Here is a 57,671-nt window from a genome sequence, read left to right as displayed (position 1 = left end):
CTCGCTCGTCAGCGGCGCGCCGCAGCTCGGCATGCGCGTCGACCGCCAGCGGGCCGCGGACCTCGGCGTCAACGCCGTCGACGCGGCGAACGCGATGTACATGTTGGTTCAGGGCATCGAGGTGAAGACCGCCAAATACGCGGAGGCCGGCCAGCAGTACAAGATCGTCATCCGGGCCGACAAGCAGCACCGCAGCAACGAACAGCTGCTGGCGGAGCTTCCGGTCAACTCCTCGATGGCGGGCGTCGCGGCGCTCGAGCAGGTCGTCACGACGACCCGCGGCACCGGGCCGAGCGAGATCACCCACTACAACCGGCGGCGGCAGGTGGAGCTGACCGCCAACCTGCTGCCCGGTACCTCCCAGGCCGCCGTCTTGAATCAGCTCGACCGCAAGATGCGCGCGCTCAACCTGGGGCCGGCGTACGACATGACCTTCACCGGACAGGCGCTGGAGCAGGGACGGCAGGCCGCGGCGTTCATGACGTCGTTTATGATGTCGTTCGTCTTCATGTACCTGGTGCTCGCCGCGCAGTTCGAGTCCTGGATCCATCCGGTGACGATCCTGCTGTCGTTGCCGCTGACCGTGCCGTTTGCGCTCCTGTCGATCCTGTTCCTGAACGGCTCGCTCAACATCCTGTCGCAGCTCGGCATCCTCGTGCTGTTCGGGGTGGTGAAGAAGAACGCGATCCTCCAGATCGACCGGGCCAACCACCTGCGGGCCGCGGGGCTCGACCGCAACGCGGCGATCATCCAGGCGAGCCGCGACCGGCTGCGCCCGATCCTCATGACCACGATCGCGTTCGTGGCCGGCATGATTCCACTCTTCATCAGCCGCGGAGTCGGCGCCGAGACAAACCGCGCGATGAGTTCGGTGATCATCGGCGGGCAGGTGTTCTCGCTGGTGCTGACGCTCGTCGCGATCCCGGTGATCTACTCGTACTTCGACGATTTGCAGCACGCCGGCATCCGGGGCTGGTTCGCGCGGCGGTTCTCCCGGCCGCGTGCGGGCATCCGCGGTGTTTCGCCCGCGACGGAAGGCGCCGGCGGCGCCGAATAACGATCCCCGGCGCGTGAAATCAATGGTCCCGACATCGACGTTTGACGGGGAGAGAAGCGAGGGATACGCTGAATGAGCGGTCAGTCATCTTTCCTCGCTGTACTGCCGGGAGGCGTACCCGAATCGATGGCCCGTTTGAGCACAACCGCGCGCGAAGCCCGCACCGGTGAGCGGCGCGCGCAGATCTTGCGCGCCGCGCTGGAGGTGTTCAGCCGCCGCGGATTCCACGGCGCGACGATCCGCGAGATCGCCTCGACCGCGGGTCTGGCCGAGGGCACGATATATCTCTACTTCCCGAGCAAGCAGGACGTCTTGCGCGGCGTCATCGGTGTGATCGCGGACGACGGCGCGCCGCCCGCGCCCGAACAGTTCGCGCCCGGCGACGACGAAGCGTTTGTGCTCGCCTTCGTTCGCGCGCGGGTCCAGACGCTGGCGCGGCACGCGTCGTTCATCCGGCTCGTCGTGCATGAGGCCGACCTGCACGAAGACGTCCGGCGGGAGTTTTTCCGGCGGCTGCACGAACCGTTTGTGCAGCGGTTCCGGGCCTATCTCGAGGCGCGCATCGCCGACGGCGCCTTCCGTCCGGTCAATACCGAGGTCACCGCGTCGATCTGTTTCCGCATGGTCATGAGCTACATCATGACGCAGCACGTGCTCGGCTTCGCCGGTGTCCGGTACGACGATGAGGAGTACCTGGGCGAGATGGCGGCGCTGATTCTGCGGGGCCTGACGGCCCGCGCCCCGGCGCCGCCCTCCGCACCCGAAGCGTTCAAGAGGGGGGACTGAAATGCCCGTTCGGCTCGTTCGGTCGGTTGCGTTCATCACGCTCGCGGCGACGGCGCTTCTTCCGCTGACGGCGGCCGCGCAGACGCAGCCGACCCCGCCGCAGGTTCCACCGGCCCCGGTGCAGCCTGCCGCGCCCGCTGCGCCGCTCCAGATCCCGCCCGTGCCGCCGGTGCCGTCGGTTGGCGCCGGCGCGCCGCTCACGCTGCTCGATGCGGTCCGGCGCGCGCTGGAACAGAACCTGACGGTGCGGCAGGCGGCGCTGGCGGTCGCGATCGCCCGTGCCCAGGTGGGCCAAGCCGAGGCGGGCCTCTGGCCGACCGTATCGGTCGGAGCCAGCAACACGCAGCAGACGCCGCCGGGCAACTCGACGCTGGGCGGGACGATCAACATTCCGAGCGCCGGGATCACCGGCGCCCCCTTTACGGCGATCGTGCCCGGGTCGACGCCGCCGCAGTGGAACGTGCACGGCATCGTCAATTACGCGGTGTACACCGGCAACGCGGTGCAGGACCAGATCGCAATCGCCCAGGCGAACCTGCGCGGTCAGCAGAGCGCGTTCGCGGCGACGGCGGAGCAGACGGTCCTCGCGGTCCGGCAGGCCTACTTCAACTACGTGCAGAGCGAAGGCCAGGTGGCGGCCGCTCAGCGCGCCGTTGCCGCCTCGCAGGAGAACGTGCGGGTCACGCAGGCTCAGGTCAACGTCGGCACGTCGCCCGAATTCAACCTGCTGCAGGCGCAGGTACAGCTCGCCCAGGCCCAGCGGACGCTGACGCAGGCCAAGGCCGCGGCCGTTCTGGCCGAGCAGCAGCTCGCGGCCGTGGTCAATCTGCCGATCTCGTCGGCGATCGCCGCGACGACACCGATGGGCCTGCCCGCGCCGCCGCCGGACGTGGAGGCGCTGGTGAAGCAGGGGCTCGCCAACCGGGCGGAGGTCGCACAGGCGCAGGCCGCGATCCAGGCCGCGCAGGCCGCGGTCGATCTGGCCGCGGCGGGTCTGCGGCCCAACATCACGTTGACCGGTGGTCCGCAAATGCAGTCGAACACTCTCTCGTCGAGCACGCCGGTGACCTGGGCGGGCACGCTGGCGCTCACGCTCGCGATCTTCGACGGCGGCCTCACCAGGGCCAAAGTCGAGCAGGCGCGCCAGCAGCTCGCGCTCACCCGGGTCCAGCTCGAGCAGACGCAGCAGACCGTTGAGGAGCAGGTCCGCGCCGCCTACCTCAACCTCCAGCAGGCGGCGGAGCAGCTGGCCTCGGCCCAGGCCGGCCTCGTCGCGGCCCAGGAAGCCTTGCGGATCGCGAACGTCAGGTTCCAGGCCGGGGTCGGGACGCAGCTCGAGGTGGTGACGGCGATCCAGAACCTGGCGGCGGCCGACGCCGCGTTGGTGCAGGCGCTGTTCCAGTACAATCTCGCGCTCGCGCAGATCGACCAGGCCGTCGGGACCCAGATCACGCTGTGACGGTCGGCGCCTGATGCCGCTTCCCTGATGGCCGCTTCCCCGCCGCGGCGCAACCGCCGGCCGCTCCTGCTGGCCGCCCTCGCCGTCGCCGTGCTGGCGGTGATCGCCTGGGACGTATGGCAGGCCTACTTGAGACAGGAGACCGCGGACCAGCTGTTCGGCTCGGGGTCGATCGAAGCAACGCAGGTCGACATCGCGCCGAAGATTACCGGCCGCATCGTCAAGTTGGCCGCGGCGGAGGGCGACACCGTGCACGCGGGTGAGGTGCTGGTGCGGCTCGACAGCCGGGATCTACAGGCACAGGTCGATCAGGTGCGCGCGAACGTGACCGCGGCGGAGGCGAAGGTGAGGCAGGCGGCGTCTGCGGTCGAGACGCAGCAACTGACGACGGACGCGCAGGTCGGCCAGGCGCGCGCGGCGCTCGCGGCCGCCGAGACCGTCGTGCCGCAGGGACAGACGACCGTGGCTCTCGTCGGGCAGACGGTCGAGCAGTCGGTGAACCAGACACGCGCGCAGCTGAGCGCGGCGCAGGCGCAGGCCGTGGCCGCGCGGTCGAACCTGGCGAAGGCGCAGAGCGACTACGCGCGGGCCAAGGCTTTGTTTGCCCAAGGCGCCATCGCCGCCCAGGACGTCGACGCCGCGCGGGCCGCGTATGACGCCGCGGTCGCCGCGGATCGTAGTGCCCGGGACGCCGTGACGCAGGCGCAGGCGGTGATGCGGTCGGCGGAAGCGAACCGGCTGCAGATTCCGATCCAGCAGCAGAGCGTGACCGCGAGCCGGGCCGCGGTCGTCCAGGCGCAGCAGGCGCTCGCCAACGCGGAGGCCGGATACACCGTCGTCGCGCAGCGCCGGCAGGATCTGGCCGCGGCGCAGGCGGCGCTCGCCCAGGCTCAGGCGGCGCTCCGGTACCAGCAGATCCTCCTCGGGTACACGACCGTCGTGTCGCCCATCGATGGGATCGTTCTGACCCAGAACAACCAGGAGGGCGAGGTCGTCGCGGCCGGCGGGGCCGTCTACACGATCGTGAACCCGGGCGACATGTGGCTGCGGGTGTTTATTCCGGAGAATCAGATCGGGCGGGTGCACCTCAACCAGCGGGCGGAGATCTCCGTGGACACGTATCCCGGGCGGACGTTTCCCGCCCACGTCTCCGAGATCTCTACCCGGGCCGAGTTTACGCCGATCAACGTGCAGTCCAGAGAGAACCGCGTGAAGCTCGTCTACGGCGTGAAACTGCAGATCACCAGCCGCTACGGAGAGCTGAAGCCCGGGATGCCGGCGGATGCGACGATCTACGTCGGAACCGCGGGACCGGGGCAACGACCGTCCCCGTGAACCCGTCGGCGCCGGCGAGGGACGGCGCCCCGCCTGCGCTGGACGCCGCCGGCCTGACGCGCCGGTTCGGAGAGCGGACGGCGGTCGACGGCATCACGCTGCGGGTGCCGCGCGGCGAGGTGTTCGCGCTGCTCGGCCCCGACGGGTCCGGCAAGACGACCCTGCTGCGGATGTGCTGCGGCGCCCTCCAGCCGACGGCCGGCCGCGTCGCGATCGACGGCACGGACATCGCCCGCGATCCGGGCGAGGTGCAGGCGCGGATCGGATACATGCCGCAGCGGTTCAGTTTGTACGGCGACCTCTCGGTTCAGGAAAACCTGGACTTCTATGCCGACTTGTTCGACGTGGCGCGGGCCGGCCGCGCCGAGCGCAATGCGCAGCTCCTCGAATTTGCGGGCTTGACCGGCTTTCGAGGCCGTCTCGCGCAGCAGCTCTCGGGCGGCATGAAGCAAAAACTCGCGCTCGCCTGCACCTTGATCCACTCGCCGTCCATCCTGCTGCTCGACGAGCCGACGACCGGGGTCGACCCGGTCTCGCGCCGCGAGTTCTGGCGCCTTCTGTACGATCTCCACCGCGACGGTGCAACGATCATCGCGAGCACGCCCTACATGGACGAAGCGGAGCGGGCGACGACCGTCGGATTCATGTACCAGGGCCGGCTCATTTCGGTCGAGCCGCCCGACGCGATGCGCCACCGGATGCGGGGCGAGGTCGTCGAGGTGCTCGCCGAGCCCCGCGAGACGGTTCGCCGGGTGCTCGCCGCGTCGTCCGAGGTGCTGTCGCACATGGTGTTTGCCGACCGTCTCCACGTGGTCGTGCAGGACGCCGCGCGGGCGATCCCGGCGCTGCGCGCGGAGCTGACACAGGCCGGCGGCACGGTGCTCGAGGCGGAGCCGATCCCGCCGTCGCTCGAGGACGTGTTCATCTCGATGATCGAAGAACAGGGCGCCGCGGACCGTCCGCCGGCGGCCGCGGGGCGCGGCGCGGCGCGGCCGATGCCTGAGCCCGCGGGCGCGACCGGGGCGGATCGCGGACCCCTCGCGGTGCGCGCGGAGGGCCTGACGCGCCGCTTCGACTCGTTCGTGGCCGTCGACCACGTTACGTTCGACATCCCGTCGGGCGCAATCTGGGGGTTTCTTGGGCCCAACGGCGCCGGGAAGTCTACCACCATCCGCATGCTCTGTGGAATCCTGGAACCGTCTGAGGGACGCGCGTCGGTGCTCGGCTACGACGTCGCCCGCGATCCCGAGCAGATCAAGGCGCGGATCGGCTACATGTCCCAGCGCTTCAGCCTGTACGACGACCTCACGGTTGAAGAGAACCTCACGTTCTACGCCGGCGTCTACGGCCTCGGCCGCGCCGAGGCGCGCGCGACCGTCGACGAGTGGATCGCCCGCGCCGGACTGCGGGGCCGCGAGCGCGCGCTGACGGGGGAGCTGTCGGGCGGATACCGGCAGCGGCTCGCGTTCGGCTGCGCGGTCCTCCACCGGCCGCGAATGGTGTTCCTCGACGAGCCGACGAGCGGCGTGGACCCCGTGAGCCGGCGGGCCTTCTGGGATCTCATCGACGAGTTTGCGCGCGCCGGCATCACGATCATGGTGACGACGCACTACATGGATGAAGCCGAGCACTGCGACACCCTCGCGTTCATCTTCGGCGGCCGGATCATCGCGTCCGGGACGCCGGCGGAGATCAAACGCCGGATGTCGGGGGCCCTCCTGGAAGTCCGGGCCGCGCCCATCGAGCAGGCGCTCGAGGCGGTGCGCGGCGAGCCGGGCGTGCGCGACGTCGCGCTGTTCGGCCGGGCGATCCACGCGACGGTGGACGACGCGGGTCAGGCGGAAGGGCTGCGGACGTCGCTCGCGCGCGCCGGGATCGCCGTCGAAGGCATCCGGGAGGTCCGGCCGTCGCTGGAAGACGCGTTCGTCTCACTCGTCGAGCGGGACGTGGCCGCGTCCCGCGACGGTGCCGGCGCGCAGGAGGGCCGATGAACTTCCGCCGCCTGTGGGCCGTGGTGCGGAAGGAAATCCTGCATCTGGTGCGCGACCGCCGGACGCTCGCGACGATCATCACGCTTCCGATCATGCAGTTGTTTCTGTACGGATACCTGACCAACGACGTCACGCACATTCCCACCGCGGTATTCGATCAATCCCGCACCCCCGAGAGCCGGACCTTGCTCGCCGCCTTCGCCAACACGACGTATCTCGACATGAAGTATTACGCCGACAGCTTCAACGGGGTCCAGCGGCTGATCGACGGGGGCGACGCCAAGATCGGGATCCTGATCCCGCCGGACTACGCGACCCGGCTCCGCAGCGGCCGCACGGCGCAGGTCGGCGTGATCGTGGACGCCTCCGAGCCGACGTCGGCGAACGTCGTGCTCGGCCTGGCGGGTGGGATCGGGCAGTCGCTCTCGACCCAGCTCATCATCCAGCGGGCCGGCCGCCTCGGGCTGCCGCCGCCCGTCCAGCTCGTCGACGTGCGCCCGCGCGCCTGGTACAATCCGACGCTTTCCAACGTCTACTTCATCGTCCCGGGCGTGATCGCAGTCGTGCTGGTGTTCGTCACCACCATCCAGGCCGTGACGGTCATCGTGCGCGAGCGGGAGCGTGGGACGATCGAACAGCTCGTCGTGACGCCGATCACCGGGCTCGAGCTGCTGCTGGGCAAGATCATCCCGCTCATCGGGCTTGGGTATCTCGAGATCACGATCACGCTGCTGCTGGCCAGCCTTTGGTTCGGGATGCCGATCAAAGGCAGCCTGCTGCTGCTCTACGTGCTGTCGCTCGCGTTCTTCTTCAGCACCCTGGGGATCGGGGTGTTGATCTCGACCGTGTCGAAGACGTTCCAGCAGGCGGTGCAGGTGGCGCAGCTGCTGCTCCTGCCGAGCATCCTGCTGTCGGGCTTCATCTTCCCGAGGGAGTCGCTGCCGTACTGGCTGCAGGTGATCGGCGGGGCGTTTCCGCTGACCTATTTCGTGGTCGTAATCCGGGGGATTCTCATCAAGGGCGTCGGGATCGAGGCTCTCTGGAAGCAGATTCTGCCGCTTCTAGGCCTCGGGCTGTTGTTCTTCGGGGTGGCGATCAGCCGATTCCAGAAGCGGGTGGACTAGGAGCGGTATGCCGAAGATGAGCGGGGTCGACGCAAGGCAGTTTCGCGAGGCGATGGCGCGGTTTGTCACCGGCATCACCGTCGTCACCGCGCCCGCGCCCGACGGGCCCCACGGGGTCACGATCAACGCGTTCTCGTCGCTGTCGCTGCGGCCGCCGCTCGTGCTGATCTGCATCGAGCACGGCCGGTACTCGCTCGAGGTGCTGGAGACCTCCCGCGTCTTCGCCGTGAACGTGCTCGCGGAAGGCCAGGAGCACCTCTCGCGCTTCTTTTCGACCGATTCGCGGCCGGAAGGGCCGCACGCGTTCGACGGCGTTCCGCACCGGCCCGGCCGTCTCGCGCCGCTCCTCGAGGGGTGCGTCGCCGCCGCGGAGTGCCGCGTGACCGCGCAGTATCCGGCCGGAGACCACACGATCTTCGTGGGAGAAGTCGAGGCGGCGGAGGTGTTTGCCGGCCGCCGCCCGCTCGTGTACTACGATCGCGGTTACCACAGACTGACGGACCCGTAAGGGTTCGATTTCATGGTGGCCGGCGCCGGAGTGCGCCGGCGGGGAGGCGCGTAGATGAGCAAGCGGATCGTGAGGACGGAGGAGGCGCCGCAGGCGATCGGTCCGTACTCCCAGGCCGTCGTCGCCGCCGGGTTCGTGTACACTGCCGGCCAGCTGGCGCTGGATCCTCATACCGGACAGCTCGTACCGGGCGACGTACGGATACAGACGAAGCGCGTCATGGAGAACATCAAGGCGATTCTCGAGAGCGCCGGTTCCTCGCTCGCCGAGGTGGTCAAGACGACCATTTTTCTGCGCGACATGAACGACTTCGGCGCGATGAACGAGATCTACGGTTCGTACTTTCAGGAGGACCCGCCGGCCCGCTCGACGGTCCAGGTGGCCAAGCTGCCCCGCGACGGAGCGGTCGAGATCGAGGCGGTCGCGCTCGTCAAGTAGCGGCCCCTTGCCGTCCCGGAGCGGACGCGTTACGATCGCGGTGACGTTGGGGGGTCGGCCAACGGTAGGCCATCAGACTTTGGATCTGAGAATCCAGGTTCGAATCCTGGCCCCCCAGCCAGGCACTGCGCCTACGGCAACCGCTTCGTCACCGCTTCCGCCTCCTGCGCCGTAAACGCCCGCAGCGTCTGCGTGCGCACGTCGCCACGGCTCCCGAAGAGGAACGCGCCCTCGAGCGCGGCCTCGTCGTTCGGAAACTCGGCGATGAACACGAAATCGTACCCGCCGAAGGTCGTGTAGTTCGCGACGACCCGGCCGCCCTTGCCGCCGACAAACTGTTCCGCCGCCGCCCGGAGCTGCGGCAGCTGCTTGATGTTCCGGATGCCCTGCTCGGTGTAGCTGCCCAGGATCACGTAGGTCACCATCACACGCCCCTCCTTGTCGGCCGATTGCCGCGTCAACCGAGATTACGCGTGCATCTCACGAACGGCGAAGCACAAGCCCGAGCCAGATGTACCACGCGGGTCCGGCCACGAACCCCGAGAGCACCGCGGGGATCACGATCACGGGGTGCGCAGGGGTGAGGATGATGAGCCGGCCGAGGTACAAGAGGATCAGCAGCGCCCCCTCAACATAGGCCAGCGAGCCAAGGCCGTGAGGCAGCGCGGCGCTGCTCGTAATCAGCCGGCCGAACACGATGAGCGCGAGGCCGGTGATGCCGAACGTCAGCAACCCCCGCGGATCGACCTGACTGGGCGCGTCGGTCGAGGTGCCGGCGACGGGATGCACGGCGGCGGCCAAATCATAGGCGCCGTGAATGGCGGCGCCCATCACGCCGACGATGCCGAGCAACAGCGCCCACAATGCGGCGGGCTCGTTCACGCTACGAAGCCGTTCGTACACGGCCGTCAGCGCAGCGGTGGACAGCAGCCCGCCCAGCATCAGAAAGATCGCGCTCCACAGCCGTCCCGCGTCGGGAGCGGCGCGCGACACGATGAGGAAGCTGACCGCGTAAAGGAACCCCGCGGCTCCCGCCAGGATCGCGCACAGTCCGCCCACCCCGTCGAACGGTGCCCGCATCAACGTTCCCCCCTTGAACCGCCCGCAATAGCGGATCGACGCACTGCTGCACCATGCTCCCCGTCTATTCCTTCGTCCGCGCGGCCCGCGCGGATGGGTAGCCGCGCGCACCGGCCAATCCGCATCGGGCCGGACTGCGAATATCCCGGTGACGGAAGAGATGCCGCCGAGCGCGCGCGGACGTCCGGGATGGGCGGCGGCTTCCGAGACGACAGGGAGGTGGCTCGATGGGTCGATCCAGGTTGTGGCTGTCCGCCCTCGCGCTTCTGGCGCTGGCGGCGATGGTGATCACACCCCGGCTGCTCGTGGCTTCCAACCACGACGACGGGGAACTCGATTTGAAAGGCCGCGCTCTGCACACCACGGATTTCTTCGTCTTCCGTGAGCAGGACCAGAATCCGGCCGCGGGCGCCGGCGACCTGATCTTCGTCATGAACGTAAACCCCCGGTCGCTGCCGCGCCAGGAGTATGCGTTCAGCACAAACGCGCAGTACGACATCCACGTGACGCGGGCGATGAACAACGACGCGATGCCGACCGGGAAGACCGACGCGATGCTGCGGTTCCAGTTCGGGGCCCCGGGGCAGGACGGCTCGCAGCCGATTAAGGTGACGGCTATACGCGACGGCGTCACCACCGCCGGCTCGATGGGGGCGCGGACCACGCCGCTCGCCGCCGCGGCGGCGCCGATCGTGACCCCGGTTACCCTGGGCGGGGGGACGATCTCCGTGTTCGCGGGGCTGCGGGAAGATCCGTTCTTCTTCGACGTCGAGCAGTTCTTCCGCGTTCGCGCGGGCGCGCTCGGGATGGGGCCCAAGGTCGGGTTCCGTGAGCCCGGGTACGACTTCACTGCGGGCTACAACGTCCTCTCCATCGCGGTCCGCGTGCCGCGCGCGTGGCTCGCGGGATCGACCTCCGCGACGACCTTCGACGCGTGGACGACGGTGAGCTCCGGCGGCAAGCAGATCGCCCGGCTCGCTCGGCCGGCGATCGGCGAAGGGCTCCTCACCACCAGCGCCTACCAGAACGCGCTCAACGGCGTGGGACCGGACTTCGAGGCGGCTGCGCTTGCGGGCCACAAGCCCGAAGCGGACGCGGCCGGTCCAATCGTCGCCGAGGCCAAGCATACGCTCATGGCGTTCGGCAACGACGACAAGCGCGCCACGGCGCTGCTGGTCGCGTTCCTGCCCGATGTGATGCGCATCGACACAACCGGCCCGAGCGGCTACGGCGCCGCGCTCAACGCGAAGGGCAGCCCGATCCGCGGCCGCAAGATCACCGACGACGTGATTCACGTGACCCTCTCGGTGGTCACGAACGGCGCGGTGAAGACCGACAACGTGACGTACGCCGGACCCAACGGCGGCGGCACCGCGCACAAGCCGCTGCTCACGTCGTTCCCGTACCTGGCCGACCCCAACTAGATCCAAGTCCGGGCGCCGGCGGTTCACCCGCCGGCGCCCGGACTCACGGAGGCCCCCGAGGATGAACTTACGACGGCACCGTTCAGTGATGCTCGCGATCGTCGTCGCCGCGCTGGTCGCCACCGGCATCGGTCTCGCGCACACCGCCGGCGCCGGACGCGCGGACGCGCCCTTCCGGTACCGCTTCGAGCGCCCCCCGCAGGGCGCGATCTCGAGCCTCCTTCGGGCGGAGATGGCGTTCTACGAGGAGCGGCTCACCCGCAACCCCGACGGCGCCCTCGACCGCGCCGGGCTCGCCGGGGCCTATCTCAAGGAAGCCCGCGTGACGGGCGACCTCCGATGGTACCTGCTGGCCGAGCAGACGGCGCGGGAATCGCTGGCGCGCCTCGCCGTCAACAACGACGGCGCCGTTCTGGCGCTCGCCCGCGTCGCCGAAGCCCGCCACGACTTTGCGGAGGCGATGCGCCTCGCGCACGCGGCCGGACCCACCGAAGAAGCGCTGCCGATCGTCGTGACGTCGAGCCTTGCGACTGGCGACGTGCCCGCGGCGTCGCGGGCGGTTCGGGCGCTCGTGGCCGCGGATCCGTCGCTGCGCGCGTATGCGCTGCGCGCGCTCGTCGAGATCGCGCGGGGCCGGGACGCCGAGGCCGAGGCCGACTACCGCCGCGCGCTGGTGCTCGAGGAGCCCGAGGAGACCGCGAGTTCCACCTGGGTGCGCAGCCTCTACGGGCGTTTTCTCTATCAGCACGGCCGGTTCGATGAGGCGAGGGCTTTGTTCACCGAGGCGCTGCGGATCCTGCCGCAGTACCCGCTCGCGCTGACCGATCTCGCTGTGCTGGACCTGCGGCAGGGCCGGTATGACGCGGCCGTCGATCATCTGACGCGCGTCGTCACGGTCACGCGCGACGCCCCGAACGTGTACGACCACGTCGTGCTGCGCGGCGTCGCGCAGGCGCGCGATCTGCAGGGCCGTCACGCCGAGGCGGCGCGGTTTTGGGCCGACGCCGAGGCACGGCTGCGCCAGGACGCGGCCTCCGGTGCCTACGGCCACCGGCGCGAACTCGCGCGTCTTCTCCTGACCCGCGGCCAGGCTGCCGATCTGCCCGAGGTCCTTCGGCTGATGCGGCAGGAGCTTGCGGTCCGCTCCGATCCCGACACGCTGGACACGATGGCGTGGGCGTTGTCCAGCGTCGGGCGCTGGAGCGAGGCGCAGCAGTTCGCCCGCGCCGCGCTGCGCTGGGGCGTGCGTGACGCGAGGTACTATTACCGCGCCGCCCTCGTGGCGCAGGGGCTCGGCGACACCGCCGCCGCCGACAGATATCTGCGGCTCGTCCGCGCCGTCGATCCCGCGTTTGACCAGCGCGCCCTGCAACTCGGCCTGATCGGTCTGTAGCGGAGGGAGGAGGGACGATGACGCGACGCAAGACCCGATGGATAGTCCTGATCGCGGCGGTGCTGCTGGCGCCGTGGCTCGCCGCGCCGCCCGCACCCGTCGACGCGCATTGGGCCGACCAGGCGGCCGCGGAGATTGCCGTCGCCGGCGCCTCGGCGCGTGTGACGTTGACGCTGCCGGCCGGGCTGGTTGCCTTCGCCGCCGACGCGCATGCCGGCCGCCTGACGAACGACGAGATCCGGGCCCACCGCGAAGACCTCCGCCGGTTTCTCTCGGCACACCTGCGGCTGTCCGCGCGGCTTCGGACTCCCGCGTCCGAGGTCCGCGAGGGTGTCCTTGCGGTCCAGCCGTTCGCGGGGCCGCCGGCAATGGCGGGGCCGGCCGGGCTTGCCCCGGCGACCCACACCACGCTGGCCCTGGTATACACGTGGCCGGCGCCGGTCGACAGGCTGACAATCAGGTACGATCTCTTCCTGCCCGGCGCGTCGACGGCGAGCTGCCTGGCTACCATCCTCGCCGACGGCCGGGTCCACAACGTCGCGTTCACGCCGGGACACGAGGACGCTACGATCGCACTCGGCGCGCCGGCGGTGTGGCAGACGGCGGGCGGGTTCGTGCTGATGGGGATCGAGCACATTCTCACCGGCTACGACCACATGCTGTTCCTGCTGAGCCTGCTCATGGTCGGCGCGACACTCCCGCAGCTGCTCAAGATCGTGACGGCGTTTACCGTGGCGCACTCGATCACCCTGTCGCTGGCGGTCCTGGGCCTCGTCGACCTGCCGTCGCGGTGGGTAGAGAGCGCCATCGCGCTGAGCATCACCTACGTCGCGGCCGAGAACGTCTGGAGGGGCCGCGGCGCGCTCGGCTCGCGGTGGCTCGTGACTTTCGCCTTCGGCTTGGTCCACGGCCTCGGTTTCGCGTCCGCGCTGACCGAACTGCACCTGCCGCGCGCCAACCTGGCCGCCTCGCTTGTCGGATTCAACCTCGGCGTCGAAATCGGGCAGGTGTCGGTGATCGTGCTCGCGGCCCTGGCGCTCGACCTCATCCGGCAGCACGCGTGGGCGCCGGTGTTCCGCCGGTCCGTTTCGGCGGCCGCCGCGCTCACGGGTCTCGTGTGGTTCGTGCAGCGCGCCCTGCTGACGTCGTAGCCGGTGCGGGCCTCGCAGGGATCCGATGAGCGTGGCCGCCGCGGACTGGCACGGACCGGCGCCGTCCCGGCCGGCGGACAGGGGACGTTCGCGATTGGAGCGAAGGACGGCGCACCTCGGAGGTGTGACCAGACCGATGGCGGGGGGCACGGTCCCACTCCTCAGCGCAGCTGATGACCAGGCACTCCTCGCGCGTATTGCCGACGAAGACGCGGGCGCCTTCGAGACGCTGTATGCACGCTACAGCGCCGCCGCGTACTCGGTGGCCATAGGCCTGCTGAGAGACGCGGCGCAGGCGCAAGAGGTTACGCAGGACGTTTTTCTCGCGATCTGGCGGGGCGCCCGCGGGTTCGATCCCGCGCGCGGCAGCGCCCGCACCTGGATTCTTTCGGTCGCGCACCATAAGAGCGTCGATGCCGTGAGGCGGTCGCGGCGCAATCCTACGGTGCCGCTGTCCGAGACGATGACCGGCGCCGCGGATGTGATCGAAGCGGCGCAGGCCCGCGTCGACGCCGGCCACGTCCGGCGGGCGCTCGAGGGCCTCTCGATCGAACAGCGCGCCGCGATCGTGCTGGCGTACTACGGTGGATACACGCAGCAGGAGATCGCCCAGCGTCTGGGCGTGCCGCTCGGCACCATCAAGACACGGATGCGGGACGGGCTGCTGCGCCTGCGAACTGTCCTGCCGGCGCCGGCCCCGGAGACGGCACAATGACCCACGACGAGATCCGGGAATCGATCCCAGGGTACGCGCTGCACGCGCTCGCGCCCGACGAGGCGCGGGACGTCGAAGCGCATCTGGCGGACTGCGTGGAGTGCCGGCGCGAACTGGCGGTGTTCCAGGAGGCAGCGTCTTCGCTCGCCGCCGGGTTCGAGCCGCATGAGCCGCCGGCGGCGCTCCGCCGCCGGGTCCTCGACGCGGTGCGCCCCCGCGGTCGGACCGTCCGCCCCGGCCCCGGTTGGGCAACGGCGCTGGCCGTCGCTGCGGCGATCGTCGTCGTGCTCGTGGGTATCGTCGTCTCACTGGAACAGCGGCTGACCGGGCTCAGCACCCAAGTAGGGTCGGAGGCCCAAGCGCTTGCGTTGTTGGCCGACCCCGCCTCCCGCGTCGCGACCCTCAGCGGGTCGGCGGCAGGCAGCGTCCGGTTCATCTTCGATCCGGCAACCGGTCGAGGCGCGCTCGTCGCCACGGGGCTGCGCGATCCCGGTCCGGACCTCGTGTACCAATTGTGGCTGGTGGCCGGGGCGACACCGCGGAGCGCCGGCGTGTTTCGGCCGACGTCAGGGACTCCCGTGATCGTGGCCGTGGGCGCCGACTTTCCGCGCTACCAGGCGGTCGCGATTTCTGTCGAGCGCGGCCCCGGCGGCGCCGCGCGTCCTTCGGCCGCCCCGGTGCTGGTAGGCAAACTGGGCGGAGGATAACGCATCGAGGAGGGGGCCCCATGGCGGGAGGACAGGCGAAGGCGCTACAGCCCGGAGACGGTCGCGTGCTCAGCGTGCTGGGCAACACGTTCACCCTCAAAGTCATGGCCGCCGACACGGATGATTCATACGCCGTGATCGAGGTCACGTCTCCGCCGAACGGCGGCCTCCCGCCCCACAAGAACACCCGGGAATCCGAGACCCACGTGATTTTCAACGGCACGTACAGCTTTGTGCTCGGGACCCAGACGCACAAGGCCGCGCCCGGCGCCGTCTTCTTCGTGCCTCGGGGCACGCTGCACGCGTTTCAGAACGTCGGACGGGAAGCGGGACAGGTGCTGCTCATTCCGTCGCCGGGTGCCAACAACGAGGCGTTGGTCGCCCGACTTGCCGAGCGGTTTGGCGGCGGGTTCCCCGCCTCGGGGCCGGATCCGGCCGCGCTCGAAGCGCTTGGGGCGCTCGCGCGGCAGTACGGCGTCGAGCCCGCGATCGGCTGATGCCGGAAGTACACGCCGGCCCGCGTTCATTCGCCCCGCTGCCGCGAGGACTGTGGAACTACTACTTCTGCGAGGAATGGCGGGTCGCCGCCCCGGTCGAACGGGCCTGGACGGCGATCCGCGATCTCGAAGCCTATCCTCGGTGGTGGAACGAGTTTGTGGCGGTCGAACGGCTTAACGATTTGGACGGGGTCGGGTCACGCGTGTCCGTGCATGCGAAGGCCGCGCTGCCCTATCACATGCATTTCAACCTCGAGACGATTGTCGAGGAGCGTCCCCGGCTTGCCATCGTGAAGGTTCGGGGCGATCTTATCGGCGAGATGCGTTGGCGGCTCGAGACGGACGGATCCGGTACGCGCCTCATTTTCGACGAATCGGTTCGGACCGGGAAGCCGCTGCTGAACGTGTTCGCGCCGGTTTTCAAGCCGCTGTTCGCATGGAATCACCGCGTGATGATGGCAAGCGGCGAGCGCGGACTCCGCGCCTACCTCGCGGGAAAAGGCGCAACGTAGATTGTCTCGGTCAAGTAACGGATCCCGGGCCGCCGGCACGTTACCGGAACCGTAACAAAAGGCGGCGCCCCGCAGGATCACGGTGGAGCCACGAAGAAGCCGCGCCGTGATGCTTCGGCGGCTGCTCGCGGTCACGGTGATTGGTATTGTGTTGGCCGCCGCCTCACCCGCGCCGGCGGGCGGGATGGTGCTGCAGTTTCCCCTGATCACAGACGGCCTGATCTTCTTCGTCACGTCCGGATTCAGCGATCATCCCATCATGCTGTTCGGCCGGCCGACGACCTTCCCCCTGATCATCCAGCCGATCCTGCTCGTTCGGAAGAAGGTGTTTGCCGCGCCGACGGCCATTGTGTTCCTCTCCCCGTCGGTCCCATATGGCGCGCCGATTTTGCCCTCGGTTCCGATGACGGCGCCGGCCGTGGACTCGACGGACTACTCGGCCGTCGCCGACATGCCGCCGGCCGCCGCGGAGACCGTCGACAACATCGCGCGCGCCCCCGAACTGTACGACGAGCGGCTGGTGAGCGTCACCGGTGTGATTTCGGGCCTCGGGACGTTCGTCGACAATTGGGGCCATCTGTATCTGATGTTCCGGTTGGTGGACGGATACCGCTCCATCATCGTGCTCGTCGGTGGACAGGCCGCCAATCTTCGAACCGGCCTGCGGGTGCAGGTGACCGGCGTGTTCTACAGCGAGGTCGTATCATCGGAAGGCCGGGCGACCGGGGTGCTGCAGACGCTCGCGATCACCGGACCGCCGTAACAGTCGTACCGCGAAGTCCGGCCGGGGGCCGGCCGGACCGACGCTACGCCGCCAGCAACCGCTCGAGCTGCATCTCAATTGATGTGCGCGGTTCCTCGTATTTCTCCTGGATCATGCTGATGAGCGTGTCGGCATCGCCTTTGACCTGATCGAGTTCCTCGTCGGTCAAGCGGCTCCAGTTGGATTTCACCCGGTAACGCACGTCGGGCCACCGCGATCCGAACCGGCTTTTGTCCATACCGCCACCTTCCGGGCTGGCAATTTAATGGATTACCGGTGATTTCCCCCGGCTCAGGATCTTCTGTTCGTTCGGTTGACATAACGAACATATGTTCGCTATCCTCAAAGCACCACAATCTCAAGGGGATCTTCGCGGTGGTCGTCTCGCTGGCCAGTCCGGTTCACGATCCTCGGTTCAATGCCTCCGGTGGGGCGCTTCTGCGCGAGGATGGATGGTGTCTCGAGCGGCTGGCCGGCCGGCTTGTGCAGCTCGAAGGCGCCGGCGACTCCGCCGTGCTCACGCTTGCGTTTTCCATAATCCTCGAGGCCCAACAAGCGGAAGAACCGGCGGCGTGGATTACCCTCCATCCGGCGGGCGCCCGGCCGCCGGCCGGTTCCGCTGCACCGTCGCTGTTCTACCCGCCCGACGCCCACGACAACGGAGTCGATCTCGCGGCACTGCCCATTGTACGGGTCCCCGGTGTGACCGCGGCGCTGTCCGCGGCCGATCTGCTCCTGCGGTCCGGCGGGTTCGGCCTCATTCTCGCCGATCTTGGCGTTCCTCCGGCGATCCCGTCGACGGCGCTCGCGCGCCTCGCGGGCCTCGCCCGGCGTCACCAGACCGCGATGATGTTTCTGACCGAGCCGCCGGCGGCATCACCCGGGTCGCTTGGGTCGCTCATCTCCGTTTACGCGCGTGCCCGGCGGCGCCGGGCACGCGCCGATCGATTCGACTGCGGGGTGGAGGCCCTGAAAGACAAACATCGTGGACCGGTCTGGCAGCATGTGGAAGTGCGGCGTGGAGCGGCTGGCCTGCGCTGAACTCCCGGCGCTTCCGCTGCAGCTGCTGTTGCGCGATCACCCGGCGTGGCGGCGGCGTCCCAGCGCGGTCGTCGCGGAAGATCTGCCGCAGAGCCCCGTGCTCTGGGTCAACGCGCCGGCGCGGGAAGGCGGCGTCGCCCCGGGGCTGCGCTACGGGTCGGCGCTCGCGATCGTCCCCGACCTTCGGGCCGCGGTCGTTGCGCCGGCGGACATCGTCCGCGCCGTCGATGCGGTCGCAGGCAGACTGCGCCGTTTTTCTCCCGATGTGGAGCCGGCCCCGGACGAACCGGGCGTGTTTTGGCTCGATGCGTCGGGCCTCGATCGTCTGCACGCGTCGCTGGACGGATGGGCGGAGGGGATTCGGAGCGATCTGGCGCGCGCCGGGTACGACGCGGTGGTCGTCGTGGGTTTCACGCGCTTCGGCACGTACGCGGCGGCGCGGGCGGCCCGCGGCATCCGGGTGTTCAAGGATCCGGACGAAGAGCGCACCGCCGCCCGGTGTGTCTTGCTGCGCGACCTTCACCTGCCGCCGGAGATGCTCGAGGCGCTCGGACGGCTCGGCGTGCGGACGGTGGACGATCTGCTCCGGCTGCCGGCCGGCGGGTTGATGGAGCGCTTCGGGCCGGCGGCGGAACGTCTCCACCGGCAGGCATCCGGAGATCTGTGGTCGCCGCTTGCGCCGCGCCCCGCGATCGACCCGGTGCGCCGTCATGTGATGCTCGATGCGCCGGAGGCCGACGCACAGCGTCTCCTGTTCATCGTCAAGCACATTCTGCATCCGCTGCTGGCACGGCTGGCGTCGCGAGGACAGGCGCTCGCCGCGCTCGATCTACGCCTGCGGCTTGGGAAGGAGTGGGCCGCCGCGCAGGTCATCCGTCCCGCATCCCCGACGCTCGATGCGGTGCGGCTGGCCGACCTCGTGCGCCTGCGCATGGAAACCGTCCGGATCGCCGCCGGCGTCACCGAGATCTGCGCGGACGCCGCCGGCGTCCCTGCCGCGCCCGAGCAACTCGCCCTCTGGGCGGAGCATCCCCGTCTGGCGCGGGGCGAACGGCCGGCGCGCAATCTCGAGGCCGGCACCCGCGCCATCGACCGGCTGCGCGCACGGTACGGCGACGAGGGAGTGCGGTGCGCGGTGCTGCGGGACGGGCATTTGCCCGAGGCGCGGTTCGGATGGGAGCCCATGGCGCATTTGTCTTCAGCACGGCCCCGCCGGCTCGAGACACGGCCGCTCGTTCGGCGGATCTTCACGCGGCCGATGCCGTTTCAGGCCCAAGCACCTCCCGTCGCGGGGCCGTTCATCATATCCGGCGGATGGTGGGCCGCCCCGCCCCGCGAAGGCGGGGTGCGCGAGGCGCATCGTGCCTACTATTTTATGGAAGGCGCAGAGGGAGAGCTGTGGTGGGTGTTCTACGATCAGGTGCGCCGCTGCTGGTATCTCCACGGGCGGGTGGAATGAGCGGATGGGCATGAGCTACACCCCGCTGTGGTGCAAGACGCACTTTTCGTTCCTCGAAGGCGCTTCGTCCCCCGAAGAATTGCTCGAGGCGGCGGCCGGGTACGGCCTCACAGCATTGGCGGTGACCGACCGCGACGGCGTGTACGGGGTCGTGGAGGCGCATCTCGCCGCCCGGGAGCGCGGAGTCCGGCTGATCACGGGCGCGCAGGTCACGGTCGCCGGGGACTCGACGCTGCTGCTCCTCGCCGCGGATCGGGGCGGCTATGCCAACCTCTGCCGTCTCTTGACGGCGGGCCGTCTGCGTTCGCCGAAGGGCGAAAGCCGCGTGTCGTGGCGGGAAGTCGCCGCGCACGCCGCGGGGCTCGTCGCGCTGTGGGGCGGGGAGGCGAGCCTGCTGGCGGCCGCCGGCTCCGATCCGGATGAGGCGGCGGACGTCTTGCGCGACGCGTTCGGCGACCGGCTGTACGCGGTCGCCTCACGGCACCGTCGGGACCTCGAGGTGTCTCAGGAGCGCCGGCTGCGGGACCGCGCGGCGCGGTACGGGCTGCCGGTCGTCGCGGCGCACGAGGTGCTGTACCATACGCCGTCGCGCCGTCCGCTCCAAGACGTCCTCACGTGCATCCGGCACAGGATCGACCTGCCGTCCGCCGGCACGCGCATCAAGCCGAACGCCGAGCACGCGCTCAAGGACGCGGACGCGTTCGGAACGCTGTTCGCCGACGATCCGGACGCGGTCGCGCGGACCCGTGAGATCGCCGAGCGGTGTACGTTCGCGCTTACCGAGTTGCGGTACCGGTATCCGCTCGAACGCCTGCCGGAGGGCACGACGTCGTCGGCGTGGCTGCGGACCCTCACGTTTGCCGGCGCGGCGGAGCGGTACGGCGGCCGCGTGCCGCCGGAGGTCGCCGCGCAGCTCGATCGAGAGCTCGTGATCATCGGCGACCTCGACTACGGCGGATACTTTCTCACCATGCACGAGATCGTCCGGTACTGCCGCGCGCACGGCATCCTCTGTCAGGGGCGCGGGTCCGCGGCCAACTCCGCGGTCTGCTACTGCCTCGGCATCACGGCGGTGAACCCGGTGCGGACGGACCTGTTGTTCGAACGCTTTCTCTCGCGCGAGCGGGCCGAGCCGCCGGATATCGACCTCGACGTCCAGCACAACCGGCGGGAAGAAGTCATCCAGTGGATCTACGAGACCTACGGCCGCGACCGCGCGGCGATGGTCGCCAACGTCATCCGGTACCGGTTCCGGTCGGCGGTGCGCGACGCCGGCAAGGCGCTGGGGCTCCCGCTCGTGGCGCTCGACCGGGTCGCGAAGCTCGTCTGGCACGAGGACGAGGTCACCTCGAAGCTGCTCGGCGACGCCGGTCTCGATCCGGCGCGGCCGGCCCATCGGCACCTTGTCCGGCTCGCCGCGGAGATGCAGGATCTGCCCCGGCATCTCTCCATCCATCCGGGCGGCTTTCTGCTCGGCCACGAGCCGGTGTCGCAGCTCGTGCCGGTCGAGAACGCGACGATGCCCGGTCGCACCGTGATCCAGTGGGACAAGGACAGCGTCGAAGGCATCGGCCTCTTCAAAGTCGACGTGCTCGCGCTCGGGGCGCTCTCGCACCTCGACATCGCGTTCCGGCTGCTCGAGGACCAGGGGGTTCGGACGGCCGGCGGCCGTGCGCTGTCGATGGCGACACTGCCCGAAGGCGACCGTGAGGCGTACGAGATGATGTCGCGCGCCGACACCATCGGCGTCTTTCAGGTGGAGAGCCGCGCGCAGATGTCGATGCTGCCGCGCCTGCGTCCTACGACCTACGACGATCTTGTCGTGCAGATCTCGATCGTGCGGCCCGGGCCGATCGTCGGCGGGATGGTGCATCCGTATCTCCGCCGGCGCGCCGGCGCGGAGCCGGTCGAGTATCCGCATCCGTCGCTCGAGCCCGTGCTGGCCAAAACGCTCGGCGTGCCGATTTTCCAGGAACAGGTGATCCGCATCGCGATGGTGGCCGCCGATTACTCGCCGGGCGAGGCGGATCAATTGCGCCGCGACATGGCGGCGTGGCGGCGTTCGGGACGGCTGGAGCGTCACCACGACCGACTCGTGTCCGCGATGATCGCCAAAGGCGTGACGCAAGAGATGGCGGAACGGGTGTTTGCTCAGATCAAAGGGTTCGGCGAATATGGATTCCCGCAATGCGTCGGTGGAGATACGCGGGTTATTGATGCGACTACAGGGCGGTGGATAAGAATCGAAGAGGCGGCGCGCGATTCGGATCGGCTCAACACGACGTTGGTCTGCGATTCAGACCTGCGGATCCGTAGGCGACAGGTGCTTCATATAATGCGTAGCGGCCGGAAACCGGTCTTTTGTCTTCGGACCACATTGGGGCGTTCTGTCGTTGCAACGGCAACGCATCCGTTCCTGACCATGGACGGGTGGCGGCGCTTGGATGAACTGCGTCCGGGCGACCGCATCGCCTCCGCGCGTCGACTTCCGTCGATGGGGCGCCGGCGTGGGGCGCTTGAGTGGGCCGACCGTCTAGATCTTCGCAATATTGGGGCCCGCAAGAAGCGTTTGCCGGACGAAGTTTTTGAATTGGCGAATACCGATCTGGCTCTGCTTCTTGCGAGGCTATGGGAAGGTGATGGACATGTTTCCATTACCCATGGATCCCGCGCAACGTACGATACCGTATCCCGGCAACTCGCCGAACAGGTCCAGCACCTATTGCTAAGACTTGGAATCGTCTCTCGATTGACTACGCACACACGGCCTTACCGAAACCGGTTTGTGACAATCTTTATTGTTCTTATCACAGGGGCATTGAATGTGATCCGTTTCAACAAGCAAATCGGCCGGTTGTTCCTGGACCCTACAAAGCGAAGAACCGCGCAAATCGCGGCGACATTTCAGACAGACCGCAATGGAAACGTCGGCGGGCGAATGTCACATGACATCGTGCCAATTGCGGTGCGAGCTATGATCCGGCGCGAATACGATCGAAGCGGTGTGCGATGGAAGGATGTGGCTCAAGCGACTGGTTTGGGTATGCGGGAAATCTATGGCCGCGTGAGTCAGAAGCGAGGTTTTCGCAGGTGGGTGGTCAAGCGTCTCGGTGATTACTTCAAGTCGCCGCCACTTCTCCGGCTTGGAACCTCGGATATCTACTGGGACGAAATCACGGCGGTCGAGTCGCTCGGTGAAGAGGAGACTTACGACCTTCATATCGAGGGCGATCATAATTTCCTCGCGAACGACCTTATCGTTCATAATTCGCATGCTGCTAGTTTCGCACTGATCGCCTACGCTTCAGGATATCTCAAGTGCCACTATCATCCGGAGTTCACGTGCGGGCTGCTCAACGCGCAGCCGATGGGATTCTACGCGCCGTCTACGATCGTCGACGACGCGAAGCGGCACGGCGTCGAGGTGCGTCCGATCGACGTCACGGTGAGCGGCTGGGACTGCACGCTCGAGCCGGTTCCCGTGTCCGGCTCCGTCGCGGTGACGTCTGCCGCCCCTCCCTCCGCGCGGCCGTGGGCTCACGCCGTCCGGATGGGGCTTCGCTACGTCAAGGGACTCGCCGAAGACGACGGCCGGCGGCTGGCGGCGGCGCGGGCGGTCCAGCCGTTTCGGTCCCTCGACGACCTGATCCGCCGTACCCGGCTCGACGCGGGCTCGCTCGTGGAGATTGCCGAGAGCGGCGCCTTCGAGGCGCTGGGCGTCGACCGCCGGACGGCGCTGTGGGACGCGCGGGCGCTCGCGCGCCGCCGCGACATCGCGCTGCCCGTCCAGGTCCGCGAGCCGTCGCCGCTGTTCGACGGGCTCGGCGCCTCCGAAGAGATCGCGTGGGACTACCGGGCGTCGGCGCACAGCACCCGCGGGCATCCGCTCTCGCCGATGCGCTCCGCGCTGCGCGAGGCGGGCCTGCCGGAGGCCCGGGCGGTGCTGGCGATGCGGGACGGCGCCGCCGTCCGCTACGCGGGGATCGTCATCTGCCGGCAGACGCCGGGCACCGCGTCGGGCGTCACGTTCATGACGCTCGAAGATGAGACCGGTTTCGTCAACCTGGTCGTCTGGCCGGCCGTGATGGATGAATTCGCGCGGCTGGCCCGCACCGTGGTGTTCCTCGGCGTCACGGGCCGCATCCAGCGGCAGCACGAGATCGTGCACGTCATCGTGCGGGAGTTCTGGCGGCCGCGTCTTGCACCGCGTGTTCCGGACGTCGCGAGCCGGAACTTCAGATGATCGTCAGGGGCCGCCCCACCAGGACCGGGCGGTCCTGGTTCGAACAGTAGCGAAGCAGGGAACAGATCAAGCGAACGACTGACCTGCTACGGGCTCGAGGGACGACGATGGAGCGGACGCGCGGGAGTCTCAGGATGGCATGGACGAGAGGCACGACCGGTGTGTCGGTCCCATCAGCCCTCGCGGCCGGCGTCGCCGCGGGGATCGTGGCCGGATTCATCGAGGCCGGCCTCCAACTGCTGACCCGCTCCCATATTCCGCCGATCCAGGCGACGTTTTGGTCTAGTGTGCTCGCGGGCGTGCTCGCCGGGCTTGTCTATGCGGCATGGACGCGCATCTCGCCGCGTCCGGTGGCGGCGCTGTGGCTCACGAGCCTCCTCATCGCGACGATCGACACGGTCGTCATCTTCATGCTGCCTTTCCCGACGGCAGGACGGTACCTCGGCCTCGGGCCGATCGCCGGGATCGTGACGCCGCTGCTGCAGATCCTCGCGCTCTTCGGAATCGGAGGCTTCGGCCGCGGGCACCTGCCCGCATCGTTTTTCGAGGTCTTCACCGCCGCCCACTACGTCACCGCGATCGTGGTGAGCGCCCTCATCCCCGTCTTCGCGCGTCCCAAGTCCGCCTGAGCCCCGGCGGAGCGCCGTCGCGTTTCGTCGTGGCGGCCGCGCACACCGGCGCCGGCAAGACGACCGTCACGATGGGACTGATCGCCGCGCTCCGGCGGCGCGGGCTGGACGTGCGCCCGTTCAAGGTCGGTCCCGACTACATCGATCCCGGGTTTCTGTCGCGCGCCGCGGGGCGTCCCGCGCGCAACCTCGACGCGTGGCTGCTCGATGGTGCGACCGTGCGCTGGGTGTTTGACCGGCACGCCGGCCCCTCCGCCGCGGTCGTCGAGGGGATGATGGGGCTCTTTGACGGGTTGACCGGACGCGACGATACCGGGAGCACGGCGCACGTCGCGCGGCTGCTGGATCTGCCCGTCGTCGTCGTGCTCGACGCCTCGCGCGCCGCGAGGAGCGTCGCCGCCGTCGCGCGGGGATGCCAGGTGTTCGACCCGCGCGTCCGGATCGCCGGCTGGATCCTGAGCCGCGTCGCCGGCGACACGCACCGGCGCTGGGTCACGGACGCGGTGGAGCGCGCGACACGCCGGCCGGTTCTCGGCTCGCTGCCGGAGGATGGGCGTCTGGCGCTCCCGGAGCGGCACCTCGGTCTGGTGCAGGCGCACGAGGCCGGCTCGCTCGGCCGCCTCCTCGCGCGCCTCGCGCACGAGGTCGAGCGCCGGTTCGACCTGACGCGGCTGCTCGAGGTCACGCGCGAACGGGCGGGGCGGGGCGGCGCCGCGGTGCCGCGCGGGCTGGCCCGGATGCTCGCGGGGCCGCGGGGCGCGGCCGCGCCGCCCGCGGCCCCGCCGGTCATCGCCTGGGCACGGGACGACGCTTTCACGTTCCATTACGCCGACAACGTCGATCTGCTGGCAGCGCTCGGCGCGCGCGTCGTACCGTGGAGTCCGCTCGCCGATCGAGCGCTGCCGCCGGAGACGGGGGCGCTCGTGCTCGGCGGCGGGTATCCCGAATTGTTTGCCGCGGCGCTGGCCGACAACCGGGCGGCGCTCGACGCGGTGCGGGCGTTTGCCGGAAGGGGAGGGCCGATCTACGCGGAGTGCGGCGGGCTCATGTATCTCGCGCGCGGCATCGCGCCAGGCCGCCGGCTCCTGGCCGGCATCGTTCCGGCGTGGGTGCGCCTGCGCCCGCGGCCGCGGGTGGCGTACGTGCTGGCCGAGACCGTCCGCGACACGATTCTCGCGCCCCGGGGTACGGTGCTGCGGGGGCACGAATTTCACACGTCGTCGCTCGTCCCGGCGCCGCGGGCCCGCGGCGCGGCGTACCGCGTGACGGATGCGGCGGGAGTCTCTGCGCCGCCTCGCTTCGACGGATATTGCCGGCCGGGCCTCCTGGCGTCGTACGTGCACGTGAATTTTCTCGGCGCTCCGCGGCTGGCCGCGCGCCTCGTCGCCGCCGCGTCCGCCGCGCGGCGCCGGTCCATCGCCGCGCGTGCGCGCAGGTAGGCCGGAGCGGGGCCACGAATCTTGGGTGCGCGCCGCCGACACCGGCGGCGCCCGGGAGGCTCATTTTTTGGCGCACGCGGGGACGGGCCGGGCGGCGGCCGTGGTGCTGGCCGCGGGGAAGGGCACGAGGATGCGCTCGGACCTCCCGAAGATGCTGCACCCGCTCCGCGGACGGCCGATGGTGGCCTACGCGGTCGACGCGCTGCGGCGCGCCGGCGCGAGGCGTCCGCTCGTCGTCATCGGGCCCGATCACGGTGCGGTCCGCGAGGCCCTGGGCGACGGCGTCGACTACGTCGTTCAGCGCGAGCCCCGCGGCAGCGGGCACGCGCTCCTCCAGGCGGTGCCCCGCCTCCGCGGCCACGCCGTGGCCTACGTCGTGAACGGCGACATGCCGCTCGTCTCTCCCGAGACCCTCCGGACGCTGCTGAGGCGCGTGCGCGACGGCGCGGCCGCGGCGATCGCCACGGGCACGCCGTCGCCGACTCCGCCCTACGGGCGGATCGTGCGCGGGGCGGACGGCCGCTTCCTCCGGATCGTCGAAAACGCCGACGCCACGCCGGAGGAGGCCGCGATCCGCGAGGTCAACGCGGGATTCTACTGCGTCCGCATCCCGGAGACGGCCCAGGCGCTGCGCCGCGTCCGCCCGGCGAATCGCCAGGGCGAGTACTACCTGCCGGACGCCGTGAACGTCCTCGCCGCGGACGGCCGCGACGTCGCCGTCGTGCCGGTGACCGATCCCGAGGAGATCGTCGGGGTGAACACGCACGCGGATCTGTCGGCCGCCGACGCGATCCTCCGCCGCCGCGTGCTCGAGCGCCTGATGGCGGCCGGCGTCACGGTGCTCGATCCGGCGACGACGTTTGTCGACGACGCCGTAAGGGTCGGCCGCGACACGGTGCTGCATCCCGGCACGTTTCTCATCGGGCGCACGGTGATCGGTCCCGGCTGCACCGTCGGGCCGGGCGCGCGCGTGCGCGACTCGGTCTTGGATCGCCGCGTGCGGGTGTGGGATTCCTGGATCGAGGAGAGCCGGATCGGCGAAGGCTCGCGGGTGGGGCCGTTCGCGCATTTGCGCCCGGGCACCGTGATCGGGCGTGACGTGGAGATCGGCAACTTCGCCGAACTGAAGAACTCGCGGGTCGGCGACCGGACCAAGGTCCACCACAAGAGTTATCTCGGCGACGCCCAAATCGGCGCGGAGGTCAACATCGGCGCCGGGACCATCACCTGCAACTACGGGCTTGACGGGCGCAAGCACCGGACCACCATCGGCGACCGCGCCTACATCGGCAGCGACTCGATGCTGGTCGCCCCGGTGCGCATCGGCCGCGACGCGGCGACAGGCGCCGGCTCCGTCGTGACGAAGGACGTACCGCCCAGGCGCATGGCCGTCGGCGTGCCGGCGCGGGTGATCCGCTCGCTGAACGGCACCCATCGCGGCCGGTAGCACCGCGTCCCGGGCAAAACAGGATACTAGAGAGAGGGAGAGGAGGGGGCGATGGCCGACCCGCAGATCCGGATCTTCAGCGGCACGAGTAATCCGGAGCTCGCCCGGGGGATCGGGGCCTACCTCGGTCTGCCGGTCGGCGCGATGCACGTCTTCCGGTTCGCCGACGGGGAGATCGGCGTGCGGATCGAGGAGAGCGTGCGCGGCCTCGACGTCTTCGCCGTCCAGTCGACCTGTCCGCCGGCAAACGAGACGCTCATGGAGCTGCTGATCATCATCGACGCGCTCCGGCGGGCCAGCGCCGCGCGCGTGACGGCGGTGATCCCGTACTTCGGGTACGCGCGCCAGGACCGCAAGATCAAGCCCCGCGAGCCGATCTCCGCGAAGCTGGTCGCCAACCTGCTGACGACGGCCGGGGCGGACCGCATCCTCACGGTTGATCTCCACACCGGCCAGTTGTGGGGGTTCTTCGACATCCCGCTCGACCATCTGCCGGCGCGGATGATCCTCGGCGACTACTTCAAGTCGCTCGCGCTCGAGCATCCCGTCATCGTGTCGCCGGACATCGGCGGCGTCAAGCGGGCCCGCGAGTTCGCGCAGTACCTCGGGGCGCCGCTTGCGATCATCGACAAGCGCCGCGACCGGCCGAACCAAGTCGCGGAGATCGTGCATGTGATCGGCAAAGTGTACCGCCGGACGGCGATCTTGGTCGACGACATCATCGACACCGGCGGCACGCTGGCCCTCGCGGCCGAGGCGCTCATGAAGCGCGGCGTCCGGTCGGTATACGCGTGCTGCACGCACGCGATCCTGTCCCCGCCGGCGATGGCCCGCATCCAGCGGTCGCCGATCGAGCAGCTCGTGGTCACCGACAGCATCCCCGTGCCCGCGGAAAAGCGGACGTCCAAGCTCGCGGTCATCTCGGTGGCCGGGTTGATCGGCGAGGCCGTCCAGCGCGTCCACGCCGAGCAGTCGGTGAGCGAGTTGTTCGGCGCCCCCCGCGTGATGCAGACCGCCACCGAGGGCGAGTAGCGGAGCCGCCGTGACGATCTACCCGTTCCTCGTGGCCGGCGCCTTCGGCCTCGTCATCGCGTACCTGCTCACGCCCGTCGTCGGCTGGCTCGCGACGCAGATGGGCGTCCTCGACCGGCCGGGCGGCCGCCACATCCACCGCGCGCCGGTGCCCCGGCTCGGCGGGCTCGCCATCTACCTGGCCTTTGTCGCGGCGGTGCTCGTCGGGCTGCCGGTCGAACGGCCGATTCACGTCGCGTTCGAGTCCCAGCGCATCACGATCGTCGTGCCGTACCTGCCGGCGATCGACCGGCCCATCGTCGCGCTGCTGCTTGGGGCGACCGTGATCACGCTGGTCGGCGCGTTCGACGACATCCGCGGGACGCGACCGCTGGTCAAGCTCATCGGCCAGATCGCCGCGGCCGCCGTCCTGCTGCCGTTCGGGGTCGGCATGGACGTGCTGACGAACCCGCTCGGCGGCATGTTCTTCGTCGGCCCGCTCGGCGCGATCGTGACCGTGGTGTGGATCGTGGCGCTGTGCAACGTGATGAACCTGATCGACGGCGTGGACGGCCTCGCGTCCGGGATCGCCGCGATCGCCGGCACCACGCTGCTCGTCGCGTCCTACCATCGCGGCGACGTCGGGACGGCGATCCTCGCCGCGGCGCTCGCCGGCGGCGCCTTGGGGTTCATCCCGTACAACTTCAACCCCGCGCGGATCTTCCTCGGCGATACGGGGTCGATGCTGCTCGGCTATCTGCTCGGCGCGCTGTCCGTGCTCGGCACCTACAAGAGCTACACCGCGCTGTCCCTCCTCGTCGCGCTCGCCGCGCTCGGGGTTCCGGTCACGGACACGGCCTTCGCGATCGTGCGGCGGTGGCGCAACCACCGGCCGATCTTCGAGGCGGATACGCAGCACCTGCATCACCGGCTGCTCGCGCGCGGACTGACGCCCCGCCAGACGACGGCGGTGCTCTACCTCGTCACCGGAATTCTGAGCGCGGGCGCGCTCATGGTGACCGGCGTCGGACGGTTCCCGATCATCGCGATCCTCGGCCTCCTGCTGGCGCTGCTGGCGCTCGGCGCGCGGAGGACGGGACTGCTTGTCCCGTCGCCCGCGGCCGCGACGGCGGGATCCACCGCCGCGGATCTGCAGCCGGCGGCGGGCCCGCCGGTCTCCCCGCCGCTCGCTCCCGCCGGGCCGGTGGCTCCGGCGGCCGGCGACCATGTCATCGAAGCCGGCAGCAACGAGCAGTGAAGTGAGCGGAGCGGGCCGGCCGTCCGCCCGCCGGACGGTGCTCGCGGTCTTCGGTACGCGTCCCGACGCGGTGAAGATGGCGCCGGTGGTTCGCGCCCTCGCCGCCGTCCCGTCCGAGTTCAAACCGGTCGTCGTCGTCACCGCCCAGCACCGGCACATGCTCGATCAGGTGCTGGAGGTGTTCGACCTCCACCCCGACTACGATCTCGACATCATGACCGAGCAGCAGTCGCTCGTCGACATCTCCGTGCGCACGCTCGCCCGGCTCGACGAGCTGCTGCCGGCGATCGCGCCCGACCTGCTCGTCGTGCAGGGAGACGCGGCGCCGTGCTTCCTCGGCTCGCTCGCCGCGTTCTACCGCCGGATTCCCGTCGCCCACGTCGAGGCGGGGCTCAGGACGGACGACAAGTACCAGCCGTTTCCCGAGGAGATGTACCGGCGGATGGCGTCGGTCCTCGCGGATCTGCATTTCGCCCCGACCGCCGCGGCGCGCGCGAACTTGGAGCGGGAGGGGGTGCCGCGGTCGCGGATCACCGTCACCGGCAACACGGTGATCGACGCGCTGCTCGAGGTCGCGCGCCGCGAGGCCCCGCCGGCGGAGCCGCGGCTGCGCGAGGCGCTGGCGCGCCCGGGCCGCCGTCTCCTCATGACGACCCACCGTCGCGAGAACTGGGGCGAGCCGCAGCGCCGCATCTTCAGCGCGGTGCGCCGCCTCCTCGACGAGTTCGGCGACCTCTCGCTGATCTTTCCGGTCCACCTCAACCCGACTGTCTCGCGGCCGGCGCACGAGATCCTCGGCGGCCATCCGCGCGCGTACCTGTTCGCGCCGTTCGACTACCCGACGACGGTGGCGGTGATGAAGGCGGCCGCGCTGATCCTGACGGACTCCGGCGGCATTCAAGAGGAGGCCCCGGCGCTCGGCCGGCCGGTCCTCGTGCTGCGCGAGACGACCGAGCGGCCGGAGGGTGTGACCGCGGGCACGGCCCGGCTGGTCGGCACCGGCGAGGCGGATATTCTCGCCGCGGCGCGCGAGCTGCTCACCGACGCGGACGCGTACGCCCGGATGAGCCGGGCGCGGAATCCGTACGGCGACGGCCGCGCGGCCGAGCGCATCGTCGGCGTGCTGCGGCACCACTTCGGATTCGAGCGGAACTTACCAGACGAATTCCGCGTTTGACAGTCAAAGCCGGCCGCGCCTATAATGATGCGGCCGCGGGCATATATTCAAGCGGTTGAGAGGTGGTGAACATGCGCCGGATCGCCGGTGTTGTGGGAATCGCGCTTGTGGCCCTGGTTCTCGCCGGCCTGCCCCCGCTGGGCACGACGACCGCGTCGGCGCAGACCGCCCCGAACGTCGTGGTCCGGTCGGGCATCTCCGGCTCGGTGCTGCCGCTGCAGCTTGCCGTCGTCGGTCAAGCCGTGAAGCTCGGCGACACGCTGGTGTTCGTGCGCACGTCGACCGGCAGCGCCATTCCGGCGGCCCGGGCGACGGCCAACGGTAAAGTCATTCAGATGATGGTGCGGGTCGGCGATTTCGTCAACATCGGCGACCCCGTGGCCGTGATCGAGGCCCAATAGCGGGGGCCGCACTCGGGAGTGGTGACGAGGGGGGCCTCCCCCTCGTATTGTTTATAGCGGACGCCGCGGACGCGGCGGGCGGAGGTCCCGCGAAGACGGGGCGGCCGGACGGAGGGGGGACGTGCGCGGCATGATGCGTGCGGTGGCGGCGATGGTCGCGGTCGGCATGAGCCTGGTGACGGCCGGGCTGCCGCCGGCCGGCGCGGATCCGCAGGCCGTGCTGCCGCTCTCCGCCGTCCACGCCGGGATGCGGGGGTACGGGCTCACCGTCGTCCACGGCACGGCCATTCAACGGTTCGACATCAACGTGCTCGGCGTGCTGAAGGGCGAAGGCGACACGTACACGGACCTGATCTTGTTCCGCGCGGGCGGCCCGTTGATCACGGGGGCGGGCGGCACCGCGTCCGGGATGAGCGGCAGCCCGATCTACCTCAACGGGCGTCTCGCCGGCGCGCTCTCGTACGGCTACCACTTTCCCGGCCCCGACGCGGACCTGAGCCTCGCGACCCCGATCGAGCAGATGCTCAAGACGCTGGCGGCGCCGGTCCCGGCTCCGCAGACGTTATGGCCGCGCGAGTACCGGAGCGACGCGCCGATCGCGACATCGTTCGGTCCGCTCCGCCGCGTCATCGTCGTCGGATCGACCGCCGCCGCGGCGGCCTACAACGCGCACGCCGCGCCGGGGACCGCGGCGGTGGCCCCGGCGATGGTGCCGATGACCGCCGCCGGCGTGACGCCCGGCGGCATGCGGGTACTCGAGCGCGCGCTGCGGCGGTTCAACCTCGTGCCGCGCCAAGGCTACTCCGGGGGCCGGAACTTCACCGCGCCGCCGATGGAGCCTGGGGCGTCCCTGGGCGTCGAGCTCGTGCGCGGCGACGTGGAAGTCGGCGCGATCGGCACGGCGACGTACCGGCGCGGCAACATGGTGCTCGGCTTCGGCCATCCGCTCATGAACGCCGGCGCCGCCTCCCTGTTCATGACAAGCGCCTGGATCGACACGATCGTGCGCTCCCTGGACTTTCCATTTAAAGAGGGTAGTTTTGGGCCGGCGACCGGCACGCTGACGCAGGACCGGACGACCGGGATCGCCGGGGTGCTCGGGCGCTTCCCGCGGGCGTTTGCGATCCGGGTCAATACCCGCGACCTCGACACCGGTGCCGCGCACTCGTTCGGCGCGCAGGTCGTGCGGCGCCAGGACTTGGCCGAGAGCCTCGTGCCGAGCGCCGTGCTGAGCCTCATCCAGCGGGGGCTTGACCGGGTCGCGGGCGGCTCCGCCGCGGTCCGCATCAGCCTGCGGGCCCGGAACCTCAAATCGCCGGTCGTACGGGAGGACCTGGCCTACGACGTCGGCGACATCGCCACGGCCGCTGCGCTCGACATCCCCGCGGCGACGCAGCTGCTCTTCACCAACTTCTTCAGCGAGCTCGACCCGGTCGACATGACGGTCGACGTCGCCGTGACCACCAAAACCAACATGGCGCTGCTCGTGGGCGCGCGGCCGAACCTCCGGACGGTGCACCCCGGCGACCGCGTGCAGATCGAGGTGCGGGTACGGCCGTTCGGCGGCGAGCAGGCCGAGACCCGGACGGTCACGTTTACGGTGCCCAAGGACTTCCCGGAGGGCGCGGCGTTTCTGCTCGTCGGCACCGCGGGCTCGCTCAACGATTCGTCGTTGCCCGCGGACAAGTTCCAGGCGCTCGTCGCGGCCGAGAGCACGCCGAGCGGCGCCGAATCGCTCCAAGCCGCGATCGACCAGTTCGAGAATGAGGGCAAGAACACGGACCTGATCATTCAGCTGGTGCCGGAGGCTGTGCTGACGGCGGTGGGCGCCAACGCGAATCCCAGCTTCGAGTCGCCGGCGGGCACCACGCTCGAGACCGACTGGGTCGTGCTCGGCAAGTATCAAATTCCGATGACCGTGAAGGGGAGCGTGCCGTGACGAGACAGCCGGCCAGAGGGGCCGCCCGCGTTGATTCCATGGCCGCCGGGACGCGCGCCGCGGCCGTGCTCGTTGCCGTATCCGTGCTTGGGCTCGGGATGATCGCCACGCCGGGCGTGGCGGCGCCCGCCATCATGCCGGCGCACGCGATCGCGGTCGGCATGACGGGCGTCGGGAAGACCGTCATCATCGGGACGTCCGTCGTCCCGTTCAACGTCCGGGTACTGGGGATATTGCACAACGCGGGTCCCGCGGGCGACCTCGTATTGTTTCGGGCGTCGGGCCCGGCGATTCAGAGCGTCGGTGGAATCGCCGCGGGCATGAGCGGCAGTCCCATTTACCTCGAAGGCAAACTTGCGGGCGCCCTCTCGTATACGTTCCAGGCGTCCGACCCAACCGTCGGGCTGTTCACCCCGATCGAAGACATGCTGCGCGTCCTGCCGGCACCGGCCCAGTCGAGCGTTGGCTTCACGGTTGGCGGCCGGCTCGCGGCCGCCACATCCGTGCCGCGCGTCTACGCGCTGGCTCCCACGCGCCTCGCCGGGCGCATCGTCCGCCGCGTGGTCGTCCCAGCCGCGGGCGGCGCCGCGGCGGCGGCGCGGGGCGCGCGCCCGTTCCTCCGCGACACGCTCGTCGCGGTTCCCGCGGAGACGCCGCTGTTCGTGTCGGGCATCGGCGGCGCGGGCCTTCAGGCCCTGGCGAACGTCCTCGCGCCGATGGGGCTCACGCCGGTCGCCGGCGGATCGGAGGCGAACGTTCCCGCATCCCTGCCGCTCGAGCCGGGCAGCGCCATCGGCGTCGCGCTGCTGAAGGGCGACATCGCGGCCTACGCCATCGGCACCATGACGTACCGGGACGGCAACCGGATCCTCGCGTTCGGGCATCCGTTCACCGGCATCGGGCCCGCCGGCTACCTTCTCATGAACGCGAAGATCTTTCAGGTCGTGCAGGGGCAGCAGCAGAACATCAAGATCGGCGCCGTCGGCGCGCCGGTCGGCATCGTATCGCAGGACCGACCGGCCGGGATCGGCGGCACGATCGGCGTCCTGCCGCGCATGTTTGGGGTCCGCGTCCACGTGATCGACGCGGACAGCGGCGCCGATCACACCTACAATTTCCAGGTGATTCCGAACACGGAAATCGCGCCGATCGTGGTCCAGGTCGGCTCGCAGGGCGCCATCGAGCGCGCCCTGAACCGCAGCGGGCAGGGCACCGCGATGGTGCGCCTGGCGCTCTACGGGCGCGGACTGTCGAAGCCGGTCGTCCGCGAGAACATGTTCTACGGCTCGAGCGGGATCGCCGGGCGCGCGCTCGCCGAGCTGCCGCAGGCGATGAACCTGCTGTTCGACAACGACTTCAAGGACGTCGGCCCGACGTCGATCGATCTGGACGTCCGCGTGACATCCGCGCAGGAGACGGCGTCGATCGTCGAGGCGACCGGACCGCACGACCCGGTGGCCCCCGGTGACACGGTGCATGTCCGCGTCACGGTCCGTCCGTTCCGCGCCGCGCCGCAGACGCAGGACGTCGCGCTGACCATTCCGGCGAACGCGGTCGCGGGGCCGACGACGATCGTCGTCCGGGCGGGCGGCGGAGCGCCGGCCGGCGCGGCCGCCGCTCCGCCCGGCCCCCCGAACGCCGGTGTGCGCACGCTGGCCGACGCCGTCAAGGCTTTTGAGACCGGCGACAAGAATACCGACGTCGTCGTCGAGTTGATGGGCGGGCTGCCGCCGCGGACGGACAGCGCCGGCGCAGCGCCGGCGAGACCGTCGGCGCAGTGGACGACGCCGTGGGTCGTGCGCGGCCGGGTTCAGCTTCCCATCGTGATCGCCAAGGGAGGGACGCACTGACGGGTTCCGCCCCGCGCGGCGCGCCGATGCCCACATGAACTCACCGCCGACTGCGCGCGTCCGGCTGATCCGTCGCGGCATCGCCGCGCTCGCGGTGCTCGCCGTCCTCGCGGGCGCCGGGTGGGCCGGAGTGGTCTCGAGCGGCTGGATGGCGCATGCGATCCGTCAGGCGATCGTCTCGCGTCTCGGCCACTCGCTCGGCCGCGCGGTCGCGCTCGGCGGGGTCGGCGGCAACCTCGTCGACGGCATCGAGCTGCGCGATCTGGTCATCGCCGAGCGGGGCGGCTTCAGCCGCGGTGCGGCGTTCTCGGTCGACCGCGTCCACCTCACCCTGTCGCTGTGGGATCTCGTCCGGCATCCGCGGGACGTGCTGGCGAGCGTCAGCCGCGCCGACCTGACCACCCCGCACGCGGAGCTCGTGCGTGACACCCGCGGAAACTGGAACCTCACGGACCTGCTCCTGCAGCAGGAGAGTCCGCTCGGCCCGGCGTTCCACGGGCTGATCGTCGTGCACGGCGGCGTCATCGCCTACGCGGATTCCTGGGGGGTGGAGTCGCCGCCGTTTGTCACGCGGTTCGAACGCATCGACGGCACGCTGACCTCAGGGTCCGACGGCCGGCTGGTGATCGCGCTCGGCGGCCGCAGCACCGACGGCGAGCAGGCCGCGGTGCACGGCCGCTATGCGGCGGTCGACGGCACCTATGACTTCGACATCACCGTCGATCGGGGATCGGTACGGCACTGGGGAGGGTATCTCGTCCGGCTTCGCGCGCTGCGGTGGCTTGGCGGGCAGTTCTCCGGCCGCGTCCACCTGCTCGCGTCGCCCTCCGCGGCCGGCGTCAACGTCGACTACACCGCGTCGATCCGGCTCGACGACGCGGACACCCTCTACCGGCCGGCCGCGACGGGCCTCCGGCACGTACGCGGCGAGATGCAGGTCACGTCGGGGCACGTCTCCACCGACGGTCTGACGCTCGTCGCCGGCGACTCGCCGGTGTGGGTGCGCGGCGACGTCTCGTACGCCGGCGATCCGTGGCTGAACCTCGTCGTCCGTTCGCAGCGCCTCGACCTCGCGCGCGCACGCACGCTGTTCTTCCCGGGCACCGGCATGACGCTGGCCGGACGGGCGACCGGCGACATGTGGATCTCCGGTCCGGTCAGCGCCCCCTCGTTTTCGGGCACCGTGGCGGCCGCCGACGGCCGCTTCAATCGTCAGGACTTCGCCGGCCTCACCACGCGGTTCGCCTATGACGACGGCGTGCTGTCACTGCGGGACCTGTCGGTCGGTGTGGGCGACGGACGCCTCGCCGGCGACGCGGTCGTCAACCTCTCGCCCGCGCAGCCTTCCTACACCTTTGCGGCGACGGCGGACAACGTGGACGCCGCGACGCTTCCCCGCGCGGGGCTGCCGATCGCGGACGGCCTGACCGCGCGCGGGTCGGGCGCGGTCGCCGGCGTGGGGCAGGGCTCCCGGATGCAGGTTCTCGGAGACGTCTCGCTCGGCCGGGGCAGCCTCGGCGGACAGACCTTCGACAGCCTGACCGCGCTGTTCTGGGACGACAACGGGTCGCTGCTTCTCGACAACCTCCGCGTTCAAGCCGGACCCGCGACCGTCTACGCGTCGGGGTCCATCGCGCCGGACGGGACGCTCGCGCTGGCCGCCGAAGGCCACGACCTGCCCCTCGGGACGGTCGCCGCGCGGACCGGGCTCGCGCCGTCCGAACTGAGCGGCACCGGCCGGTTCGACGGCCACATCGGCGGAAGCATGGCGTCGCCGGCGCTGTCGGGTGCTGTCGCGGCCTGGGACGGCCGGTTCGGTCCGCTGTCGTACACCTTCGCAACCGGCGCCCTCAACGCGACCTCCGGCCTCGTGTCGACGACCCACGCGGACCTCTACAACGGTGGCGCATACTATGGGGTGAGCGGCGCGCTCGCGCTGCGGCCGCTGATCGCCCGGGACGTGGCGATCGACGCGGAAGGCGTGCCGGCGCAGTCCTTCCTCCGCGACACAGTCGGCATCGACACGGTGACCGGCACGCTCTCCGGGCGCGTGCGCGTCAACGGTCCGGTCGACCGTCCGTCCGTGGCCGGTTACGTCGCGCTGACGCGAGGCAGCGTGCTCGGACAGATCGTCGATCAGGCCGACGCCGATCTGGCCGGCGGCGGCGGGGTGATCCAGGTGACCCGGCTCGACGCGCGGGCCAACGGCTCGTACGTGCACGCGTCCGGCACGGTGGATCCCCGCGGACCGCTCGATCTCAATTTCCAGGCCGATCGCATCCGGTTGGCCGACGTGTCCCTGTTGACCCGGTTCGGCGTCGTGCCGTACGGCACGGTCACGGTGGACGGCCGCGTGACCGGCACGCTCGCCGACCCCGAGTTCCAGGGCCGTCTCCTGTCGCCGGACCTGTGGATGCGGGGGCAGGCGTTCTCCGCATCCGGGATCGTGGACTACCGCAGCGGCCAGGTCCGGCTTTCGCCGCTCGATCTTGTGCAGGGCGATGCGAGCTACAGCCTGACCGGCAGCGTGTCCTGGGTGGGCGAGCCGGCCGCCGATTTGAACCTCCACGTCACCCACGGCCGCATCGCCACGCTGGTCGACGCCGCGGGACTGCGGCTGCCGGCGAAGGTCGAGGGGCTGATCGACGGGGACGTCGCGCTGGCCGGGCCATTGCGCGATCCGTCGGCGCAGCTGACACTGGCGCTCAGCGGCGCCAGCATCGGCGGCGTGCCGGCCGGTACGGGGGCCGCGGACCTGGTGCTGAGCCACGGCGCGATCGACATCCGGGTGTTTGAGCTCCATCCGGGGCGCGGCAGCATCGCGGCCCGCGGCCAGGTCAGCCTCAACGGCACCAGCGCGGTGGAGCTGTCTGCCAGCAGTCTCGACCCGGCGATCTTCGTGCCGATCTTCCATCTGAAGCAGCCGCTCGTCGGCAGCGTGGATTTCACGATGCAGTGGACGGGGCCGGCCGCCAATCCGACCGCCGGTCTGTCCCTCGAGGCGAGCGACGCCGGGGTGCCCGGCGCGACGGTCGACCGGGTGGCGGCGCTGGCCTACTACAAGAACGGCACGATCACGATTCAGGATGGGATGCTTGCGAAAGGCAGCCACCGGCTGGTGGTGGAGGGGACGCTGCCGGTTGCCGGGGACCGGTTCGCCCTCGATCCTCACGGCGCGCTCCGGCTCGCGCTGCACCTCGAGGACGCCGACCTGAGCCTTCTGACGCTCGTGACGCCGGCGATCCAGGATGCGTCCGGCACGGTGGCCGGGGAAGTGTCGGTCGGCGGCACGGTCGCCCAGCCGACCATGAGCGGATCCGTGCAGGCCACGGGCGGCCGGATGCGGTGGGCGCCGATGCGGACGCCGCTCGAGAACATCGCCGCGAACATCACGTTTTCCCACGATCTGGTCGAAGTGCACAACGTCTCGGCCGACATCGGAGGCGGGCATCTGGCGATCCAGGGCACCGCCGCGGTGAGCAACTTCCGGCCTCAGACGCTGGACTTGGGCCTGACCGCCAGGCAGCTGAACGTGGACGTGCCCGGGGTGTACACCGGCCGCGTCGACGCGAACCTCGCGCTGAAAGGACCGGCCGGCGGCCCGCTGCTCTCGGGCGGGGTGACGGTGTCGGGCGGCCGCGTGACCTACGCCGGGTCGGTGCCCGGCGGCGGCGCGCCGCTCGCGCAGACGCCGGCGCCGCCCGTCAATCTCGACGTCACCGTCGGGACCGGCGCCGCCGTGTCGTACGGCGAGGGCCCCGTACAGCTCGCGCTCACCGGCAGCGTCCACGCCGGCGGCACGCTGGCCCAGCCCAAGCTCTCCGGTGAGGTCAGGTCCGACGGCGGCAGCGTGAACCTCTTCGGCACCGCGTTCACGGTGCTCGAGGGGCGGGCGACGTTCTCGGAAGGCCTCGGGCTCACGCCGCTCGTGACGGCGCGGGCCCAGGGTCAGATCGGCGATACCCGCGTGTTCGTGGACGTCGCGGGACCGCTCTCCAACCCGTCGGTGGTGTGGAGTTCCGAGCCGCCGATGAGCCAGAGCGACATCCTGGCGCTCGTGTTCGGCGCGACCGGCGAAGCCGGAACGCCGACCGGGCTTGCGGGACGGGAGCTGGGGCGGCTGCTGATCGGGTCCGTGACCTCGGCGATTCAGCGGGCCCTGCACCTGGACGAGCTGACGGTCTCCTATGACACCCAGAGCCCGGTGACGCTGCGGATCGGCAAGTTTCTCACGGCCAAGTTCTACGTGACGTTGACCGAGGTGTTCGCGCAGGCGACGTCGCCCGGTTCGACGCCGACGGTGCTGCCGGGTCCGTACACGCGGCCGACGCTGGCCGGGCAGTCCTATACTGTGCTCGGGCTCGAGTACCTCGTGAGCCCGAGCATGTCCTTCTCGTACGACGTGGACACATTGGGGGACAACGGATTCTTCCTGCTGACGCATTTCCCGTTCTAACCCGCGCGCCGGACTCGCGACGCCGGGCGGTCCGAGAACGCCGGGCCCGCGGCGTGGATACTGTAAGGATGGGGCTCCGTCCGTGCTGAACGAGTACCTGCGCGAACTGCACCAGGTCGAGCTTCTGCGCCCGGCCGAGGAGCGGCGTCTCTGGCAGGCCTACAAGCAGCGCGGGAACCGCCGGAGCCGCGCGCGCCTGATCGAGGCCTATCAGCCGCTGGTGTTCAAAGTGGCGATGGCGCTGCGGCTCCACGAGGCCGTCTTGATGGACATGATCCAGGAAGGCACCGTCGGGTTGATCCAGGCCGTCGAGCGATTCGATCCGGATCGCGGCGTGCGGTTCAGTACGTTTGCGACCTACCGCATTCGCGGCCGCATCCTCAACGCGCTGCGGCGGGAGCGGGGGCGGGGAGCGGACGTCGAGGACGCCGCGGAGGCGCTTGCGAAGGTGCCCGATGCGGCCGCCGCGGACGCGCTCGCGTCCGTCGAGGATGCGGTGCTCGTGCGCCAGATCGTCGCGGCGATCGACGGGCTGCCGGCGCGCGAACGCCGGATTCTGGTCGGGGCGTTTCTCGCGGCGGAGGAACCGGGTCGCATCGCCGACGAACTCAAGATCAGCCTGTCACACTTCTACCGCCTCCAGCAGCAGGTGCTGCGGAAGCTCCGCGAGATGTTCGCGCCGGCGCTCCGGCCGCGTCCGGCGGTGGAGTAGAAGATGGCCCGACCGGACCCGCTGCTGCGCCACATCCGCCACGCCGAAGAATGGCTGGGGCGCGCCCGGGGCGACTGGCGGCGCGGCAACGCGCCGGCGGCCTTGCTCCGGTTGATGCTGGCCGAGGCGGAGATCCGTCAGGCCCGCGAGACCGGAACCGCGGTCGCGAGGTCCGCTGCTCCCCTCGCGGACGGGCAGGAGGCCGATCGAAGCCGGCGTGGGAGATGGCCGCGCGCCGCGGCGGCGATCGCGGCCGCGGCGGTCCTCGCCGCGGGGCTCGGGTATGCCTCGCTGGGGCCCGGGCTGGGGCGGCACGAGACGCTGGCCGCGCGGGACGGATCGGCGGCCATCCCGGGTCAAGGCGGCCCGCTCGGCGGGGGAATCTCGCGGACGATCGTGCGGCTCGACTCGGGAGAGTTCTTGATGCCTGATCGTGAACAGACCACCGCCGGCAGGCCGGGTGATCCCGGCTCCGCGGGGCAAGACGGCCGGCCGCCACAATTCGCGGTGCCGGTGGATCTCAGGACGCCTTCGCCGACGTTCTAGAACGCGCGGCCCGGCGCCAATATGCCCGGGGACGCTGAACGCCGGTATTTGAGACGGAGGTCGGTGTGACCGCACCCAAGGACGACAGGAGACAGGGACAAATGCGCGTGCTCGGGACGGCGGCGTCTCGCGCGCTGCTGCTGGGGGTGGCATTGGTGCTCGCGCCCGGGCTCGCCGGCCTCTCGGCCGGGCAGTGGCTGGCGCCGGTGCTGCGCGCCCAGGCGCCGCCGAGCCCGACGCAGCCGGCCGCGCCGGTCACCCCGACATCACCCGTCACGCCGGCGTCACCCGTCACGCCGACGTCGCCCGCGGCGCCGGTGACGCCCACATCGCCGGTGCCCTCCGTTCCGGTGCCGCCGCCGGGGCCCGTCGCGCCGTCACCGTTCGTGCCGCAGCCCGGCGTGCCGCCGCAGGTCGTACCGCCCCAGCGGGTCGTCGAGGTGGTCGTGCAGGGCAACGTGCACGTGCCGTCCGAGCAGGTGCTGAGCGCCGTCTCAACCAAGGCGAACGACCCGCTGAACGAAGAGCGGGTTCGAAACGACGTCCAGGCGATTCTGGCGACGGGCCTGTTCGCGGACGCCGTCGTGCGGCTGGAGCCTGTCCCCGAGGGCGTGCGAGTCATCTTCATCGTCGTGGAGAACCCCGTCGTCACGTCCGTCGCCGTGAAGGGCAACACCGTCGAGCCGACGGACGCCATCGTCAAGGCGCTGGGGGTGCAGACGGGGCAGGTCCTCAACACTGTCGCGATCCGCGAAGGCGCCCGCGCCGTGGAGAAGCTCTACCAGGACGCGGGGTACATTCTGGCCCGCGTCTCCGACGTGGCGATCAGCGACCAGGGCGTCCTCACGGTCACCCTCGCCGAGGGCCGGATCGAAGCCGTGAAGATCGAGGGCCTGCACAAGACCAAGGACTTCGTCGTGCGGCGCGAGCTGTCGTTTGCGCCCGGGGACGTGTTCAACGCCAACGAGGTCAACGCGAGCCTCAAGCGGCTCTTCCAGCTGCAGTACTTCTCCGACGTGAAGGCGCAGCCGGGTCCCGGCACCACGCCGGACACCGTCGACGTGACGCTCATCGTGACCGAGCAGAAGACCGCCTCCGTCGGCTTCGGCGTCGGCTATCAGACCGCGGTCGGCCTGCAGGGTATCCTCTCGTACAAGGACAGCGACTTCGGCGGCAACGGCCAGTCCGTGCTGGCGCAGTACAACAGCAGCGCGCTGAACGGCGGCGGCTACACGCTGCAGTTCCACGAGCCCTACTTCATCGGGACGCGCACGGCGATGGACCTGCAGATCTACAACATCGTCTCGATTCCGACGGACTACTCGCTCGGGCTCAACAACGCGTTCAGCTACAACATGTACCAGACCGGCGGCAGCATCTCGTTCGCGCAGCCGCTGACGGGAAGGCGGAACTCGCCGTACACGCTGTCGTACGGTCTGAAGTACGTGAACACGACGTTCGGCCAGCCGTTCGTCGGGACCAGCCCGCCCGCCGCGTTCGTCTTCACACCGGGCACCGTGACCGCGCTCGTGCTGGGCGCGATCAAGGACACCCGCGACGACCCGCTCGACCCCACGACGGGCGAGCACGTCACGCTGAGCGTCGAATCCGCGCTCACCGCGCTCGGCGGCAACTTCAGCTTCCAGAAGTACGAGCTGGACTACGCGCGCTTTTTCCCGGTATCCCCGGGCACCACGATCGTCGGACACGCCCACCTGGGCGCGGCCAGCGGCCCGCTGCCGCTGCAAGAACAGTACTACCTCGGCGGACAAAACACGCTGCGCGGCTACGCGTCGGGACGGTTTCGCGGCGACGAGATGGTGCTCCTCACCGGCGAATATCACTTTCCGATCAGCAACCTGCCGCTGCTCCACACGTTTACGGGACTAACCGGCATCGTCTTCGCCGACGCCGGGGACACCGAGCCGTTCGGCGGCGGTTTCAACTTCACGCCCCATTACGACTACGGCCTGGGCATCGCGATCAGGACCGGCTTCGGACCGTTCCGGCTCGACTACGGATTCAGCAGCGAGGGCAACCAGTTGTGGATCTCGACCGGCGTGACATTCTGAGAGGAGTTGACGGGCATGATGCGGTGGAACACGAGAACGCTGGGAATCGCGATCGCGGTGATCGTGGTGCTGGCGACGGCGGGCTACTTCGCCGCGCGGTCCGGCCCGGCGTTTGGACAGTCGATGACCATCGGGTACGTGGACATGGCGCGCGCGCTCGACGCGCACCCGGGCCGGGCGTCCGCCGAGTCGGCGCTGCGGGATTACGCGCAGGCGCAGGTCGCGGACGCGCAGCAGAAGATGAAGACCATGTCCGCGACGCAGAAGCAGGACCTGCAGCGCCAGGTCGACCAGCAGATCTTCAAGAAGCGCGCCGAGCTGCTCGGCGGGCTCGACAAGGACATCCGGGCCGCGGTTGAAAGGGTCGCGAAGCAGCAGGGCGTCAGCGTCGTCTTGAGCCGCGACGTCGTGCTGTACGGCGGTGTCGATCTGACGGACCAGGTGATCAAGGTCGTCAGTGGCAAATAGCACCGGCCTGCTCCTGCCCCGTCTGCGCAGGACCTCCGGCCGCCTTCGCGTCCTCCTGCGCGGCGCACTCGCCGCGGCGGCGGCCGCGGCGCTCGCGGGTTGCGGCGGCGTACAGCTGCCGTGGGGCCGGCCCGCCGCGCCGCCTCCGCCCGCGGCCCATCTGCTCCGCATCGTCGACCTCGACCGCGCCAGCCGGGCGCACCCACGCTGGGCGGAGGTCGACGCGCTGGATAAGCGCATCCAGGATCTGGTCGGCCAGCTCTCCGCGGTGACGGCGTCGGCCGGCACGGCGGCGCCGCCGACGGTGGACCTGACGCCGCAGCTGCGGACGGCGGCGCAGCAGGAGTCCTCCCAGCTCGCGCCCGAGTTCCGGCGGCGCATGGACGCGCAGGCCCTCGACGCGCAGGCCGCGGGCCGGCGCGAGCTCGAGGCCTACGCCGCCAAGATCAAGGCGGATCAGCAGCGGGAGTTCGACGCGAAGCGGCTCGAGATCGAGGCGGCCGTGCAGAAGAACGTGCAGGACAAGGCCGCCGCGCTACAGCAGGACTCCGCGCAGTTCCAGCAGCAGACGCTCGAGCAGTACCGGCTGCCGCTGCTGAACCTGCGCCTGAAGCTCGACGCCGCGGCGCCGTCCGACAAGAAGGCGTCGGAAGCGCTCTCGCAGCAGCTGCAGACGCTCACGAAGGAGCGCGACGACAAGATCGCGGCGCACGACAAAGCCAATCAGGACGCGCTCGCAGCCTATCAGAAGGAGCAGCAGGACTCGTTCACGGCGCAGCTCAAGGCGCTCGGAGACCAGCTCGGCAAAGAGGGGCAGCACCTGGTCGATCAGAAGGCCGCGGAGCTCAGCGCGCGGATGCACACGGACCTTACGGCGAAGCAGGCGCAGCTTAACGCGGAGTTGAGCGCGCGCATGCAGGCGGACATGCACGCGCGCCAGCAGGCGATCATCTCCAGCGCGCGATCGCAGATGGCCGCGGCCCAGTCACAGTCCCTGCAGACCCTGGAGGTCCGCGTCACGTCGCTGCGCGCGCAGCTGTCGGAGGCCCAGGCCGAGCGCGTGCGCCTCTTGGCCGCGATCATGGCGGATCTTCGCGTGGAGACCGCCGCGCTGGCGCAGCAGAAGGGCTGGGACGTCGTGCTGACCCGGGCGATCGACGCGCCGGACGCCCAGGACGTGACCGGTGATCTGATCGCCCGCATCAAGAAGTGAGGAGCGCATCGTTGTTGACGGGCAGGGGTCTTCGGGGGGCGATCCTGGTCCTGGGCGCCGTGGTGCTGACCAGCGGCTGCGGAACCACGATCGGCGTCGTGGACAGCCAGCGGGTCTTGAACGAGAGCGTCAAAGCGCTGCAGTATCAGCGGCAGCTCGACGATCGCGAGAAGCAGATGGCCGCGGAACTGTCGGCGCTCGCGCCGCAGGTCAGCCGGGCAGAGCTGAGCGCGAGGCGGGCCCGCCTCCTGACTGAGCTCGCGCAGATGCGCCGCGATCTTGAGGCGCAGCTCAACCAGGAGATCTACCAGGTTGCCGGCCGGGTCGCCCGGCAGGACGGTCTGCGCATCGTCATCGTCAAGGGCGCGTCGCTCCGCGGCGGCCGCGACGTCACCCAGCAGGTCATCGACCAGCTCAAATAAGGGGCGGGATCCATGCGGCTGGCGGATCTGGCCAAACGTGTCGGCGGCACCGTGAGCGGCGACCCCGACGTGGAGGTCGTCCGGGTGGCGCCGCCGTCCGAGGCCGGGCCCGGCGCGGTCGTGGTGGTCGCCGATCCGGACCTCCTGCCGCGCATCGACGGCCGGGCTTCCGCGGTGATCGTGCCCGAGGACGCGCCGGCGACGAGCGGGCCGGCGATCCGGGTGCGCGATCCGCGGCTGGCCCTCGCGCACGCGCTGCGCGCGCTGACCCCGGCCGCGCGGCCCGTGCCGGGCGTGCATCCGACCTGCGTCCTCGCCGGCCCCGTGCGGCTCGGCGACGGCGTCTTTCTCGGCCCGTACGTGGTCGTCGGCGCGGACGTGGAGATCGGCGACCGCGCGCAGATCCATGCCCACGGGATCGTCGAGGACGGCGTCCGGATCGGTCCGGACGCCGTGCTGCACGCGCGCGCGACGATTCGCCGCGGGTGCACGCTCGGCGCGCGGGTGGTGATCCAGTCGGGGGCCGTGATCGGCAGCGACGGCTTCGGGTACGCGCAGGACGCCGCGCGGCGCCACATCCCGATCCCGCAGGTGGGGACGGTCGTGCTCGGCGACGACGTCGAAGTCGGGGCGAACTCCGCGGTCGACCGCGCCACGCTGGGAGAAACGCGCATCGGCCGGGGCACAAAGCTCGACAACTACGTGCACATCGGCCATAACGTCGAGATCGGCGAGGACGTGGCGATGGCCGCGGCCTGTTTCATCGCCGGCAGCGTCCGGATCGGCAACCGCGTGCTGATCGGCGGCATGAGCGGGGTCGCCGACCACCTCACGATCGGCGACGACGCCGTCGTGCTCGGGGACACCGGGGTCACGCGCGACGTGCCGCCGCGAACCGTCGTCGCCGGCCGGCCGGCCCGGCCGCGGATGGAGTACCATCGCGCGGCGGCGGCGGCGCGGCGGCTGCCGGACGCGCTCCGGGAGCTCGCGGACCTGCGCCGGCGCCTCGAGCGGCTCGAGAAGCCGTAGTGACCCGGCAGCACACGATCGTCTCGCCGGTCACGATCCGCGGGGTGGGCCTGCACACGGGCCGCGAGATCGGGATGGTGGTGCGCCCCGCTCCACCCGATTCCGGCATCGTCTTCCGCCGCACGGACCGGCCCGGCGCCGTCATCCCCGCGCGGCTGGACCAGGTCACCGGGACCTCGTCGTGCGTCGCGCTCGGCGGCGATGCCGGCGTGCAGACGGTGGAACATCTGCTCTCGGCCGCCCGGGCGCTCGGGGTGGACAATCTGCTCGCGGAGCTCGACGGCCCGGAAGTCCCCGGCATGGACGGCAGCGCGCTGCCGTTCGTTCGGGCACTGCGGGACGCGGGGCTGCGCGGGCAGGAGGCGCCCCGCGCAATCTTGAGATTGCGGGCGGCGGTGTGGGCCGGCGACGCGGACGCGGGGTGGGCGGTCGCGCTGCCGGCGGAGCGGCTTTCCATCACCTGTGTCGTCACGCTGCGCGCGCCCGCGGCGGGAGACCAGGCGGCGACGTTCGACGCCGGGGCGGGCGGCTACGAGGAGACCATCGCACCGGCGCGAACGTGGGGATACGAAGGCGACGCGGCGGCGCTGCGCGCGCGCGGCCTGGCCCTCGGCGCGTCGCTCGAGAACACGCTGGCAATCGGCGGAAGCGGCTTCCTCAACCCGCCGCGCTTCCCCAACGAGCCGGCGCGCCACAAGGTCCTCGACCTCTTGGGCGACCTCGCGCTGCTCGGCGCAGACCTGAAGGCCGCGGTGATCGCCGTCCGCGCCGGTCACACGCTGCACGTGGCGCTGGCACGGGCGCTCGCGGCGCAGCCGACGCGAACGGAGGGATGACGGTGGGCGGCGACAGACCCGGCCCGGGTGCGATGGACGTCGAGGCCATCATGGCCCGGATTCCGCACCGCTATCCGCTGCTGCTGGTCGACCGGATCCTCGAGATCGAGCCGGGACGGCGGATCGTCGGCCTCAAAAACGTCACGGCGAACGAGCCGTTCTTCCAGGGGCACTTCCCTGGCCATCCCATCATGCCGGGAGTGCTCGTCGTCGAGGCGATGGCGCAGGTCGGCGGCGTGCTGGCGTCGTTCCTGCCGGGCAGCGAGGGCCACACCGCCTATTTCGCGGCGATCGATCGCTGCCGGTTCCGCCGGCCGGTGCGGCCCGGCGACCAGCTCATCACCGAGGCCGTCGTGCTGCGCGCGCGTTTGCGGATCGGGCAGATGCGGGCGACCGGGCGGGTCGACGGCGTCGTCGTGGCCGAGGGGACCTTCACGTACTCGATGGCGCCGCTCGATCGGGGACCCGGCGGCGTCGAGCCCGCCGGACCTGCCGCCGGCTCCGATTCCGTGCTGCGTGAGGAAACGCCGCGTGCCGGACGCTGAGTCCGCGCCCCGGCCGGCGGGGCGCGGGTCCGTGGCCGGGGGCCCCGCGCCGGCGGTGCATCCCACCGCGGTCGTCGCGCCGGCGGCCGAGTTGGGCGCCGGCGTGCGGATCGGCGCCTACACCGTGATCGCCGATCACGTTGCGATCGGACCCGGCACGTGGATCGGTCCGCACGTCGTGATCGAGGAGTGGACGACGCTCGGCCGCGACTGCCGCGTCGCCGCCGGCGCGATCCTCGGCGGCACCCCCCAGGACCGCCACTTTCGCGGCGAGCGCAGCTACCTGCGCATCGGCGACCGCGTCGTGCTCCGCGAGTATGTCTCGATCAGCCGCGCCACCGGCGAGGACGCGGCCAGCACGATCGGCGACGACACCCAGATCCTCGCGTACAGCCACGCCGGCCACAACTGCCGGATCGGCCGCGGAGTGATTATCACCAACGGCTGTCAGCTGGCCGGCCACGTCGTGGTCGAGGATCTCGCCAACATCGGCGGCATGGCAGGGGTCATCCAATTCGCCCACGTCGGCACGCTGGCGATGATCGGCGGATTCACGCGGATCGACAAGGACGTGCCCCCGTACATGCTGGTTAACGGCAACCCGTACCGGACGGTAGCGATCAACCGGATCGGCCTCGAGCGGGCCGGGGTGTCGGATGACGCCCAGGCGCAGCTGCGCCGCGCGCACCGTCTGCTCGTGCGGTCGGGGCTCGATCTGTCGCACGCGATCGAGAAGATCGCCGCGGAGTGCGGGGACGGTCCGGAGGTCCGCCACCTCGTCGAGTTCCTCCAGGCGAGCCAGGAGCGCGGGATGGGCATCCGGCGGTGAGCCTGCCCGCGGACGGACCCGTCGGCGTGATTGCCGGACGCGGGGTCCTGCCGGTGGAGATCGCCGAAGGCGCGCACCGCGAGGGCCGCCGCGTCGTCTGTGTCGACGTGTTCGACGCGGACCCCCGCCTCCGCGAGATCGTGGACGACTACCAGACGGTCGCGCTCGGGCAGCTCGGCGCGATGGTGGAGACCTTCCGCTCGCGCGGGGTGCGGGAGATCGTGCTGGCCGGCAAGGTCGACAAGCTCGCGGCGGCGGGTGCCGTCTCCCTCGACGCGCTCGGCCTCCTCGTGGCGAGCCGCCTCACGGATTTCGGCGATGCGAGCATCCTCCACGCGCTCGTGACGGTCCTCGAAGAATCCGGGTTCGTCGTCGCGCCGCAGGCGCGGTACGTGCCGCATCTCGTCGCCGCGGCCGGCGTGCTTGGGCGCAGGGCGCCGTCCGCCGACGAGCAGCGTGACATCGCGTTCGGCGCGCGGATCGCCGCGGCCGCCGCCGCGCTCGACATCGGTCAGGCCGTGGCCGTCCGGCGCGGAATGGTCATCGCCGTCGAGGCCGTCGAGGGCACCGACGCGATGATCGCCCGCGCGGGTGCGCACACCCGCGGCGCCGTGATCGTCAAAGCAGGTCGGCCGCGGCAGGATCCGCGCTACGACCTCCCCGCGGTTGGGCCGCAGACCATCGCCTCGCTCGCGGCCGCCGGCGCTGCCGTGCTGGCCGTGGAGGCGGAGCGGACGCTCCTGTTCGAGCGCGACCGGCTGATCGCGCAGGCCGATGACGCCGGGATCGCGCTCGTCGCCGTGCCGCCCCGCCCAGACGGGGACCCCCGCGGCTGATCGCGGTGAGACGCCGCGTCTTCGTCGTCGCCGGCGAGGTGTCGGGGGACCATCAGGCGGCGCGGCTCATCGGCGCGCTGCGGCGCGCGCGGCCGGATCTCGAGATCGCCGGCGCTGGCGGCGGCCGGATGGCCGCCGCCGGCGCCCGGGTGCTCGTCGACAGCACCGCGTGGGGACTGATCGGCTACGCGGAAGCCTATATCCGGCTGCCGCTCTTCGCGCTCCGCTATTTCCGCCTGGTCCGTCTGATCGAGCGCGAGCGCCCCGATCTGCTTCTGTTGGTCGACTTCCCGGGCATGAATCGCGAGCTGGCGCGGCGGTTCTCCGGCCGCCTGCCGATCGTCTACTACGTGCCGCCGCAGACGTACGCCCGCCGCGGACGATCGGCGGCGCGGATGGCGCGCGCCGCGGTGCGCCTGCTTGCCGTGCTGCCGTTCGAGGCCGAGGCCTACCGCCGCGCCGGGGCAGACGCGATCTATGTCGGGCATCCCGCGGTCGATGAGGCGGCCGCGCGTCCTGTGGAGGCCGCCGGCCGCGCCGCCGCGCCGGCGGAAGCCGAAGGCGCCGGGCCGCTCGTCGCGCTGCTGCCCGGCAGCCGCGCGCAGGAGATCCGCGCGCTGCTGCCGCCCATGCTCGACGCGGCGCGGGAGCTCGCGGCGCGGCGCGGCGCGCGGTTCGTGCTGCCGCTCGCGTCGCCGCACCTCGAGGCCGGCGTCACGGCCGCGATCGCCTCGTCGGGTGTGCCGGTGCGCATCGCGGACGGCCGGGCCGTGGAGACGCTGGCGGCCGCCGACGTCGCGGTGCTGGCCTCGGGCACGGCCGCGGTCGAAGCGGCCTGCGCCGGCGTGCCGATGGTGGTCGTGTACCGGGTGTCGCCGCTCACCGCGTGGATCGCGCGGCGGTTCGTCATCACCGCCGATCTCGATCGCTCGGGTTTCTCGATCCCCAACATCGTCCTCGGCCGCCGGGCGATCCCGGAGCTTTTGCAAGATGCGGTCCGCGGGCCGAGGATCGCGCGCGAGGTGGAGGGGCTGCTCGAGCCGGCGGCCGCCGCGCGTACGCGCGCGGATCTCGCCGAGGTGTGCCGCCGTCTTGGACCCGCGGGGGCGGTCGAGCGGGCCGCGGCGGAGGTCCTGTCCGCGCTGGACAGCGGGGTGAAGGCCACGATACCATAGGTCCGTGTGCCCGCCGTTGGGGTACGATCAAGCGGTGAACGAACGGAGCGTTCGATGAGCGATCTGTGGACGACACATCTGCGGCGCGTCGCGCTGTGGGCGATTCCCATCGTGCTGGTGGCGGCGTTGGTCTGGAGCGCGCTGCCCCGCGGCGGCGGGGAACCGGTGACGCCGCCGGCACTGCCGGCTCCCGCCGCGCCGTCCGCCTCTTCCTCCGGGGCGGCCGGGGCGCCCGCGGGGAGCAGCCAGGCGCCGCCGGCCGACGCGGCCGGCGTGCCGTCCGGTACCCGTCCGCTCTCGGCGGGTGGGCCGGCGGCGGCCGGCACGGCGCAGCGTCCGAGCACCGGCGTCGCGTCGGGCGAGATCAAGCTCGGCAACCTGGTCGGCACCGACGATCAGGGCCGTGTGCGCTGGCGGATTCTCGCCGACGACATGATGCTGCGGCAGGCGCAGCAGACGGTCGCCCTCAGAAGCGTGCGCGCGACGTTCTTCGACAACGACGGCACGAGCATGCTGGTGAACGGTGACACGGGCACCTACAACACGCGTACCCGGGAAGTCACGGTCGGCGGAAACGTGCACGGGGTGACGAGCGCCGGCCGCGAGCTCTTCGCCGACACGGTCTATTACTCGCCGCAGTCGCGTCAGGTGGAGGGCCGGGGCCACGTTCGGGTGGTGCAGGAGCGCGTCATCATGTACGCGGACAGCATGGTCTCGGACCTCACGCTCGGCCAGACGCGGTTCTTCGGCAACGTCCACATGACGCTGCGGTAATGAGGCGTCGAGACAACCGGGCGGAAGCGCGCGGCGGTCCGGTGTGGTGCGCGGCGGCGGTCCTCGCGGTCGCGCTGGGAGCCGCCCCGGCGCTCGGCGCGCCCGCCGGCGCGGCCGCCCTCTCTTCGGGGACCGGCCCGCTTGGATTACACGGCGGCCGGCCGCTTGCCGGCCGGCAGGATGCGCGGACGTCGCAATCCGCCCCGGTTTCCCCCGCCGCTCCGGCCGAGCCCGCGCCGCGCACGCCGGTGCCGGTCGACGTGACGGGCGCCGAGACCATCGAGTACGACGCGGCCACCGCCTCGTACGTCTTCATCGGCGCGCACGTCGTGGTCACCCGCGGCGACGAACGCCTCGAAGCGCCGGAGATCCACTACGACGGCGCCAACCGCCGCGCGGTGCTGCCGCGCCACGGCATGCTGTCGTCGCCGACGATGAGCATGGAGGCCGACGCCATCACGGCCGACCTGGGCACCCGCCACGTGCTGGCCGAAGGCGGCGTGCACGGACGGTTTCTGGATCAGGGTGTGTGGGCGACCGTGACCGCGGCGCGGGTTGAGGCCGACGATCGTCCGGACCTTCGCCGCGTGGACGCGTCCGGCGACGCCGTGGTCGTCCGCGGCGATCAGGAACTGCGCGGCAGCCGGATCGTCTACGATCGCACGGCGCAGCACGGGACGGTGGAGGGGCGCGCGATCGCGCTGCGCGGCGGCGACCGGCTCGAAGCGGACCACATCGAGGGCAATCTGGCGTCCCGGGACGGGGAGGCGACCGGACACGTCGTGCTCGACCGCCCGGCGACGCACATGCACGGAACGGCGGACCGCGCCACCTATTCCGGCGGCGCCGACACGGTCGTGCTGATCGGCCACGCCGTTGTGACGCGCGACCGCGACCGCATGGAGGCCGACCAGATCACGGTGCACCTCCGCGACAACAGCGCGGTGGCCGACGGACACCCCAAGATCGTCGCCTATCCCACCGGCACGTCGCCGTGAATCCCACCGTACCGTTCGAGCCGGGCGCGGGACGGCTCCGCGCCGAAGGCCTGATCAAGCGCTACAACGGGCGCACCGTCGTGGACCGCGTGTCGCTCACCGCCGGGTCCGGGGAGATCGTGGGGCTGCTTGGGCCGAACGGCGCCGGCAAGACGACGACCTTTTACATGATCGTGGGGCTCGTCCGGCCGGACGGCGGCGACGTGTGGATCGGCGAGGCCGCCTTGACGGACGAGCCGGTGGACGTCCGGATCCGCGCCGGGGTAGGCTACCTCGCCCAGGAGCCGTCGATCTTCCGGCGTTTGACCGTGGTCGAGAACGTGCTGCTCGTCCTCGAGCAGCACGAGCCCTCGCGGGCGGCCCGCGAGGCCCGTGCCGGCGAACTGCTCGACGAGTTCCATCTGACCGACCTTGCCCGGCAGCCGGCGTGGACCCTCTCCGGCGGCGAGCGCCGCCGCGTGGAGATCGCGCGCGCGCTCGCGCTCGATCCGTCGTTCCTGCTGCTCGACGAGCCCTTCACCGGCATCGATCCCATCTCGATCCAGGACCTGCAGCGCACCGTCCGCTACCTCAGCGAGCGCGGCCTCGGCGTTATCATCACCGACCACAACGTCCGCGAGACGCTGCAGATCACCGATCGCGCGGCAATCATCCACAACGGGCGCATCGTGGCCAGCGGAACGCCGGAGCGGATTCTCGAGAGCCCCGAGGCGCGGCAGGTGTACCTCGGCGAGGGGTTCCGGTTGTGACGATGACGCTGCTTGACCGCCTGCTCGTCACGGAGGTCGGCTCTTCGTTCGGGGTGGCGCTCGGCCTCTTCACCGTCCTGCTGGTCATGAACCACCTGTTCTACCTGGCGCGGCTGATCATCGGGCAGGGCATCGCGATCCAAGTCGCCCTCGTGCTGATGGCCTACAAGATCCCGTACTTCATCGCCTTCAGCGCCCCGATGGGCGCGCTGCTCGCGACGGTCTGGGGCATGGGGCGGCTCGCCGATCACAACGAGCTCGCCGCGCTGCGGGTGTCGGGCGTCAGCCTGCCGCGGATCGCCGTGCCGCTCATCGCCGCCGGCGTCGTCGTCGCGGCCGGCACGCTCGTGTTCGTTGAGGGCGTCGTGAGCCTGAGCGAGGATCAGTACCGGGTGGCGATGGCCGACGTGATGGCGCGCGGGCCGGAGCTCCATCCGATCGAAAACGTGTTCTTCCAGGCCCCGATCCCGCAGGGCAACGCGTTTTACAGCGCACACCGCTATGATCCGAGGTCGCGGACGCTGCAGGCGGTGACCGTGGTCTATATGACGCCGCGCCAGCCGCTCGAGGTGATCGAGGCCGACCACGCCGTCTACGCGCAGGGGACCCAGTGGACGTTCGAGAGCGGCCACATGTACGTGCTGTCCGAGGGACAGATGGTCTCGACGAAGTTCGACACGCTGCGCGTCATCGTCCCGCGGTCGCCCGAGGACTTCACGCTCGCGCCGAAGCAGCCGGCGGACATGAGTATTCGCGAGCTCACCGGCGAGATCGCCCGGTACCGGCGTAACGGCGGGGACGTCCGCCCCTTTGTGGGGGAGTTGAACACGAAAGTCGCGACCGCGCTGAGTTCGGTGGCGTTCGTCCTGCTGGCCGTGCCGCTCAGTCTGCGGCCGCACCGGTCCGGTCCGAGCATGGGCTTCGGCATGAGCATCCTGATCCTCGTGGCCTATTATCTCGTCGCGATCCCGATGCAGCTGGCCGCCGACGGTCATCTGCTCTCCCCCGTCCTCGCGGCGTGGCTGCCGGATCTGCTCGTCGGCGCCGCGGGCGTGATTCTGTTGGTGCGGGCGGCGCGTTGAGAGAGCCCGAGGCCGGGCACGAACGTGTCCTCCTCGGTCTCGTACTCGCCTTCGCGGCGGCGTTCTTTCTGTTTCACCTCGGCGCGGGCAGCCTCTGGGACGTGGACGAGCCGCGATACGCCGAAGCCGGACGGGAGATTCTGGCGACCGGCGACCCGATCACGCAGCATCTGAACGGCGCGCCCTGGTTGGGGCCGGCCCCGCTGTGGATGTGGCTTCAGGCGGCGTCCGGCGCCGTCTTGGGGTTCTCCGAATGGTCCGCGCGCATCTGGGCGGCCGCGTTCGGCGTGCTCGGCGTGCTCGCGACCCACGCGCTGGGCCGGGAGTGGTTCGGCCCGCGGACGGGAGTGTTGAGCGCGCTCGTGCTCACGACCACGCTCGCGTATGTCGTCACGGCGCGCCTCGCGGTCCCCGATACCGCGGCCGTGACCTGGATGCTGCTCGCGATGTGGGCCGGCTATCGGGGATATCGCGACGGGCGGCGGCGCGACTATGTGTTGGCGAGCCTCTTCCTCGGCCTCGGGGTGCTCACGCGCGGCCCGGGCACCGTGGTGGTGCCGGCGGTGACGATGCTGGTGTTCCTGGCGTATCGGCGGTCGCTCGGCCGCCTGCGGGAAGTCCCGTGGCTTCCGGCCGCGGCGGTCTTTCTCGCGGTGGCCGCGCCGTGGTACGCGGCGGAGGCGGCGCGGCACGGGACCGCGTTTCTCCGCGCGGCGGTCTGGGGCCACGCGGCCCCGCGGCTTACGGTCCCGGCGGGCGCGCACGCGCACACCCTGCTCACCGACGCCGGGATCGTCGCGATCGGCGCCGTGCCGTGGACCGCCTTTCTGCCCGGCGCCGCGGGCTATCACTACCTCCGGCGCTGGCAGGACGGCAGCCTTCTGTGCCTGCTGTGGGCGGCGCTCGTCTTCGCGTTGGCCCTTGCGGCCGGCGAGCGGCTCCCGGTCGACGTCCTGCCGCTCTTTCCGATCGCGGCGATCGCGGTCGGCCGGCTGTGGGAGGAGTTCCTCTTCGAAGGCGAAGGGCGGCTGCGGCGGACGCTCGCGGCCTCATTCGTCCTGCAGATCGGCGTGGTGGTGCTGCTGGTCGTGGCCGCCGCGGCGTTCGCGACGGCCCGATATCCTCGCGAGTTCGCCGCCGTGCGGGATTTCTTGCTGGCCCCGGTCGGCGTGCTGGTGCTCGGCACCGGCGTGACCGCGGTGCTCTTCCGCGGGCGCCGGTATATGGCCGCGTTCCTCTCGCTGCCGGCGGCGACCGCGGTGTTCATCGGCGTTCTGTACGCCGGGACGCTCCCGGCCGTCGAGACGCAGAAACCGATGAAACCGCTGGCCGCGGCCCTTGCGGCGCGTCTCCGGCCCGGCGATCGCGTGATCGCCTACATGATCGAGGCCCCGGCCGCGCTTGTGTTCTACGCCGATCATGTTGTCGAGCAGGCCGGCGACCCGGCGAGCCTCCGGCGCCGGCTCTGCGGGTCCGGACGAGTCTTCGTCGTCGCTCGCCGGGAGGATCTGGCGGCGGCCTCGGGGCTGCCCGGCGGCCTCGAAACGGTCGCGGCGGACGGAGCCTACGCCGTTGAAATGAAGCCGGCCGCCGCCTGCGGGGCGGGCTCCTAGGTGAGCGGTTCCGGAGCGGGCGGCCTCGACGCGCACCTCGGCGGTCTGCCGCCCCTCGCCGATCAGCGCCGGCCGGACGCGACGATCGTGGTGCCGACGTACAACGAGCGGGCGACCGTCCCGGGGTTGTTGCGCGGGTTGGCGGAGGCGGTCGGCGGCGGCCCAGGTGTGTGCGAGGTGCTGGTAATCGACGACTCCTCGCCCGACGGCACGGGGCAGGTCGCGGCGGGGATGGCCGCCGAACTCCAGGACGTTCTTCCGATCATTGTCATCACGCGCCCGGGTAAGAGCGGACTTGCGTCCGCGGTCCTCGAGGGTGTGCGGCGGGCGCGGGGGCATGTCATCGTCGTGATGGACAGCGACCTCTCGCATCCACCCGAGGTGGTAGCCGCGCTGCTCCGCGCGGTGGCCGGCGGCGCCGATATCGCCGTCGGTTCCCGGTACGCACGGGGCGGCGGGGTGCGGAGCTGGCCGTGGCGGCGCCGCGTGATGAGCCGGGTCGCCACATGGATGGCCCGCGGCCTGCTCGGGGTGCGGGTCGCGGACCCTATGTCGGGGTTCTTCGCGGCGCGGCGCCGGTTGTTCGAGGACACGCCGGTCCTCGGCATCGGATACAAGATTCTCCTCGAGCTTCTGGCGCTGCATCCGACCGCGGCCGTGGTGGAAATCCCCTACGTGTTCACCGAGCGTGCCGGCGGCCGCAGCAAGCTGAACGCGGCGGAGGTCGCCAACTACCTTCGGCTTCTGGCGCGGCTGCGCGCCGGGCGCCGGGGCGGGCGCCGGCGGGCCGGCCTGTGAGCGTCGCCGCGTTTCTGATCCCGCTCCTCATCCTGGTCAGCGGCCTCGTCGCGTTCATCGGGAACCTGGTCGGTCGTGCGATCGGCCGGAAACGGCTCACGCTGCTCGGCGTGCGGCCGCGCTACACCGCGCAGATCGTAACCGTCATCACCGGCATGATGATCACCGTTGTGACACTCGCGGTGGTGCTGCTCGCGAGCCAGGACGCGCGCCAGGCGCTGTTCCACCTCCAGGAGGTCCAGCAGCAGACGCGGCAGCTCGAGGCGCAGATCGCCACGCAGCAGCGCGAGTTGCGGGCGCTTCAGGTCCGCGACATCATCTATCAGAACGACCAGGAAGTGCTGCGGACCGTGATCGACGGCCGGGCTCCGTTCGACGACATTCGCCGGCGGGTGCAGACCTTCGTGGATCTCGCCTCCCGCGCGGCCCGCGAGCGCGGCGCGGCCCCCGGGCCGGACGGCGCGACGATCGTTCTGTCCCCTCCGGGCCTGACCGCGGACGTCATCGCGCGCGACATCGCGGAGCGGGCGCAGCGGATGGCGGTTCGGATGATCGCGAGCGAGAACACCGTGCGCGGACTGCCGGTCCACGCGACCGTTCTCGTCTTCCCGAACACGGTCGTCTTTCGCGAGGGCCAAACGATCGCGACCGCCTCGGTGAACGGCCGTGATTCCCGCGGGCAGATCGAAAACGCGCTCGTCGATCTGGCGGCCGCGGCGGCGGCCGTGGCCAAACGCGACGGCGTCCTCTCCCCGCCCTTTGCGCTCACGACGAGCCCGGTCGACGTCCGGCTGGATCCGGCGATCGTCCTGGAAACCGTGGACCGCATCAAGACCGCGGGCGCCGTCACGACGGTCCGGGCGGTGGCGCTGATCGATACCTACACCGTTGGGCCGCTCGTTATTACGTTCCGGTGACGGCCGGGTGACGGTGCTCGGCATCGATCCCGGCCGCGACAAGTGCGGGATGGCGGTCTGTGCGCCGGGCGCGGTGCTGGCAAGGACGATCGTGCCGCCGGCCGACGTGCCGCGCACGGTGGTTGCATGGGCCGGCCGGTACCGGATCGACGCGATCGTGGTCGGCGGCGGAACAGGCTCCCGGGCGATCATGGCCGCGCTCGCCCGGCTCGACGGGTCGGAGCGCCTGCCGCCCGTGACCGCGGAAGAAGAGCGCGGCAGCACTCTTGCCGCGAGACGTCGCTACTTCGACGAACATCCGGCGAAGGGGTGGAGGAGATTCGTCCCTCGATCGTTCCAGGTCCCGCCCGAGCCGTACGACGATTACGCGGCGATGGTTATCGCGGAGCGCCGAATGGTTAAAGGTTGAGCAACATGAGCCGGGTAAACCTGTAACGGTCGATCATATGTTCGGTATAATGCATGATGTACGCTTCGCTGCGCCCGTGCTAATATTGAAGATGCTCTTCAAAGTCTGGAGGACATTAGGTGATACCGTCGTAGACCGGTATGGATATGGCCGGGCTACCACCCACAGCATAGTCTTTTGAGTGGGAAGGGCAGTCAGGCGCGTTCCCGTCACTTGCTTTTCAGTCATGGCTCTTGAGTTGTCACCCGGTCCGCGCGGCCAGGGGCCGCAGCGGGTCTCGTCCGGAGAGGAGGGGGCGGCACAGAGGACGGGGCCGGGAACGGGGGACACGCGGGTAGCGGTCGGAGGACGGACGGCG

Annotated in this window: 52 protein-coding genes and 1 tRNA gene (1 of these 53 running past the window's edge); 50 read left to right on the top strand and 3 right to left on the bottom strand. The window is 70.6% G+C overall.

The features are described 5' to 3' along the window. From VKT83_13700 to VKT83_13660, 9 genes are all read left to right on the top strand, one after another. Positions 1 to 1,057 carry part of the coding region annotated (locus VKT83_13700) for an efflux RND transporter permease subunit (protein HLY23514.1) on the top strand (this coding region is incomplete at its 5' end). The annotated region extends 1,659 nt beyond the left edge of the window, so 1,057 of the 2,716 annotated nt are shown. A gap of 135 nt (positions 1,058 to 1,192) precedes the next feature. Next, positions 1,193 to 1,843 (top strand): TetR/AcrR family transcriptional regulator, encoded by a 651-nt coding sequence (locus tag VKT83_13695; GenBank protein ID HLY23513.1) that lies wholly within the window; start codon positions 1,193 to 1,195, stop codon positions 1,841 to 1,843. 1 nt (position 1,844) lies between these two features. Further along, entirely contained in the window at positions 1,845 to 3,302 is a 1,458-nt protein-coding gene (locus tag VKT83_13690) for a TolC family protein (GenBank protein HLY23512.1), read from the top strand. 27 nt (positions 3,303 to 3,329) lie between these two features. Then, entirely contained in the window at positions 3,330 to 4,637 is a 1,308-nt protein-coding gene (locus tag VKT83_13685; GenBank protein HLY23511.1) for an efflux RND transporter periplasmic adaptor subunit, read from the top strand. Beyond that, positions 4,634 to 6,628, top strand: a complete 1,995-nt coding sequence (locus tag VKT83_13680; protein HLY23510.1) for an ATP-binding cassette domain-containing protein — start codon at positions 4,634 to 4,636, stop codon at positions 6,626 to 6,628. The genes VKT83_13685 and VKT83_13680 overlap by 4 nt, the downstream gene beginning before the upstream one ends. Further along, positions 6,625 to 7,752 (top strand): ABC transporter permease, encoded by a 1,128-nt coding sequence (locus VKT83_13675; protein HLY23509.1) that lies wholly within the window; start codon positions 6,625 to 6,627, stop codon positions 7,750 to 7,752. Before VKT83_13680 ends, VKT83_13675 begins: the two co-directional genes overlap by 4 nt. A 16-nt stretch (positions 7,753 to 7,768) precedes the next feature. Next, positions 7,769 to 8,260: a flavin reductase family protein gene (locus tag VKT83_13670; GenBank protein ID HLY23508.1), complete on the top strand. Its 492-nt coding sequence runs from the start codon at positions 7,769 to 7,771 to the stop codon at positions 8,258 to 8,260. Positions 8,261 to 8,314: 54 nt separating this feature from the next. After that, positions 8,315 to 8,698, top strand: coding sequence for a RidA family protein (locus tag VKT83_13665; protein HLY23507.1), 384 nt, complete (start codon positions 8,315 to 8,317; stop codon positions 8,696 to 8,698). A 47-nt stretch (positions 8,699 to 8,745) separates the two neighbouring features. Continuing rightward, positions 8,746 to 8,819, top strand: a tRNA-Gln gene (locus VKT83_13660). 10 nt (positions 8,820 to 8,829) lie between these two features. On the opposite strand, the gene VKT83_13655 is transcribed toward VKT83_13660, so the two are convergent. Next, positions 8,830 to 9,123 carry a GYD domain-containing protein gene (locus VKT83_13655; protein ID HLY23506.1) on the bottom strand — a complete coding sequence of 98 codons (294 nt, stop codon included), beginning with the start codon at positions 9,121 to 9,123 and terminating at the stop codon, positions 8,830 to 8,832. A 55-nt stretch (positions 9,124 to 9,178) separates the two neighbouring features. After that, entirely contained in the window at positions 9,179 to 9,778 is a 600-nt protein-coding gene (locus tag VKT83_13650) for a hypothetical protein (protein ID HLY23505.1), read from the bottom strand. A 227-nt stretch (positions 9,779 to 10,005) separates the two neighbouring features. Between VKT83_13650 and VKT83_13645 the strand changes: the two genes are divergently transcribed. From VKT83_13645 to VKT83_13610, 8 genes are all read left to right on the top strand, one after another. Further along, the gene (locus VKT83_13645) at positions 10,006 to 11,202 is read left to right on the top strand and encodes a DUF4331 family protein (protein ID HLY23504.1); all 1,197 of its coding nucleotides are present in this window, start codon (positions 10,006 to 10,008) and stop codon (positions 11,200 to 11,202) included. A 61-nt stretch (positions 11,203 to 11,263) separates the two neighbouring features. Then, positions 11,264 to 12,595 (top strand): tetratricopeptide repeat protein, encoded by a 1,332-nt coding sequence (locus VKT83_13640; protein ID HLY23503.1) that lies wholly within the window; start codon positions 11,264 to 11,266, stop codon positions 12,593 to 12,595. Positions 12,596 to 12,612: 17 nt separating this feature from the next. Further along, positions 12,613 to 13,746, top strand: coding sequence for a HupE/UreJ family protein (locus VKT83_13635; GenBank protein HLY23502.1), 1,134 nt, complete (start codon positions 12,613 to 12,615; stop codon positions 13,744 to 13,746). Positions 13,747 to 13,870: 124 nt separating this feature from the next. After that, positions 13,871 to 14,461 (top strand): sigma-70 family RNA polymerase sigma factor, encoded by a 591-nt coding sequence (locus VKT83_13630; protein ID HLY23501.1) that lies wholly within the window; start codon positions 13,871 to 13,873, stop codon positions 14,459 to 14,461. Then, on the top strand, positions 14,458 to 15,168 hold the full coding sequence (locus VKT83_13625) for an anti-sigma factor (protein HLY23500.1): 711 nt from the start codon (positions 14,458 to 14,460) through the stop codon (positions 15,166 to 15,168). The genes VKT83_13630 and VKT83_13625 overlap by 4 nt, the downstream gene beginning before the upstream one ends. A 20-nt stretch (positions 15,169 to 15,188) precedes the next feature. Beyond that, positions 15,189 to 15,665 (top strand): cupin domain-containing protein, encoded by a 477-nt coding sequence (locus VKT83_13620; GenBank protein HLY23499.1) that lies wholly within the window; start codon positions 15,189 to 15,191, stop codon positions 15,663 to 15,665. After that, positions 15,665 to 16,177 (top strand): SRPBCC family protein, encoded by a 513-nt coding sequence (locus VKT83_13615; GenBank protein HLY23498.1) that lies wholly within the window; start codon positions 15,665 to 15,667, stop codon positions 16,175 to 16,177. Before VKT83_13620 ends, VKT83_13615 begins: the two co-directional genes overlap by 1 nt. 106 nt (positions 16,178 to 16,283) lie before the next feature. Continuing rightward, on the top strand, positions 16,284 to 16,940 hold the full coding sequence (locus tag VKT83_13610) for a hypothetical protein (protein ID HLY23497.1): 657 nt from the start codon (positions 16,284 to 16,286) through the stop codon (positions 16,938 to 16,940). Positions 16,941 to 16,983: 43 nt separating this feature from the next. On the opposite strand, the gene VKT83_13605 is transcribed toward VKT83_13610, so the two are convergent. After that, complete coding sequence (locus tag VKT83_13605) at positions 16,984 to 17,178, bottom strand: hypothetical protein (GenBank protein HLY23496.1); 195 nt, start codon at positions 17,176 to 17,178, stop codon at positions 16,984 to 16,986. A gap of 137 nt (positions 17,179 to 17,315) precedes the next feature. Here VKT83_13605 and VKT83_13600 point away from each other — a divergent pair, with 137 nt between their 5' ends. The 33 genes from VKT83_13600 (at position 17,316) to VKT83_13440 (ending at position 57,313) form a co-directional block, all read left to right on the top strand. Beyond that, the gene (locus VKT83_13600) at positions 17,316 to 17,981 is read left to right on the top strand and encodes a recombinase A (protein ID HLY23495.1); all 666 of its coding nucleotides are present in this window, start codon (positions 17,316 to 17,318) and stop codon (positions 17,979 to 17,981) included. Beyond that, positions 17,926 to 19,440: a DNA polymerase Y family protein gene (locus VKT83_13595; protein ID HLY23494.1), complete on the top strand. Its 1,515-nt coding sequence runs from the start codon at positions 17,926 to 17,928 to the stop codon at positions 19,438 to 19,440. Before VKT83_13600 ends, VKT83_13595 begins: the two co-directional genes overlap by 56 nt. Before the next feature lie 10 nt (positions 19,441 to 19,450). Then, positions 19,451 to 23,683: an error-prone DNA polymerase gene (locus VKT83_13590; protein HLY23493.1), complete on the top strand. Its 4,233-nt coding sequence runs from the start codon at positions 19,451 to 19,453 to the stop codon at positions 23,681 to 23,683. Positions 23,684 to 23,817: 134 nt separating this feature from the next. Next, on the top strand, positions 23,818 to 24,312 hold the full coding sequence (locus VKT83_13585; GenBank protein ID HLY23492.1) for a hypothetical protein: 495 nt from the start codon (positions 23,818 to 23,820) through the stop codon (positions 24,310 to 24,312). A 29-nt stretch (positions 24,313 to 24,341) separates the two neighbouring features. After that, positions 24,342 to 25,751 carry a cobyrinate a,c-diamide synthase gene (locus VKT83_13580; GenBank protein HLY23491.1) on the top strand — a complete coding sequence of 470 codons (1,410 nt, stop codon included), beginning with the start codon at positions 24,342 to 24,344 and terminating at the stop codon, positions 25,749 to 25,751. A gap of 67 nt (positions 25,752 to 25,818) precedes the next feature. Then, positions 25,819 to 27,198: a bifunctional UDP-N-acetylglucosamine diphosphorylase/glucosamine-1-phosphate N-acetyltransferase GlmU gene (gene glmU, locus VKT83_13575; protein HLY23490.1), complete on the top strand. Its 1,380-nt coding sequence runs from the start codon at positions 25,819 to 25,821 to the stop codon at positions 27,196 to 27,198. A 51-nt stretch (positions 27,199 to 27,249) separates the two neighbouring features. Beyond that, positions 27,250 to 28,230: a ribose-phosphate pyrophosphokinase gene (locus tag VKT83_13570; GenBank protein ID HLY23489.1), complete on the top strand. Its 981-nt coding sequence runs from the start codon at positions 27,250 to 27,252 to the stop codon at positions 28,228 to 28,230. A 10-nt stretch (positions 28,231 to 28,240) separates the two neighbouring features. After that, positions 28,241 to 29,467 (top strand): MraY family glycosyltransferase, encoded by a 1,227-nt coding sequence (locus VKT83_13565; protein HLY23488.1) that lies wholly within the window; start codon positions 28,241 to 28,243, stop codon positions 29,465 to 29,467. Position 29,468: 1 nt separating this feature from the next. Then, positions 29,469 to 30,644 carry a UDP-N-acetylglucosamine 2-epimerase (non-hydrolyzing) gene (gene wecB, locus VKT83_13560; protein ID HLY23487.1) on the top strand — a complete coding sequence of 392 codons (1,176 nt, stop codon included), beginning with the start codon at positions 29,469 to 29,471 and terminating at the stop codon, positions 30,642 to 30,644. 71 nt (positions 30,645 to 30,715) lie between these two features. Then, positions 30,716 to 31,045 (top strand): hypothetical protein, encoded by a 330-nt coding sequence (locus VKT83_13555; protein HLY23486.1) that lies wholly within the window; start codon positions 30,716 to 30,718, stop codon positions 31,043 to 31,045. A gap of 130 nt (positions 31,046 to 31,175) precedes the next feature. Further along, positions 31,176 to 32,984 carry a SpoIVB peptidase S55 domain-containing protein gene (locus VKT83_13550; GenBank protein ID HLY23485.1) on the top strand — a complete coding sequence of 603 codons (1,809 nt, stop codon included), beginning with the start codon at positions 31,176 to 31,178 and terminating at the stop codon, positions 32,982 to 32,984. Beyond that, entirely contained in the window at positions 32,981 to 34,834 is a 1,854-nt protein-coding gene (locus VKT83_13545; protein HLY23484.1) for a SpoIVB peptidase S55 domain-containing protein, read from the top strand. The genes VKT83_13550 and VKT83_13545 overlap by 4 nt, the downstream gene beginning before the upstream one ends. A gap of 34 nt (positions 34,835 to 34,868) precedes the next feature. After that, on the top strand, positions 34,869 to 39,290 hold the full coding sequence (locus tag VKT83_13540) for a translocation/assembly module TamB domain-containing protein (protein HLY23483.1): 4,422 nt from the start codon (positions 34,869 to 34,871) through the stop codon (positions 39,288 to 39,290). An 82-nt stretch (positions 39,291 to 39,372) separates the two neighbouring features. Then, positions 39,373 to 40,002 (top strand): sigma-70 family RNA polymerase sigma factor, encoded by a 630-nt coding sequence (locus VKT83_13535; protein ID HLY23482.1) that lies wholly within the window; start codon positions 39,373 to 39,375, stop codon positions 40,000 to 40,002. Between the two features lie 3 nt (positions 40,003 to 40,005). Then, a complete protein-coding gene (locus VKT83_13530; protein HLY23481.1) occupies positions 40,006 to 40,548 on the top strand; it encodes a hypothetical protein in 543 nt (180 codons plus the stop codon). A 65-nt stretch (positions 40,549 to 40,613) separates the two neighbouring features. Continuing rightward, positions 40,614 to 42,620: a POTRA domain-containing protein gene (locus VKT83_13525; protein ID HLY23480.1), complete on the top strand. Its 2,007-nt coding sequence runs from the start codon at positions 40,614 to 40,616 to the stop codon at positions 42,618 to 42,620. Positions 42,621 to 42,635: 15 nt separating this feature from the next. After that, complete coding sequence (locus VKT83_13520; GenBank protein ID HLY23479.1) at positions 42,636 to 43,088, top strand: OmpH family outer membrane protein; 453 nt, start codon at positions 42,636 to 42,638, stop codon at positions 43,086 to 43,088. Continuing rightward, a complete protein-coding gene (locus VKT83_13515; GenBank protein ID HLY23478.1) occupies positions 43,078 to 44,301 on the top strand; it encodes a hypothetical protein in 1,224 nt (407 codons plus the stop codon). Before VKT83_13520 ends, VKT83_13515 begins: the two co-directional genes overlap by 11 nt. Before the next feature lie 11 nt (positions 44,302 to 44,312). Beyond that, positions 44,313 to 44,723 carry a hypothetical protein gene (locus VKT83_13510; GenBank protein ID HLY23477.1) on the top strand — a complete coding sequence of 137 codons (411 nt, stop codon included), beginning with the start codon at positions 44,313 to 44,315 and terminating at the stop codon, positions 44,721 to 44,723. A 12-nt stretch (positions 44,724 to 44,735) separates the two neighbouring features. Then, the gene (gene lpxD, locus VKT83_13505) at positions 44,736 to 45,752 is read left to right on the top strand and encodes a UDP-3-O-(3-hydroxymyristoyl)glucosamine N-acyltransferase (protein ID HLY23476.1); all 1,017 of its coding nucleotides are present in this window, start codon (positions 44,736 to 44,738) and stop codon (positions 45,750 to 45,752) included. Then, a complete protein-coding gene (gene lpxC / locus VKT83_13500; GenBank protein HLY23475.1) occupies positions 45,752 to 46,588 on the top strand; it encodes a UDP-3-O-acyl-N-acetylglucosamine deacetylase in 837 nt (278 codons plus the stop codon). Before lpxD ends, lpxC begins: the two co-directional genes overlap by 1 nt. Continuing rightward, entirely contained in the window at positions 46,585 to 47,133 is a 549-nt protein-coding gene (fabZ, locus tag VKT83_13495) for a 3-hydroxyacyl-ACP dehydratase FabZ (GenBank protein ID HLY23474.1), read from the top strand. The genes lpxC and fabZ overlap by 4 nt, the downstream gene beginning before the upstream one ends. Continuing rightward, positions 47,120 to 47,962, top strand: a complete 843-nt coding sequence (gene lpxA / locus VKT83_13490) for an acyl-ACP--UDP-N-acetylglucosamine O-acyltransferase (protein ID HLY23473.1) — start codon at positions 47,120 to 47,122, stop codon at positions 47,960 to 47,962. The genes fabZ and lpxA overlap by 14 nt, the downstream gene beginning before the upstream one ends. After that, positions 47,959 to 48,798: a UDP-2,3-diacylglucosamine diphosphatase LpxI gene (gene lpxI, locus VKT83_13485; protein ID HLY23472.1), complete on the top strand. Its 840-nt coding sequence runs from the start codon at positions 47,959 to 47,961 to the stop codon at positions 48,796 to 48,798. Before lpxA ends, lpxI begins: the two co-directional genes overlap by 4 nt. 5 nt (positions 48,799 to 48,803) lie before the next feature. Next, entirely contained in the window at positions 48,804 to 49,973 is a 1,170-nt protein-coding gene (lpxB, locus tag VKT83_13480) for a lipid-A-disaccharide synthase (protein HLY23471.1), read from the top strand. Between the two features lie 54 nt (positions 49,974 to 50,027). After that, positions 50,028 to 50,747 (top strand): LPS export ABC transporter periplasmic protein LptC, encoded by a 720-nt coding sequence (lptC, locus tag VKT83_13475; protein ID HLY23470.1) that lies wholly within the window; start codon positions 50,028 to 50,030, stop codon positions 50,745 to 50,747. After that, positions 50,747 to 51,745, top strand: a complete 999-nt coding sequence (locus VKT83_13470) for an LptA/OstA family protein (GenBank protein HLY23469.1) — start codon at positions 50,747 to 50,749, stop codon at positions 51,743 to 51,745. Before lptC ends, VKT83_13470 begins: the two co-directional genes overlap by 1 nt. Beyond that, complete coding sequence (lptB, locus tag VKT83_13465) at positions 51,742 to 52,494, top strand: LPS export ABC transporter ATP-binding protein (GenBank protein HLY23468.1); 753 nt, start codon at positions 51,742 to 51,744, stop codon at positions 52,492 to 52,494. The genes VKT83_13470 and lptB overlap by 4 nt, the downstream gene beginning before the upstream one ends. A 2-nt stretch (positions 52,495 to 52,496) precedes the next feature. Continuing rightward, positions 52,497 to 53,576, top strand: a complete 1,080-nt coding sequence (locus VKT83_13460) for an LptF/LptG family permease (GenBank protein HLY23467.1) — start codon at positions 52,497 to 52,499, stop codon at positions 53,574 to 53,576. Continuing rightward, the gene (locus tag VKT83_13455) at positions 53,573 to 55,189 is read left to right on the top strand and encodes a glycosyltransferase family 39 protein (protein ID HLY23466.1); all 1,617 of its coding nucleotides are present in this window, start codon (positions 53,573 to 53,575) and stop codon (positions 55,187 to 55,189) included. Before VKT83_13460 ends, VKT83_13455 begins: the two co-directional genes overlap by 4 nt. Further along, the gene (locus tag VKT83_13450) at positions 55,190 to 55,987 is read left to right on the top strand and encodes a polyprenol monophosphomannose synthase (GenBank protein HLY23465.1); all 798 of its coding nucleotides are present in this window, start codon (positions 55,190 to 55,192) and stop codon (positions 55,985 to 55,987) included. Beyond that, positions 55,984 to 56,904, top strand: coding sequence for a DUF3084 domain-containing protein (locus tag VKT83_13445; protein HLY23464.1), 921 nt, complete (start codon positions 55,984 to 55,986; stop codon positions 56,902 to 56,904). Before VKT83_13450 ends, VKT83_13445 begins: the two co-directional genes overlap by 4 nt. Positions 56,905 to 56,911: 7 nt before the next feature. Next, entirely contained in the window at positions 56,912 to 57,313 is a 402-nt protein-coding gene (locus VKT83_13440) for a pre-16S rRNA-processing nuclease YqgF (protein ID HLY23463.1), read from the top strand. Positions 57,314 to 57,671: the final 358 nt, after the last annotated feature.

The sequence above is a fragment of the bacterium genome, assembly GCA_035308905.1.
Classification (GTDB): Bacteria; Sysuimicrobiota; Sysuimicrobiia; order Sysuimicrobiales; family Segetimicrobiaceae; genus DASSJF01.
Note: the sequence above shows the minus strand (reverse complement) of the source record. Positions and strands in the feature narration are given on the sequence as shown.

Coding starts and splice junctions, on each gene's coding strand:
- VKT83_13645 (HLY23504.1), top strand. CDS start 10,006: ATGGGTCGATCCAGGTTGTGGCTGTCCGCCCTCGCGCTTCTGGCGCTG.
- VKT83_13555 (HLY23486.1), top strand. CDS start 30,716: ATGCGCCGGATCGCCGGTGTTGTGGGAATCGCGCTTGTGGCCCTGGTT.
- VKT83_13685 (HLY23511.1), top strand. CDS start 3,330: ATGGCCGCTTCCCCGCCGCGGCGCAACCGCCGGCCGCTCCTGCTGGCC.
- lptC (HLY23470.1), top strand. CDS start 50,028: ATGAGCGATCTGTGGACGACACATCTGCGGCGCGTCGCGCTGTGGGCG.
- VKT83_13470 (HLY23469.1), top strand. CDS start 50,747: ATGAGGCGTCGAGACAACCGGGCGGAAGCGCGCGGCGGTCCGGTGTGG.
- VKT83_13650 (HLY23505.1), bottom strand. CDS start 9,778: ATGCGGGCACCGTTCGACGGGGTGGGCGGACTGTGCGCGATCCTGGCG.
- VKT83_13635 (HLY23502.1), top strand. CDS start 12,613: ATGACGCGACGCAAGACCCGATGGATAGTCCTGATCGCGGCGGTGCTG.
- VKT83_13585 (HLY23492.1), top strand. CDS start 23,818: ATGGCATGGACGAGAGGCACGACCGGTGTGTCGGTCCCATCAGCCCTC.
- lpxD (HLY23476.1), top strand. CDS start 44,736: ATGCGGCTGGCGGATCTGGCCAAACGTGTCGGCGGCACCGTGAGCGGC.
- VKT83_13520 (HLY23479.1), top strand. CDS start 42,636: ATGATGCGGTGGAACACGAGAACGCTGGGAATCGCGATCGCGGTGATC.
- VKT83_13460 (HLY23467.1), top strand. CDS start 52,497: ATGACGCTGCTTGACCGCCTGCTCGTCACGGAGGTCGGCTCTTCGTTC.
- VKT83_13570 (HLY23489.1), top strand. CDS start 27,250: ATGGCCGACCCGCAGATCCGGATCTTCAGCGGCACGAGTAATCCGGAG.
- VKT83_13530 (HLY23481.1), top strand. CDS start 40,006: ATGGCCCGACCGGACCCGCTGCTGCGCCACATCCGCCACGCCGAAGAA.
- VKT83_13540 (HLY23483.1), top strand. CDS start 34,869: ATGAACTCACCGCCGACTGCGCGCGTCCGGCTGATCCGTCGCGGCATC.
- VKT83_13605 (HLY23496.1), bottom strand. CDS start 17,178: ATGGACAAAAGCCGGTTCGGATCGCGGTGGCCCGACGTGCGTTACCGG.
- VKT83_13620 (HLY23499.1), top strand. CDS start 15,189: ATGGCGGGAGGACAGGCGAAGGCGCTACAGCCCGGAGACGGTCGCGTG.
- VKT83_13550 (HLY23485.1), top strand. CDS start 31,176: ATGATGCGTGCGGTGGCGGCGATGGTCGCGGTCGGCATGAGCCTGGTG.
- fabZ (HLY23474.1), top strand. CDS start 46,585: ATGACGGTGGGCGGCGACAGACCCGGCCCGGGTGCGATGGACGTCGAG.
- VKT83_13590 (HLY23493.1), top strand. CDS start 19,451: ATGAGCTACACCCCGCTGTGGTGCAAGACGCACTTTTCGTTCCTCGAA.
- VKT83_13670 (HLY23508.1), top strand. CDS start 7,769: ATGAGCGGGGTCGACGCAAGGCAGTTTCGCGAGGCGATGGCGCGGTTT.
- VKT83_13675 (HLY23509.1), top strand. CDS start 6,625: ATGAACTTCCGCCGCCTGTGGGCCGTGGTGCGGAAGGAAATCCTGCAT.
- VKT83_13665 (HLY23507.1), top strand. CDS start 8,315: ATGAGCAAGCGGATCGTGAGGACGGAGGAGGCGCCGCAGGCGATCGGT.
- VKT83_13615 (HLY23498.1), top strand. CDS start 15,665: ATGCCGGAAGTACACGCCGGCCCGCGTTCATTCGCCCCGCTGCCGCGA.
- VKT83_13690 (HLY23512.1), top strand. CDS start 1,845: ATGCCCGTTCGGCTCGTTCGGTCGGTTGCGTTCATCACGCTCGCGGCG.
- VKT83_13625 (HLY23500.1), top strand. CDS start 14,458: ATGACCCACGACGAGATCCGGGAATCGATCCCAGGGTACGCGCTGCAC.
- VKT83_13640 (HLY23503.1), top strand. CDS start 11,264: ATGAACTTACGACGGCACCGTTCAGTGATGCTCGCGATCGTCGTCGCC.
- VKT83_13655 (HLY23506.1), bottom strand. CDS start 9,123: ATGGTGACCTACGTGATCCTGGGCAGCTACACCGAGCAGGGCATCCGG.